The following is a 57,671-nucleotide window of genomic DNA, read 5'->3' as shown; positions in this document are numbered from 1 at the left end:
AGGTCCGCCGGCTCCAACGGTGGCAGGTCGACGCCGTTGCAGCGCAACGGTCCTCCGACGACGCCGGTGAACCGCTCATTGGTGAACGGCAGCCACGTCAACCCTGCGACCGGCTCTCCGTCGCGGACGAGGCCCAGCAGCATCGCCGCCAGCGGCAGACCGGCCGCGTAGTTGAACGTGCCGTCAATCGGATCGAGGACCCAGAACAATGGTGAGTCGAGGTCGGCTCCGCCGAATTCCTCGCCGTGCACCTCGATGCCGGTGGCCGACGTCAATGCGTCGACCACTTGGCGCTCGATGGCCAGGTCGATCTCGGTGGCGAAGTCGTTGCCTTTCTTGCGCACGGCCGGGTCGGCGGCGTGGCCCTCGACGAACCGCTCGGCCGCTTTGTCGAGGATCTTTGCGGCCTCGGCCACCAGTGCGTTGAGGTCGTTGGTGTCCATTGCGGCCTACTGCCCGACCGCTTCGAGCGCCTGCGGCAGCGTGAAACGTCCGGCGTAGAGCGCTTTTCCGACGATCGCGCCCTCGACGCCGAGGTCGGTCAGCGTCGCGATGGCGCGCAGGTCGTCGAGGCTCGACACACCGCCGGAGGCGATCACCGGAGCATCGGTGCGCTCGGCCACGCCGGCCAGCAGCTCGATGTTGGGTCCGGTCAGCGTGCCGTCTTTGGTCACGTCGGTGACCACAAACCGCGAACAGCCTTCGCGGTCAAGGCGTTCCAGCACTTCCCACAGATCGCCGCCGTCGGTTTCCCAGCCGCGTCCCCGCAGCCGGTGCTGGCCGTCGACGATCTGCACGTCGAGTCCGACGGCCACCTTGTCGCCGTACTCGGCGATCACCTTCGCGCACCACTGCGGATTCTCCAGCGCCGCTGTGCCGATATTCACACGCGCACAACCGGTTGCAAGTGCGGCCGACAGCGACGCGTCGTCGCGGATGCCGCCGGACAGTTCGACACTGACGTCGAGACGTCCGACCACTTCCGCGAGCAGTTCGCGGTTGGAGCCCCGGCCGAATGCTGCGTCCAAGTCGACCAGGTGAATCCACTCCGCACCGTCGCGCTGCCACGTCAGCGCCGCCTCCAGCGCTGAGCCGTACTCGGTTTCGCTGCCCGCCTTGCCCTGCACCAGGCGCACCGCGCGGCCGCCGACGACGTCGACTGCCGGCAGTAGGACGAGTTTCGTCATAGTGCCCGCACCCAGTTGCTCAGCAGCGCCGCGCCGGCGTCACCGCTTTTTTCGGGGTGAAACTGTGTCGCCGACAACGGCCCGTCTTCGACGGCCGCCAGGAATCGCACGTGGTGGGTGGCCCAGGTGAGCACGGCGTCGTCGTTTCCTTCCCACTGCTGCGCGGCGTACGAGTGCACGAAGTAGAACCGCGTGTCGCGGTCGAGACCGGCGAAAAGCCTGCTGCCTGGACCGGCCTCGACGGTGTTCCATCCCATGTGCGGGATCACCGGCGCGTCCAATCGCGTGACGGCGCCGGGCCACTGCCCGCAGCCACGGCTTTCCACGCCGAACTCGACGCCGCGGTCGAACAGGATCTGCATTCCCACGCACACGCCCAGTACCGGGGCTCCGGCCGAGAGCCGCTCGGCGATGATCTTGTCACCGCCGATCCCGCGCAGCCCGCTCATGCAGGCCTCGAACGCGCCGACGCCCGGCACCACGAGGCCGTCGGCGGCGGTAGCGGCGGCCGGGTCCGCGGTCACTTCGACCTCGGCGCCGACCCGTTGCAGCGCACGCTGAGCCGACCGCAGGTTGCCTGAGCCGTAGTCAAGCACCGCAACGGATTTGCTTGTCACAGTGCACCTTTCGTGGACGGCACCCCGGTGACTCGAGAGTCGCGTTCGACAGCCTGGCGCAGCGCCCGGGCCACCGCCTTGTATTGGGCTTCGGTGATGTGGTGCGGATCCCGGCCGTAGAGCGTGCGCACGTGAAGGGCGATGCGCGCGTTCATGGCCAGCGACTCGAACACGTGCCGGTTCACGACGGTGTGGTAAGGCACGGTGTTGCCGGCAATCGTGAAGTGGCGCAGATGATCCGGTTCGCCGGAGTGCACGCAGTACGGCCGCCCGGAGACGTCGACCGCGGCGTGCGCCAGAGTCTCGTCCATCGGGATGAATGCGTCTCCGAACCGGCGGATACCCTTCTTGTCGCCCAGCGCTTGACCCAGCGCCTGCCCGAGCACGATCGCGGTGTCCTCGATGGTGTGGTGGCCCTCGATGTGCACGTCACCTTTGGTGCGCACGGTCAGGTCGAAGCTCGCATGGGCGCCGAGCGCGTGCAGCATGTGGTCGTAGAACGGGACGCCCGTGTCGATGTCGACCTCCCCACTGCCGTCGAGGTCCAGTTCGACCACGATGTCGGACTCCTTGGTGGAGCGCTCCACGCGGGCGCGGCGGTTCTCGGTCATGATGCTCCTAACGGTGCGGCAAGTTCGGTGGCCACCAGACGCGCACTGGATGCGAGGAACGCGTCGTTCTCGTGCGCCAGGCCGATCGTGGTGCGCAGAAAGCCTGGAATGCCGACGTCGCGGATCAACACCCCGTCGTCGAGGTAGCGACGCCAGGTGGCGGGCGCATCGGCGAACTCGCCGAACAGCACGAAGTTGGCGTCGCTGGGAATCACCCGAAACCCCATGTCCGCCAATGCCTCCGATACCCGCTCACGTTCGGCGATCAACGCAGCGACGCTGCCCAGCGTCTCGTCCGCGTGGCGTAGCGCCGCGCGCGCCGCAGCCTGTGTGAGCACCGAGAGGTGGTACGGGAGCCGCACCAGCAGCATCGCGTCGATGACGGCGGGCGCGGCGATCAGATACCCAAGACGGCCGCCGGCGAACGCGAACGCCTTGCTCATCGTGCGCGACACGACAAGCTTCGCCGGGTACTCACCGATGAGGTTGATCGCACTCGGCACCGACGAGAATTCGCCATACGCCTCGTCGAGGATCAAGATGCCGGTATCCATGGCATCGAGCAGCGCGCGCAGCTCCGCCGGTGAAACACTCTGTCCCGACGGGTTGTTGGGGCTCGCAACGAACACCACGTCCGGGCGGTGCTCGGCGATTGCGGCGACGGCGGTATCGGTGTCGAGCCGGAAGTCGTCGGCGCGATACGCCTCCAGCCAACGGGTCTGGGTGCCGCCCGAGATGATCGGGTGCATCGAGTACGACGGCACGAAGCCCAGCGCGCTGCGACCGGGCCCGGCGAACGCCTGCAGCAACTGTTGCAGCACCTCGTTGGAACCATTTGCCGCCCAGAGGTTCTCGACGCCGACGGGCACGCCGGTTTGGCGTGCCAGGTAGGCCGCGAGGTCGGCACGCAGCGCAACCGCGTCGCGGTCGGGATAGCGGTGCAAGGTGACCGCCGCCTCGCGGACCGCCCGGGCGACGTCGTCGACGAGCGCAGGTGTGGGCGGGTGCGGGTTCTCGTTGGTGTTCAGCCGCACTGGCACTTCGAGTTGCGGTGCACCATAGGGCGTCTTGCCGCGCAGATCGTCGCGCAACGGCAGGTCGTCGAGGGTGACGTCTTGCCCCGGAACGCTCACCGCTCGAACCTCCGGCGCACCGCTTCGCCGTGAGCAGGCAAGTCCTCGGCCTTGGCCAGCGTGATCACATGGCCGGACACGTCTTTGAGCGCGGCTTCGTCGTACTCGACGACGTGAATGCCGCGCAGGAACGTCTGCACGGAAAGGCCACTGGAGTGGCGCGCGCACCCGGCGGTCGGCAGCACGTGGTTGCTGCCCGCGCAGTAGTCGCCGAGGCTCACCGGCGAGTAGGGGCCGACGAAAATCGCACCTGCCGAACGGATGCGGCTCGCGACCGTGGGCGCGTCGGCCGTCTGGATCTCCAAGTGTTCGGCGGCATAGGAATTGACCACCCGCACTCCGGCGTCGATGTCGTCGACGAGCACGATCGCCGATTGCCGGCCGGTCAGCGCAGCAGTGACCCGCTCGCGGTGCACCGTCGATTCCACTTGCGCGGCAAGCTCTTTGGAGGCTGCATCGGCCAGGTCGGCGCTGGGTGTCACCAGGACACTGGCCGCCATCTCGTCGTGCTCGGCCTGGCTGATCAGGTCGGCGGCGACGTGCGCGGGATCCGCGGTGTGGTCGGCGAGGATCGCGATCTCGGTGGGTCCGGCTTCGGCGTCGATGCCGACGTGGCTGCGGCAGATCCGCTTCGCGGCGGTGACATAGATGTTTCCCGGGCCGGTGATCATGTCGACCGGTTCCAGTTCCGCGCCGTCGGTGTCGGTGCCGCCGTAGGCCAGCAGCGCAACGCCCTGCGCACCGCCGATCGCCCACACCTCGTCGACGCCCAGCAGCCGCGCGGCGGCCAGGATCGTCGGATGCGGTAGACCGCCGAATCGGGCCTGCGGCGGGCTGGCGATCACCAGAGACTCGACACCCGCGGTTTGCGCGGGCACAACATTCATCACCACGCTCGACGGGTAGACCGCATTGCCGCCGGGCACGTACAGCCCGACCCGCGCGACCGGGACCCAGCGCTCGGTGACCGTCGCACCTGGTCCGAGCGTGGTCGTGGTGTCGGTGCGGCGCTGATCGGCGTGCACGGTCCTGGCCCGCTGGATGGCAACTTCGAGCGCCGCCCGCACATCGGGCGCCAACTCGGCGAGCGCATCGTCGAGCCGGCCGACGGGCACCCGCACGGTTGCCGGCCGGACACCGTCGAACGTCTCGCTGTAATCGAGCGCGGCCTCCACCCCGCGCTGTGCCACGTCGTCGACGACCGGGCGCACGACGGGCAGCACCGTGTCGACGTCCACGCCGCCGCGGGGCAGCGCAGCACGCAACTGCGCAGCGCTGAGCGTGCGGTTGCGCAGGTCGATCCGGGCCATCTCGAAGGTGGGCATTACGTCGATTGTCCCCGATCAACGCACCCGAAGAAAAATTGATTGAACCGGCTAGACGTCCAGGCCGATGTCGAGCACGCGCACGGAATGGGTGAGCGCGCCGACGGCCAGGTAGTCGACGCCCGTTGACGCGTAGGCGTGGGCGTTTTCGAGTGACAGGCCACCCGAGGCCTCCAGTTTCACGTCCGGAGCGCGCGCGTTACGCCGCTGCACCGCCATCTGCGCCTGCCACACCGGGAAGTTGTCCAGCAACACCAGCTCCACCGGCTCGGCCAGCACCTCGTCGAGCTGCTCGAGCGAATCGACCTCTACCTCGCACGGCAGCCCGGGTGCCGCAGCGCTGACCGCCCGCAACGCGGCAACCACCGAACCCGCAGCAGCGACGTGATTGTCCTTGATCAACGCGGCGTCGCCCAGGCCCATCCGGTGGTTTTGACCGCCGCCGACGCGCACCGCGTACTTCTGCAGCGCACGCAAACCGGGCAGTGTCTTGCGGGTGTCACGCACGACTGCGCGTGTGCCGGCGACCGCGTCCACCCACTGCCGCGTGGTCGTTGCGATCCCGGACAGGTGACACACCAGGTTCAACAGCGTGCGCTCGGCGGTCAGCAGCTTCCGTGTCGGTGCTTGCACCCGCAGCACCGCGGCGCCCGCGCCGACGTGTTCGCCGTCGGCGACGCGGTCGAGCACGCGGTAGCCGCCCATACCCAGCACCTCGTCAAGCACCAGCAGCGCGACGTCGCACCCGGCGATGACACCCGGTTCACGCGTGGCCAGGGCCGCGGTGGCGGTGGCGTCTGCGGGCACGGTGGCCTCCGTGGTGACGTCCGGCCCGTACCGCAAGTCTTCGTCGAGCGCTCGTCGGATCACCGCACGAGCGTCGGCGACCTCGTGTTCGCTCAGCCGCATCAGTGACAGGCACCCACGGGCTCAGGCGCGCGGACGACGACGCGCCCATCGCACGACAACCGCACTCGGATGCCATGTGCTTGCCCGCCGTCGGTGTCGGGATGGTCGGCGCGGTGGTGGCACCCGCGTGTCTCGGCTCGCGCCAGAGCGGCCGCGGCGACCGCGCGGGCCGTCGTCGTCAGTGCGGCGTCTTCGATGTCGGCCCGTGTCCGCATCACGCGACGCGGCGCGGCGTCCAGCTGCTGCTGCAGCAGATGCAGCCCGTCGGCGTCACGCACCACCGACGCGTGCCCGGACATCAGGGCTTGCAGCTCGCGGCGCGGCATCGCGGCGCGGGTGCCAAGGTCGGGTGGCTCGGCGACGACGGGCCCTCGGGCTACCGCGTGCTCGGCGGCCGCCCGGCCGGCGCGGCCGCCGACCACCAATCCCTCGAGCAGGCTGTTGGAGGCCAGTCGATTCGCCCCGTGCATGCCTGTGCGCGCGACCTCGCCGGCTGCGAACAGTCCCGGAAGCTCTGTGCGGCCGTGGACGTCGACGATCACACCGCCGCAGCTGTAATGCGCGCCCGGGGCAACGGGAATCAGGTCGCGTGCCGGGTCGACTCCCGCGGCGCGGCAGGCCGCGGTGACGGTTGGGAACCGGGCTGCGACATCGGCTACCGCCCGGGCGTCGAGGTAGACGCACGCATCGCCGGTCTCGCGCAGCCGCGCGTCGATGGCACCGGCCACCACGTCGCGTGGGGCGAGATCGCCCATCGGATGCACTCCTGCAGTCACGGAGTTTCCCTGTGCGTCAACGAGTTTCGCGCCTTCGCCGCGCAGCGCTTCGGTGATCAGCGGTCGGCGTCCCGCGACGCGCGCGTCGTAGAGCATGGTCGGGTGGAACTGGATGAACTCGATGTCGCTCACGGCCACACCGGCCGTCAGCGCCAGCGCGACTCCGTCGCCCGTGGAACCCTCTGGGTTCGTGGTGGTTCGGTAAAGGTGCCCGAGGCCGCCGGTGGCCAGAATCACCGCCGGCGTGTGCACGATCCCAGCGCCGTCTTCGTTGATGACCTCGACGCCGGTGATGCCGTCGCCGTCGTGAATCAGCTGGCGCGCAACGTGATTGTGGCGGATGTCGAGCAGCGTGGCGGCATGGTCCAAGGCGCGCTGCACCTCGGCACCGGTTGCGTCGCCGCCGGCGTGAATGATCCGGCGCCGAGAGTGGCCGCCTTCGCGGGTCAGATGCCAGCGGCCCGGTTCAGCCTCGTCGAACCGCGCACCGGCAGAGACCAATTCGGCTACTGCGCGATACCCGTCGGCGACGATCGAGCGCACCGCGTCGGGGTCGCACATCCCGGCGCCCGCGGCAAGCGTGTCGGCGACGTGCGCATCGACCGAGTCGTCGGTGCGCGGCAGCACCACCGCGATGCCGCCCTGCGCGTAAAACGTTGCGGTGTCGGAGGTTTTGCTCAGCACTATCACCCGGCTGCCGCGTCGGTGGGCGGCCAGCGCGGCGGCCAGACCCGCCACCCCGGTGCCGATCACCACCACGTCGGCACGGGCGTGCCAGCGGGTCATTCGCCGCCGCCCGGCTGGCCGATCTCGATCATCCGCTGCACGCTGCGCCGGGCCAGCCGTGCGGTCTCGGGATCGACGTCGACTTCGTCGGCGCCTTCGACCAGGCACCGCAGCAGCGCGGCCGGCGTGATCATCTTCATGTATTTGCACGACGCCCGGTCGTTGACCGCGCGGAAATCGACTTCTGGTGCGGCCCTGCGCAATTGGTGAAGCATGCCGATTTCGGTGGCGACCAGGACCTCGCGGGCCCGGCTGTTACGCGCGGCCTCGAGCATGCCGCCCGTCGACAAGATCTTGACCCGGTCGGCCGGGACGGCGCCCTCGCCGGCCAGGTACAGCGCCGACGTGGCGCAGCCGCACTCTGGATGCACGTACAGTTCGGCGTCCGGATGTGAGCGCGCCTGCGCTGCGAGTTCGTCGCCGTTGATGCCGGCGTGCACGTGGCACTCGCCGGCCCAGATGTGCAGGTTTTTACGCCCCGTCACCCGCCGGACATGCGCTCCGAGGAACTGGTCGGGGCAGAACAGCACCTCGCGGTCATCGGGGATGGACGCCACGACGTCCACGGCGTTGGCCGACGTGCAGCAGATGTCGGTGAGCGCTTTGACCGCTGCGGTGGTGTTGACGTACGAGACCACGACGGCGTCCGGGTGTTCGGCTTTCCAGGCCGCGAGCTCGTCGGCGGTGATCGAGTCGGCCAGCGAGCAGCCGGCCCGCTGGTCCGGAATCAACACGGTCTTGTCGGGGCTGAGGATCTTGGCGGTCTCAGCCATGAAGTGCACGCCGCAGAACACGATCGTCTGCTCGGGCGCCTCTGCCGCGATGCGCGACAGTGCCAGTGAGTCGCCGACATGGTCCGCAACGTCCTGGATCGCCGGGATCTGATAGTTGTGCGCCAGCAGCGTCGCGTTGCGCTGCTCGGCGAGTCGGCGGACCTCTGCGGCCCATGCGGCGTCAGGTTCGACGCCTGTGTAGACGCCGTCGTCGAGGACCGTCATCGCCGTCTCCTTCAGCTGCCCCGGTTTTCGACTTACAATCGAAAACATGGCTCATACTAGCACCGAGCACGAGGTGCTCGCCGTCGTGTTCCAGGTTCGCCAGTTGGGCACACCGAAACCGCAGCTCAGTGTCCTGCTGTGGGAGCGCGCAATGAATCCGCAGCGCGGCGCGTGGGCGCTGCCCGGCGGAAAGCTGCGCAACGACGAGGACATGACGAGTTCGATTCGTCGTCAACTGGCCGAGAAAGTCGACGTGCGTGAGATAGCTCACTTGGAGCAGCTGGCCGTGTTCTCCGATCCCGCCCGGGTGCCGGGCACCCGCACCATCGCCTCGACGTTTCTGGGCCTGGTGCCCTCCCCTGCGACGCCGGCGCTACCCCCGGACACCCGCTGGCATCCGGTCGACGGGCTGCCGCCGATGGCTTTCGACCACGGGCCGATGGTCACCCACGCGCACAGCCGGCTGGTGGCCAAGCTGTCTTACACGAACATCGGATTCGCGCTTGCGCCAACGGAATTCGCGCTCTCAACGCTGCGCGACATCTACAGTGCCGCGCTGGGGTATCAGGTGGACGCCACCAACCTGCAAAGGGTGCTCGCGCGGCGCAACGTCATCACCCGGACCGGCACGATTGCCCGCAGCGGCCGCAGCGGCGGGCGCCCCGCCGCGTTGTACCGGTTCACCGATGCCCAATATCGGGTCACCGACGAATTCGCCGCGCTGCGACCGCCCGGGTAACGGGGCGCTAACAGCACCGCACGCCGACTGGCTTCTTATCGCTCTCTTAAAGTAACCTGCCGGTTGGTTGATCACGAAGGAGTGTTCACATGGATCCTGCCGGCCTGGCCCACGCGGCCCGTGCTGAGTGGATCGGCGCGGTACCGCACGAAGAGCTGCGGCGGGGCCGGCCGGTATTGCCCGAGAACGACCCGTTCTACGAACCCCCGCCAGGCTTCGAGCACGCCGATCCCGGCACCGTGCTGCGCAGTCGTGACGTGGAGCTGGGCTTTTTAGGGGTCGTCCGGCAAAAGTTCCACGCGACCCAACTGTTGTACCGCAGCAGCGATCGCAACGGCCTGCCAGAAGCCGCAGTGACGACGGTGTTGGTGCCCACCGAGCGTGGGCCGGAGAGAGTCTGCCCGCTGGTGTCCTACCAGTGCGCGATCGACGCGGTCACGTCCCGATGCTTCCCGTCGTATGCGATGCGGCGTGGGGCGTTCGCGCCCGGCGCGCTGGCGCAGTTCGAATTCCTGCTGATCGCCGCCGCGCTCGCCGAAGGCTGGGCGGTGTCGGTGCCCGACCACGAGGGCACCCGCGGCATGTGGGGCGCGCCCTACGAGCCGGGATACCGGATCCTCGACGGGTTGCGCGCAGCAACAAGCTGTGAGCGTCTGGGCATCTCGGCCGACTCCCCTATCGGCCTGTGGGGCTATTCCGGTGGCGGACTCGCCACCGCGTGGGCCGTGGAGACCTGCGCGGACTACGCGCCCGAGCTCAACATCGTGGGCGCGGTGCTCGGCTCGCCCGTGGGTGATCTGGGGAACGCGTTCAAGCGGCTCAACGGCTCCATCTGGGCGGGACTGCCGACCATGGTGATCGCCGCGCTGTGGCACATCTATCCCGAACTGCAGCGGGTCATCGATCGGCATGCCACCGACGAGGGCCGCGCGCTGCTGAAGTCGGCGGAGAAGATGACGACGGCCATCGCGGTGCTTCGGCTGATGCGCAAGGACATCGACCACTATGTCGATCGTCCGCTCGAGGACATCTTGGCCGAGCCGGATCTTCAATACGTGTTCGACGACATCAAACTCGGCACGGCCGCACCCAGCCGGCCGGTGCTGATCGTTCAGGCCGTACACGACAAGATCGTGTCCGTCGACGACATCGACGAACTCACCGAGAGCTACCGCGCCGGCGGCGCCCCGGTGACCTACCACCGGGACATGTTCAGCGAGCACATGCTGCTGCATCCGATGTCGGCGCCGATGACGCTGCGCTGGCTGCGCGACCGATTCGCCGGCCGGCCACTCGCCGAGCACCTGGTGCGCACCACGTGGCCGACGATGTTCAACCCGTCCACCTACACGGGCATGCTGAAGCTTTTGACCATTGCCGGCCGGGTGATGACGGGCCGGAAACTGCGGCGCAAGCCGCTGTCGTACTCAGACGCCTGACACGGCGCGACCCGTCGCCGCCGGACGTCGAGTTGTGACACGGTTGTTCGTGGCGAACCGTGCATCAAGTCCACGCTGGCGGGACGAGGAGTGGCCATGAGAACAGCGATCTGCGACATGCTGGACATCGACATTCCGCTGCTTGCGTTCAGCCACTGCCGCGACGTGGTCGCTGCGGTGACCAACGCCGGCGGGTTCGGCGTGCTGGGTGCCGTGACGCTCACCCCCGAGCAGCTGGAGCAGGAGCTGCGCTGGATCGAAGCGGAAGTCAGGGGCAAGCCGTTCGGCGTCGACCTGATCGTCCCCGAGACGTCGGTGGGCAAGGGACAGCGGCTGACCGCTGAACAATTCGCGGAGATGATTCCCGCCGAGCACCGCGCGTACGTCGACGCGCTGTTGGCCGAGCACGGCCTTCCGCCGGTGACGACCACCAAGACACCGCGGGTGGCGACCACCGACGACGCGAGCGAAAGCTTGATGGAGGTCGCGTTCAAGCACCCGATCAAGCTGATCGCCAACGCGTTGGGCCGCCCGCCGCAGTCGATGCTCGACGCCGCCAAGGCCCACGGTGTGCCCGTCGCCGCGCTGGCGGGTGCCAAAGAGCACGCGGTCAAACACGTCAACGCCGGCGTCGACGTGATCGTCGCCGCGGGTACCGAAGCCGGCGGCCATTGCGGCGAGGTGACGACGATGGTGCTGGTGCCCGAAGTCATCGAGGCCATCGCACCGCTACGGCCGGTGCCTGTGCTCGCCGCGGGCGGCATCGTGACCGGCCGGCAGATGGCCGCCGCGGTGGCGATGGGCGCCGCCGGTGCGTGGACCGGATCGGTCTGGCTCACAACCGAAGAAGCCGAAACCGCGCCCTACACCAAACAGCGGATGCTGACCGCGACGTCGCGCGACACCGTCCGCTCGACATGCCGGACCGGCAAGCCGACGCGGCAACTGAAGTCGGACTGGACCGAGGCGTGGGAATCCGGGCGGGGCCCCAAGCCGCTGCCGATGCCGTTGCAGTCGATCATCAGCGAGCCGGTGCTTCGGCGCATTGACACGCTCGCAGCCAAGGGCGACGAAGGCGCCCGCGCGCTGGCCACCTACTGGGTGGGTCAGGGCGTCGGGCTGATGAATTCCGTCAAACCCGCGCGGCAGGTGGTCTACGAGTTCGCACAGGACTATCTCGCGGCCGCCGAGCGCCTACAGAACAGCCTCGGAGACTGAGGATGTCACGGCTTCCGGCGCCACGCCCAGATCGTCGTGGGCCGATGCGGCTGCCATGACGGCGTAGGTCAACGCCCCCGACGCCGCGGGCAACAGCAGGCTCGTCAGGATCTGCAGCGGGCTGTGCCCGAAGAACACCGCCGGCGCCTCGGTGACGTAGTGGATCTTGTGGTCCCGTGGGGTGGCGTCGATGTCGACGTGCCCGTAGCGAATCCGAGCCAGCCAGGCACCGACTCCGGCCGCTGCGGCTGCCGCGGCGACTCCGCCCGCCGTGACGCCGATGACCATCTCCGGTCCGCGGGTTCGTCGCCACTGCCAGGCCAGCACCGCGCTGATCACCGCGAGCCCCACCAACAGCCCGGCCATCATCACCGCGGCGTCGAAGTAGTGGTCGGCCTCGTGACCGAGGTACTGCTGAACCGGGTCGCCGGACTTGGTCACCGCGACCGCGCTGCGGATCGACGGCGCGAGCCACGCCCACAGCGCGCCCGCCCCCGCGCCCGCGACGGCCATGCCTGCGGCGAAGGCCAGGGCCGGTCTCACCGGGCGGTCTCCACGTCCTTGGAATCCGTGACCCCGTGCCGTGAGCAGCGGGCCGACCAGCCGTCAGGACGCACCTGCACGGTCATCCGCCGGCCGCACTCGCCGCAGTAACGCGGCGGCTCCAGCCCCAGCTGCGCAGCCGTGGGCACCGCCGTGCCGGCCGGTTCGCCGGTGTAGACGTTGAACTTGCCCTGCATGACGTCACAGCGTCGCGTTCAAGGCCTTGATCGGCATTTGCAGATCCGTGAGCAGATCCAAGTCGGCCTCCGCCGGACGGCCCAGCGTGGTGAGGTAGTTGCCGACGATCACCGCGTTGATGCCGCCCAGGATCCCCTGCTTGGCGCCGAGGTCGCCGAGCGTGATCTCGCGGCCGCCGGCGAAGCGAAGCATGGTCCGCGGTAGCGCGAGACGGAACGCGGCGACAGCCTTGAGCGCCTCTGTGGCGGGCAGCACCTCGAGGTCGCCGAACGGCGTGCCGGGCCGCGGGTTGAGGAAGTTCAGCGGAACCTCGTCGGGCTCCAATTCCGCTAGCTGGCAAGCGAATTCGGCCCGCTGCTCGAGCGTCTCGCCCATCCCGAGAATTCCGCCGCAGCACACCTCCATGCCGGCGTCGCGCACCATCTGCAGCGTCTGCCAGCGTTCTTCCCAGGTGTGGGTGGTGACAACGTTGGTGAAGTAGGACCGTGCGGTCTCCAGATTGTGGTTGTAGCGGTGCACGCCCATCGCGGAGAGCTGGTCGACCTGCTCTTGGGTCAGCATGCCCAGGGAGCAGGCGATCTGGATGTCGACCTCGTTGCGGATCGCCTCGATGCCGGCGGCCACTTGTGCCAGCAGCCGCTCGTCGGGTCCGCGCACGGCCGCGACGATGCAGAACTCGGTGGCGCCTGTTTTCGCCGTCTGCTTGGCAGCCTCGACCAGGCTCGGGATGTCCAGCCATGCGCTGCGGACCGGCGAGCTGAACAACCCGGACTGCGAACAGAAGTGGCAGTCTTCGGGACAGCCGCCGGTCTTGAGGCTGATGATGCCCTCGACCTCCACCTCGGGACCGCACCAACGCATCCGCACCTCGTGCGCCAGCGCCAGCAGTTCGTCGAGCCGGTCGTCGTCGAGTCGCAGCACTGCAAGCACCTGATCCTGTGTCAGGCCCTCACCACGCTCGAGCACCTGCTCGCGGGCCTCGGCCAGGATGTCGATCATGTAGGCCTCCTCGTGCCTCTGCTCGTCACGCCGCCAGTTGAACACGTCGGCGGGCCGACAATTGAACGGTGTTCAGGTTAGGGTACGTGGGTGCAGCTGCGCAAAAGCGACGTGGTCGACGCCGCGACCGCTCTCCTCGATAGCTACGGCATCGCCGACCTGACCATGCGCCGGCTGGCCCGCGAACTCGACGTCACGCCTGGAGCTCTGTACTGGCACTTTCCTAGCAAGCAGGCGCTTCTGGGTGCGGTCGCCGACCGGATCTTGCTGCCTGTCGGCGACGTTGCCGGCAGCTGGCGCGAGCGCGTGGCCGGGGTCTGTGGACAGTTGCGTGAGGCGCTGCTTTCCCACACCGATGGGGCGGAGCTCGTGTCGGCCAGCTTCGCCGCCGGTCAATCTGCGGCGATGACCTCTGTCGTGATGCGCCTGACGTGCGCTGCTGCCGAGGCCGGGGTCCCACCGGGCCAAGCCGAGCTGGCGGCCCGCACCGCCGTGTACTACGTGTTGGGCTTCACCGCCGACGAGCAGTCCCGGCTGCAGTGGGACGCCGCCGGTGCGTTGCCCGAGACACAATCGGTGTTGACGACGGATCCGAGCGCCCGGTTCGCGTTCGGGTTGCGGCTGCTGGTCGACGGAATGGCGGCTTGCGCCGAGGCGGTAACTGCCGCGGAGAATGTGGAGTAAGAGCCACGCGGAATACCGTTTCGGCGTCAAGTGATGAGGTGCTCGACGCGCTTGTTGCCGTCCCAGTGCCGAAGCCCGACGAACTGCCCGCTGATGTCCCGAGTCATCGTGCGCATGGCCAGCGCCTCGGCCAGCTGCGACGCCTCCACGCGCCGCGCCAGTGTGGTGTGCGGACTCCATTGGCCTACAACGGTATTCGGTGCGGGACCGGGCTCCAGGTACGGCGAGCAGATCTGCACCACGTCGGCATGGGCCGCCAGCAGCTGCACCGAGGGCACCACCTGACGCACCAGGACGAACGGCGAGCGCCCGAACACCATCGGCGCACCGATCAGGCAGTCCAGCGGCAGCCGTTGCAGCACCTGCCGGAGCGGTTCGTCGGCCCCAGCCGAAATACCGTCCGCCACAAGCAATGTCACATGTGGCCTGCTGGTCGAGGCCGGGGTCCGCAAGCCGACGTCGGCCAGCGCCGCCCACACCCGCCGGATCGCCGCCTCGGTGTCCTGGTCGAACAGCAGCTCGAGCGAGTGCACCATGTCAGCCGGCCAGCTCCGCCAACCAGTCGCTGTCGAGCGCCGACGCGCTCATCTGCTCGAACTCCTGCGGGGACAGCCGAGCGGCGCCCGCCGGCAGCACCGCACGCAGCGGCGCCATCTTCGCCAATGCCTCGCGGTTGCCGAGTTCGACGGGTCCCGGCTCGGCGGGCCACGCGCCGATGATCAACCCGGCGCACGAAACCCCTTGTGACTCAAGGGCTTCCAGAGTCAGTGCGGTGTGGTTCAGCGTACCCAATGCGGCCCTGACGACGACGAGCACGGAACCGTGCGAATCCCGGGCCAGATCCCGCAGCGTGGCGCCGTCCTCCCCCAACTGGACCAACAGCCCGCCGGCGCCCTCGACCAGCGTGAGCTGGTGGCTGTGGTCGACGACGCGCAGGAACACGTCCAACTCGACGCGGTTGGGCAGCGCAAGACCCGCCCGTTGCGCTGCGGCAGCCGGCGCCAGCGCCTCGGGGTAGCGCCACGACCCGAACGTCTTCTCGACGCCCGACAGCCGGGCGACCTCCGCGAGGTCGTCGTCGCCGTCGATGGTGCCGGTCTGCACCGGCTTGCACACCGCCACGTCGATGCCCGCCAGCCGGGCACGGCATGCCAGCGCGGCGGTCGCGACAGTCTTGCCGACGCCCGTGTCGGTGCCTGTGACGAAGAGGTGGCTCACGCGCGTGTCGAGCGGCTGCGAGCCGCACCGAGCACTTCTGCCAGCACACGGCGCGCGGTGTCGAGTTCGTCACCGGAGAGCGACGCCCTGGCTGTCAGCCGCAGCCGCGACGTGCCCGCCGGCACCGACGGCGGCCGGAAGCAGCCGACCCGCACGCCGCGTTCGAGGCACGCTGCGGCCGCGGCCACGGCCACCTCCGGCGCGCCGAGTATCACCGACACCACGGCGGATTCCGGCCGCTCCGCCACCCCGCAGGTCTCAGCTAGCAGCGCCGCGGTGTGCAGCACCTCCCGCGGCCGCTGCGGCTCGGCGATCAGCACGCGAAGCGCCGCCAGCGCCGCACCGAGGGCGGCGGGCGCCAGTCCGGTGTCGAAGATCATCGGCCGGGCCGCGTCGATCAAATGGTTGCGGACCGCGACGGGGCCGAGCACGACGCCGCCCTGGCTGCCCAGCGCCTTCGACATCGTCGTCGTCATCACCACGTCAGGGGCGCCGGCCAGGCCGACCTCGTGCAGCAGGCCACGGCCGCCGTCGCCGCGTACGCCAAGCCCGTGCGCCTCGTCGACGATCAGCAACGCGCCGTGGCGTCGGCACACCTCGTGCAACGACAACAGCGGCGCCAGCGCGCCGTCGGCGGAGAACACCGAGTCGGTGATCACTACCGCGCGTTCTTCGGTTCGTGAGGCCAGTGCGGCGTCGACTGCGTCGACGTCGCGGTGCGCGCTCACCACCACGCGCGCCCGCGACAGCCGGCACGCGTCCACCAGAGAGGCGTGGCTGTGCGCATCCGACACCACCAGCGAGCCGGGGCCGGACAGCGCGACCACCGCCGCGAGGTTCGCCGTGTATCCCGACGAGAACACCAAAGCCGAAGCGGCGCCCACGAATTCGGCGATCGCGGCCTCGAACTCCTCGTGCAGCTCGGTGTTGCCGGTGACCAGCCGCGAGCCGGTAGACCCCGCGCCCCAGGTGCGCAGCGCCTGCACACCCGCGTCGATCACCGCGGGGTGTTGCGACAGACCCAGATAGTCGTTGGAGGCCAGGTCCACCTCGGCGCCCACCGGTGAGCGGCGGCGAAGCGACCGTCGCAGCCCCGCGCTGCGGCGTTGCGCTTCGACCTCGTCGAGCCACGCCAGCGGCGATATTTCGGTGCGGTTCAGCGGCGTCATCCCGACTTACCCTAAGCCAGCCCCGCGCACCCCAGCGTCCTGCTCCCCGTCAGCAAACATTGCGGGTTCGAAAATTGGCACCTCGCGCAGACCCGAACACGGCTAGTCTCACAGCAAGTGCACAGATCCAGGCTCGAAGCCGGGCGGGAGTTCGCCGCGTTGAAGGTCTTCATCAGCTACTCGAGTCTCGACCAGGCTGCGGTCGAGACATCCTTGGTCACCGACCTGAGCCGCGCGAGGCAAGACTTCTGGTTCGACGCGCAACGCGTGGGCGGCGACGCCTGGTGGGCGAAGGTTCTCAGTGAAATCCGCAACTGCAGCGTGTTCCTGTTCGCATTGTCGGACAATTCACTCTCGTCCAAGCTCTGCCGGACCGAACTGGCCTACGCCAAATCGCTTGGTGTTCCGGTCCTTCCAGTGCAAATCGGGCGCCTGAGTAGCGCGAGGACCGAGCCGATCTCGTCGGTGCCACAGGTCGATTACCGAGAATCGACGAAGGACAGCGGCATCGCTCTGATATCGGCCCTGCACGAATGCTCCAGCCAGCGAAGGGCCCTGCCTGATCCGCTGCCTGAGCCGCCGCCAACGCCCTACGAATATCTGCTCCGATCCGGCACCGTCCTCCGCGGCCAACAGGAGATCGCTGCGTCAGAACAGGCATCCCTACTACACGAGCTCCGCACGGCTTTCGACTCCGAGAGGGAGGACTCGGTCCGCAACGACATCCGGCAGTTGCTGCGCGAGTTGCGCGCCCGCGCCGACGTGACGTTCGCGGTTGCCAGAGAGATCGACGAAATTCTCTCGCCGGTCGCGGTGCCGGCGGAGGTGGCCGTCGCCGGCGTGGCCCACACTGTCCCCAGGCAGCACGAGACGCTGGCCACCGGCGGCTCCGAGGCCGACGCCGAGGACGTGTTCTCGACGCCGGCAGTCGCCGGCGAGATCCGGCGGCTGACGATCATGTTCGCTGACCTTGTCGACTCGACCGTGCTGTCGACGACAGTCGAACCCGAGGTCTACCGACTGCTTGTGGGCCGCTATCGCGACGAAGTGCTGCGGGTGGTCAACCGCTATGAAGGCCACGTCGGTTCGACGAAGGGCGACGGTCTGCTGGTGGTGTTCGGACATCCGCATCCCCACGAAAACGACGTGCGCCGGGCAGTGCAGGCCGGCCTGGACATCACACGTGAGGTGGCGCGGCTGAGCGCTCACGCCCAGCGCCGCTTCGGCGCCCAGCTGAACGTGCGGGTCGGAATCCACCGCGGCCCGGTGTACCTCGACACCGCACAGGACGATGTCTACGGCTTGGCCGCCAACCTGGCGGCACGCGTATCAGGTCTGGCACCCCCCGGATCCCTCGTTGTCTCCGACACCGTCGAGCCGTTGATCCGGCAGACGTTCGAACTGGAGGCCCTGACTCCAGCGCCCGTGAAAGGTGTCGACGGGCTGATCACTCACTTCCGCGTCGTGTGCGAGCGGACGGACGGAGCGCAAATCACTCTGGCCCCGCTGGTGGGTCGCGAGCGAGAGATGGCGCGGCTGCACAAGACCTGGACCCGCGCCCAGACAGGCACAATGACAACGCCGGGGGTGGTCTTTCGCGGTGAGGCCGGCATCGGCAAGAGCCGGTTGGCCGCGGCGGCGGCCGAGTTGGTCCGAGCCGACGGCGGGATCGTGCTCGAGTTGGTCGGGTCCCCGTTCCACCCGGAGGTCGGGCTGCACCCGGTCCGCTCGCTGTTGGAGCGGCGATGCGGCATCAATCGGCACAGCACCCCGCAACAGCGACTTGCACTGCTGCGCGCCGAGATCAACGCGGTGGGACTCGATTCGTCGACCGTGCTGCCGTTGTTGGCGCCGGTACTCGCCATCGGCCCCGAACACGGCTACCAGCCGGTGCCCGTCGAAGGCCGAAAGCTGCAAGAGCTGATCGCCGATGTGGTGCAGCGTTATCTGGACGCGTGCCTTGACGGCTCCCCTGGCCTTCTGATCGGCGAAGACGTGCACTGGTTCGACCCGTCGACGCTAGAGATCCTCGGTGGGCTGCTGCGGCGCTCCGGCACCCGGATGATGGTGGTGCTCACCGGCCGGGACGGGAATTGGTTGTCCCCCGACTGGCAGGTGAAGACCTTCGACCTGGCTGCATTGACTCCCGAGGAGTCGGAGGAGTTGATCGTCTTACTCAATCCGGCCGTATCGGAAGACGAGCGCGTATCGGTGCGTGAACGCTGTGACGGCGTGCCGTTCTACATCGAGCAGGTGACTGCCGGGTTGGGCATGACCGGCGACGGACAGGGACCGACGGTGCCCGACCCGCTGTACGAGCCGCTGTTCTCCCGGCTGTTGGCGAGCCGCAACGTCGTACCGGTCGTCGAGGGGGCCGCGGCGATCGGACGGCACGTCGAGCGGTCGTTGTTGATCGCCGTGTCGGGGTTGTCCTCCGAAGAGGTCGACGACGTGCTCGACGAACTGGAAGAAGCCGCGGTGCTCGAGCCGTGGGGCGCCGACGCCTGGCGGTTCCGCCACGAGTTGCTCCGCGAAGTCGCCGCTGAACTCGCTCCTCCGAGCGTGCGCCGCAACTTGCACGCACGGGTGGCCGACACACTGGTCGCCGGGAGCGGCGATCCTGATTGGCGACTTGTCGCCGGCCACTATGAACGGGCCGAGCGTTACGACGACGCCGCGTCGGCTTACCAGCGAGCCTCCGCCGACGCGCGGCGCCGGGGAGCGCTGACGGAGGCTCGCACCTACCTCACGCATGGCCTGACGCAGCTCGAGAAGTGCTCGCCGAGCCCCGAACGAGACCGACGGCAAATCGGGCTGCGGCTCGATCGCGGATTCCTGACGTCAGCCGCCGAGGGCTACATGAGTCCAGCGGTCGTCGCCGACTTCGAGCGTTGCCGGGAACTGGTCGGGGAGGAAATGAGCGACGACCAAGGGCTTGCCACGCTGTTGGCCGTCGCGTCGTTCCATTGTTCGCGCGCCGAATTGCGGAAAACCGAGGAACTCATCGAGCTCGTCCAAACCGGCCAGGCCGCCGACCGGCCGTGGTTCCGGCCAGTGATCGACGGGTTCTTCGGCATGGTGGCGTTTCAGCGCGGTGATTTCCCCACGGCCCGGTCCTGGTTCACGACCGCGGCCACAGGTGTCGCCGAAGCAGAGGCGCCCCACCTCGAGGCGCTGTGGTTCATCCCGCACGACTCTGTGGCAATAAGCCACGAGCATTTGGCCATCGACCGGGTCCTGCACGGCGACATCGCCGCAGCAGAGGCCGAGATGGAGAAAGCCAAGCGCCGATCGGAGCGGCTGGCGTTCCCGACGGGTCCGTACAACTACGTCTACGCCGTCGACATGGAGATCTGGATGCGGGCGGAGGCCGGCCAAGTCGACCGCGCCGAGAAGCTCGTCGACGAGATGCTCGAAAGGTCGGAGCGGCACGGCTTCGACTTCTGGCAGATGTTCGGCATGACGGAGCAATCTCTGGTGCACGCCTACCGGTTGCTGTCCTCAGACGAGCCGGATTCGGCTGCCCTTTCCGCTGCGATCGAGGCGATGACGCAATGGGTGGAGCTCTGGCGCGCGCTCGGTCTGGTCGCTTATCAGACCCACTACGACTGCCTACTCGCCGAGCTGTTGATCGCGGCGGGCCGCACCGATGAGGCGCGAGACCGGATCAGCACCGGGCTTCAGATCGCCGAGGACACCGGGATGCATTTCTATGACGCTGAGCTTCTTCGGGTACGCGCCCGCACGCAGCCCGACGACGATAAGCGGGCTGCCGATCTGGCCACGGCAATTCAACTCGCCCACCACCAGGACGCACCGCTGTTCGAATTACGCGCTGCGACAGACGATTTCGAGTTGCGCGGTGCGCCTGCCCGGGAGGCCCTCACGACTGCCGTCGGCCGCTTCCCGGTGGACTGCGAGCTTCCCGACGTGTCGCGAGCGCGGGCGCTGATCAGCTGACCGAAGCGGCGACGGCGACCATCGCGGCGGTGATGCGCTCGGTCTCCTCGGGTGAGCAGATGTAGGGCGGCATGGCGTAGATCAGGTTGCGGAACGGCCGCAGCCACACGCCGTGGTCCAGTGCGACAGGCGTGGCGACCGCGAGGTCCACCGGCTCACGCGTCTCGATCACCCCGATCGCGCCGAGCACCCGCACGTCCGCGACGCCGTCGAGCCGTCGCGCCGGTTCCAGACCCGACCGCAAACCCGTTTCGATCTCCCCCACCAGCGACCGCCAGTCTTGGCCGAGCAGCAGCTCCACCGACGCCACCGAGACCGCACACGCCAGCGCGTTGGCCATGAACGTCGGGCCGTGCATCAGCGCGCCCGGCTCGTGGCTGCTGATGGTCTGCGCCACCTCGCCCGTGCACAGCGTCGCGGCCAGCGTGATGTAACCGCCGGTCAGCGCCTTGCCCACGCACATGATGTCCGGCGCGACCCCGGCGTGGTCGGCGGCAAATAGCTCTCCGGTGCGCCCGAACCCCGTCGCGATCTCGTCGAAGATCAGCAGGACACCGTAACGCCGGCACATGTCGCGCAGGTCGGCCAGATAGCGGGCGTCGTGGAACCTCATCCCGCCGGCGCCTTGGACCACCGGCTCGACGATCACCGCGGCCAGCTCGTCGGCGTGACCGGCCAGCTGCTCCTCGAACGCGGCGCTGTAGGAGGCGTCGTAGTCGGTGGGCACCTGCGGCGCGAACACCTGCCTGGCCAGCACGTCCGTCCACAACGCGTGCATGCCGCCGTCCGGGTCGCAGACGCTCATCGGGGTGAAGGTGTCGCCGTGGTAGCCACCGCGCCACGTCATCAACCGGTGCTTGGCCGGCCGCCCGAGGCTGCGCCAATACTGCAGCGCCATCTTGACCGCCACCTCCACCGACACCGAGCCCGAGTCGCTGAAGAACACGGTCTCCAATCCGGGCGGGGTGATGTCGACCAGAAGCTGCGCCAGGCGCGCCGCCGGCTCGTGGGTGAGCCCGCCGAACATCACGTGGTTCATCGTGGCCAGCTGGTCGATGATCGCCTTGTCCAGCACCGGGTGGCCGTGACCGTGAATCGCCGTCCACCACGAGCTCATCGCGTCCAGCACCTCGACCCGGCGACCGTCGCGCACCACGGTCAGCGACGCGCCGCGGGCGCCCACCGCGACCGTCGGCGCGAGCGCCTGCGCGCCGATGGGGCTGTACGGATGCCAGATGTGCGCTGCGTCGATCGCGCCGATCTCGTCGGGAGTCAACGGCACGAAGACTGAGAGTACGGACGCGGGTCGATAGGGTCGAATCGTGGCCGCGAGTGACTCGAATCCGAACACCGGGCCGATCCTGGCGACAGTGTGGCCCGGCACTCCGTATCCGCTCGGCGCAACCTACGACGGCGCTGGCACCAACTTCTCGCTGTTCTCCGAAGTCGCCGAGAAAGTCGAGCTCTGCTTGATCGAACGGAACGGGACCGAAGACCGCATCCGGCTCGACGAGGTCGACGGTTTCGTCTGGCACGCCTACCTGCCGGGCATCACGCCGGGCCAGCGCTACGGATTCCGGGTGTACGGGCCGTGGGAGCCGGCCGCCGGGCACCGCTGCGATTCGAGCAAGCTTCTGCTCGACCCCTACGGCAAGGCCTTCGACGGCGAGTTCACAAAGGGCCCGGCGCTGTTCTCCTACGATCTTGCCGCCGCCGAACACGACGACTCTGCGTCGGTCAAGGGCCCGATGCTCGACTCACTGGGCTCCACCATGACAAGCGTCGTGGTCAACCCCTTCTTCGACTGGGGCTCCGACCGCGCGCCGCGGCGGCCGTACAACGAGACGATCATCTACGAGGCGCACGTCAAGGGCATGACGCAGACCCATCCCGGCCTGCCGGAGGAGCTGCGCGGCACCTACGCGGGCCTGTGCCATCCCGCGGTGATCGAGCATCTGCTGTCGTTGAACGTCACCGCGATCGAGCTGATGCCGGTGCACCAGTTCATGCACGACTTCCGGCTGCTCGACCTCGGTCTGCGGAACTACTGGGGCTACAACACTTTCGGCTTCTTCGCGCCGCACAACGCCTACGCGTCGATCCGCCAGCCCGGTGCCGCCGTCGCGGAGTTCAAGACCATGGTGCGCACGTTTCACGAGGCGGGTGTCGAGGTGATTCTCGACGTGGTTTACAACCACACCGCCGAGGGCAATCAGCTGGGGCCCACCATCAACTTCCGCGGCATCGACAACGCCGCCTACTACCGGCTCGTCGACGAGGATTTGCGCTATTACAGGGACTACACCGGCACAGGCAACAGCCTCAACGCGCGTCACCCCCACACTCTTCAGCTCATCATGGATTCGTTGCGCTACTGGGTGCTGGAGATGCACGTCGACGGCTTCCGGTTCGATCTGGCGGCGACGCTGGCGCGGGAATTACACGACGTGGACCGGCTTTCGGCGTTCTTCGACCTGGTGCAGCAGGACCCCGTGGTGAGCCAGGTGAAGCTGATCGCCGAACCGTGGGACGTCGGCGAGGGCGGCTACCAGGTCGGCAACTTCCCGGGTCTGTGGACGGAGTGGAACGGCAAGTACCGCGACACGGTGCGTGACTACTGGCGCGGCGAGCCGGCCACTCTCGGCGAGTTCGCATCGCGGTTGACCGGATCGTCGGACCTGTACGAAGCGACCGGGCGCCGGCCCAGCGCCAGCATCAACTTCGTGACCGCGCACGACGGTTTCACACTGCACGATCTGGTGTCCTACAACGACAAGCACAACGAGGCCAACGGCGAGGACAACCGCGACGGCGAAAGCTACAACCGGTCGTGGAATTGCGGCGTGGAAGGCCCCACCGACGACCCGGCGATCATCAAGCTGCGCTGCCGGCAGATGCGCAATTTCCTTGTCACACTGATGGTTTCCCAAGGCACGCCGATGATCGCGCACGGCGACGAGATCGGCCGCACCCAGCGCGGCAACAACAACGTCTACTGCCAGGATTCCGAGCTGTCCTGGATCGACTGGTCGCTCACGGAGAAGAACGCCGACCTGCTGGCGTTCGCGCGCAAGGTGACCAAGCTTCGCAAGGACCACCCGGTGTTCCGCCGGCGCCGCTTCTTCGCGGGCACGCCGATCCGCACCGGCGCGCAGATCCGCGACATCGCGTGGCTCACCCCGGCCGGCCAGGAGATGACACTCGAGGACTGGGACAGTGGATTCGGCAAAGCCGTCACTGTGTTCCTCAATGGTGCGGCCATTCCCGAGCCCGACGCGCGGGGATATCCCGTCGTCGACGACTCGTTTCTGCTGTGCTTCAACGCACACGACCACGACTTGGATGTCGTTGTGCCGCAAGGAAATTACGGCAGCCTATGGCAGGGATGCCTGGACACCGCGGACCCGGTGGGAAACACCGATCTGACAGTGCGGGCCGGCGAGAAAATCACGATGGAGGCGCGTTCGGTGATCGTGTTGAGAAGAGCAGCGTGAGTCCCCACCCGGTGGTGTCCACCTACCGGCTGCAGATGCGCGGGCCGGCCAGCGGCGAGGCGTTCACCTTCGCCGATGCCGAAGCCCTGCTCGACTACCTCGACGACCTCGGCGTCACCCACGTCTACCTGTCGCCGATCCTCACCGCGGTCGAAGGCTCCACGCACGGTTACGACGTGACCGATCCGACGTCGGTTTTCGACGAGTTGGGCGGCGCCGACGGATTCGCGCAGCTGTCCGCCGCCGCCCGCAAGCGCGGACTGGGGTTGGTGGTCGACATCGTGCCCAACCACCTCGGTGTCGATGCGCCGCAACAGAATCCGTGGTGGTGGGATGTGCTGCGCCACGGCCGGGAATCGCAGTACGCCACGTACTTCGACATCGACTGGGCACCGGACAACGGTGTCGACGGCAAGCTGGCGCTGCCGGTGCTCGGCTCCGACGAAGACGTCGACCAGCTGACCGTCGACGGCGACCTGCTGCGCCTCGGCGACCTCGCGTTCCCGATCGCACCGGGCACCGGTGACGGCACCGGACCACAAGTGCACGACCGCCAGCACTACCGGCTGATCGGATGGCGGCGCGAATTGTGCGGGTATCGGCGGTTTTTCGCGATCACCTCACTGGCCGGGCTGCGACAGGAAGACCGTGAAGTGTTCGACGCCAGCCATGTCGAGGTCCGGCGGTGGTGCGCCGACGGCCTGGTCGACGGCCTGCGCGTGGACCATCCCGACGGGCTGTCTGATCCGGCGGGATATCTCGCGTGGCTCCGCGAAATCGCCGGCCCGGGCGCGTGGATCGTCATCGAGAAGATCCTCGCCGTGGACGAGGCGCTGGATCCGACCTTGCCGATCGCCGGCACCACCGGCTATGACGCGTTGCGCGAAATCGGCGGCCTGTTCGTCGACCCCACCGGCGAGCCCGCGCTCACCACACTGTTCGAGACCGCAGGCACCGACTACGCGACCATGCCGCAGCTGGCCCGCACACTGAAAGCCACCACTGTGACCCGCACACTGGCCAGCGAGTTGCGCCGGCTGTGCCGCGCGATAGTCCGGGTCACCGGCACCGGTCATCCGCAGTTGGCCGATGCGGTGGCCGCGCTGGTCAGCCGAATTCCGTTGTACCGCAGCGATTACCTGTGCCTGGCGGCGGTGCTGCCCGCCGCCCTGGCCGAAACCGTCGAGGCGGAACCGCAACTGGCCGAGGCGCTGGCGATCGTGACGGCTGCTCTCACGCACGACGAGCCCGCGGTGCGCCTGCAGCAGCTGTGCGGTGCCGCGACGGCCAAGTCGGTGGAGGACTGCCTGTTCTACCGCGACGCCCGGCTGGTGTCGCTCAACGAAGTCGGCGGCGAACCGGACCGCTTCGGCGTCAGCGCAGCCGAATTCCACCAGCGAGCCGCCGACCGGGCGCGGCTGTGGCCATCGGCCATGACGACGCTGTCGACCCACGACACCAAACGTGGCGAGGACGTGCGCGCCCGGATCGGCGTGCTGTCGCAAGTCCCGTCGCTGTGGGCGGAGTTCGTCGGCGGCTGGGAGCAGCGATCGCCGGCACCGGACCGGACGACCGGAATGTTTCTGTGGCAGAACATCTTCGGCGTGTGGCCGGCAGATGGTGTGGTCACGCAGGAGCTGCGCGATCGGCTGCACGGATACGCCGAGAAGGCGATGCGCGAGGCAGCCACCCGCACGTCGTGGAACGACCCGGACGACGACTTCGAATCCGCTGTGCACCGATGGCTCGATACGGTGATCTCCGGGGATATCGCCGCGGAGCTCACCGGCTTGGTGGCCCGCCTCGACCCGCATGCCCGCAACGACGCGCTGGGCCAGAAACTCGTGCAGCTCACCGCGCCCGGTGTGCCGGACGTCTACCAGGGCACCGAGCTGTGGGAGGACAGCCTGGTCGACCCGGACAACCGCCGGCCTGTCGACTATGCGCTGCGGCGGTCCGCCCTTGCGGCGCTCGAACATCCGAAGGTGCGCGTGACCGCCTCCGCGTTGCGACTGAGGCGCCGGCGTCCCGACACCTTCCTGGCCGGCGGCTATCTGCCGATGCTTGCGACGGGGCGGTCTCGCGCGCATCTGGTCGCGTTCGGCCGGGGCGACGACGTCGTGGTGGCGGTCAGCCGCTGGACGTTACGGTTAGCCGAAACCGGTTGGGATGACACCAGTCTCGCGCTGCCGGCCGGTCGGTGGACCGACGTCTTGACGGGCAAGCTGTTCGAGGGTGACGTGTCGGCCGTCGAGTTGTTCGGCGAGTTGCCAGTGGCGTTATTGGAGCGCGCCGATGACTGAATTTGCGGTATGGGCGCCGATTCCCGAGCGGGTGCAGCTCGACGTCGAAGGCACGCTGTATCCGATGCACCGCGCAGACGACGGCTGGTGGCGCGCGACCGTGGACACCGCACCCGATGCGCGGTACGGGTTCGTCCTCGACGACGACCCGAAGGTGTTGCCGGATCCCCGCTCACCGCGGCAGCCCGACGGCGTACACGAACGCTCACAGCTGTGGAAGCCGGCGGCTGACGCATGGTCGGACCAGAACTGGTCTGGCCGCTCCATCGAAGGTGCGGTGATCTACGAGCTGCACGTCGGCACGTTCACCCCCGAGGGCACGCTGGACTCGGCGATCGACAAGCTCGACTACTTGGTGCGCCTGGGCGTGGATTTCGTCGAGCTGATGCCTGTCAACGCGTTCGCCGGCACTCACGGGTGGGGTTACGACGGGGTGCTCTGGTATGCGGTGCACGAACCGTACGGCGGACCCGACGCGCTGGTGCGGTTCGTCGACGCCTGCCACCGGCACGGCTTGGGTCTGCTGATCGACGCGGTGTTCAATCACCTTGGGCCGTCGGGAAATTACCTGCCCCGGTTCGGTCCGTACCTGTCCTCGGGCAGCAACCCGTGGGGCGAAGGTCCCAACCTGTCCGACGCGGGCGCCGACGAAGTGCGCCGCTACATCATCGACTGCGCGCTGCGCTGGATGCGCGACTTCCACGCCGACGGCCTGCGTCTGGACGCGGTGCACGCCTTGGTGGATACGACGGCCATCCACATCCTCGAGGAGTTGTCCGCCGAAACCGACGCCCTCTCAGCCGAACTCGGCCGCCCGCTGTCGTTGATCGCCGAAAGCGACCTCAACGACCCGCGGCTGATCACCCCGCGCGAGGCGGGCGGCTACGGCATGACCGCGCAATGGGACGACGACATCCACCACGCCATCCATGCCGCGGTGTCCGGTGAACGGCAGGGTTACTACGGCGATTTCGGCACGCTGGAAGTGCTGGCCACCACGCTGCGAAACGGCTACTTTCACGCCGCCACCTATTCGTCGTTCCGCGGTCGCCGGCACGGCAGACCCCTGGACAAGAAGACCATCCCCGCGACCCGGCTTCTGGCCTACACCTGCACCCACGATCAGGTCGGCAATCGCGCCGTCGGTGACCGGCCGTCGCAGAACCTCGACTTCGGGCAGCTGGCGGTCAAGGCCGCGCTGGCGCTCGGATCCCCCTACACGGCAATGCTTTTCATGGGCGAGGAGTGGGGCTCGTCGCATCCGTTCCAGTTCTTCACTTCGCATCCGGAGCCGGAGCTGGCCCGGGCCACCGCTGAGGGGCGCAAGGCGGAGTTCGCTCATCACGGCTGGGATGCCGACGAGATCCCCGATCCACAGGACCCGCAGACGTTTCTGCGGTCCAAGCTGGACTGGGACGAGGTGACCGTCGGTGAGCACGCCCAGCTGTGGCACGTCTACCGGCAGCTGATTGCATTGCGGCACAACGAGCCTGACCTTCGCGACCCGTGGCTCGAGCACCTCGGCGTCGACTACGACGAGGAGCAGGGCTGGCTGGTGATGCGGCGCGGGGCGCTGTCGATCGCCTGCAACATCGGCGCCGAGCCGGCGCCGGTGCCGGTCAGCGGCGAGGTGGTGCTGGCCTGGGGAGAACCGGTGGTCGACGGCTCGCGGATACGTCTCGCGGGGCACTCGTTTGCGATCGTGCGCGCGGCGTAGGCGGCTACGGCTTGGTCAACACGGGGCAGCGGCATTGTGCTACGGTGTGCTACATGGACAGGATCGGTCTTCGCGAACTCCGCCAGAACGCGAGCCGCTACATCGCCCGTGTCGCGCAGGGAGAAACTGTCGAAGTGACTCAGCGAGGTCGTTTGGTGGCCAGAATTGTCCCGGCCGTGGAAGACCCATGGCGCGACCTCATCCTTCGCGGCGAAATCACTCCGCCGGAGTCGTCGGACCAACTGCTCGACGTGCAGCCTTTGGACTGTGGAATTGATCTCTCGGGGGCGCTGGCGGAATTGCGGGCTGACGAACGGTGATGCAGCTGTACCTCGATAGTTCTGCGCTGGTAAAGCTCGCCGTCGTCGAAGCCGAGACGTCCGCGCTCAGAGCGTATCTCCGTCAATACCGCTCCGATGTCCAGATGAGCGCCGCCTTGGCTCGGACGGAATTGCTCAGAGCCGCTGCGCTGCGTGGGTCCAGCGAAGCTGCTCACAACGCGCGCAACGTTATCGCTACGCTTCACCTCGTACCGCTGAGCAACAGGCTCCTCGAAAACGCGGCAACTCTACCGCCTCTAAGACTGCGGACGCTCGATGCTATCCACCTCGCCGCCGCGCTCACTGCGCCTGATCTTCGGGCTGTCGTCACCTACGACAGTCGTCTAGCGGATGCTGTTGATGCTCATGGGATTTCGGTGGCACAGCCGGCGTGAGCGCTACGGGTTGATCAGGTAGCGATACGCCGGCGATTCGGGCGCCAGCACTTCGACGTCCATGTCGGACGCGGCCATCCGGGTGAGCAGTCCGTCGTAGTCCTCCGCCGATCCGAGCTGGATGCCGACCAGGGCCGCCCCGGTCTCGCGATTGTTGCGCTTGACGTATTCGAACAACGTGATGTCGTCGTTGGGCCCGAGGACCTGATCGAGGAAGCGCCGCAGCGCACCCGGCTCCTGCGGGAAGTCCACCAGGAAGTAGTGCTTGAGGCCAAGGTGCACCAAAGACCGTTCCAGGATCTCGCCGTAGCGTGATACGTCGTTATTGCCGCCGGAGATCAAGCACACCACCGTCGAATCCGGTTCCACCACATCAGTTTCCAGCAGCGCCGTCACCGACAGCGCACCCGCCGGCTCGGCGATGATGCCCTCGTTCTGATACAGGTCCAGCATCGCGGTGGACACTGCGCCCTCGTCGACCGGCGTCACCGACACCATGTCGCCGGCAGCGGCCAGTGCGGCGTAGGTCAGCGTGCCGGCCCGGTTGACTGCGGCGCCGTCGACGAACTGGTCGACGTGCTCCAGCGTCACCGGCCCACCGGCAGCCAGCGCGGCGATCATCGCCGCGGCCCGCGCCGGCTCCACGCCCAGCACCGCGGTGTTCGACGTGCGCTCGGCCAGATAGGTAGTGATGCCCGCGATCAGCCCCCCGCCGCCGACCGGCACGATCACCAGATCGGGCTCTTCGTCGAGCTGTTCGAGGATTTCGGCGGCGATCGTGCCCTGCCCGGCGATGGTGCGCACGTCGTCGAACGGCGGCACCAGCGTGGCCCCGGTCCGGGCGACGTCCTCGAGTGCGGCTTCGGCAGCCAGATCGTAGGTGGACCCGACGGCGATCAGTTCGATGAACTCGCCGCCGTGGTAGCGGATGCGGTCACGCTTCTGCTTGGGCGTCTTGCGCGGAACGTAGACGCGGCCCTTGATGCCCATCGAGCGGCAGGCGTGAGCGAATCCCTGCGCATGGTTGCCGGCCGACGAGCACACCACACCCGCCTTACGCTCCTCGTCGGTCAACTGCATCAGCAGGTTGTACGCGCCGCGCAGCTTGAACGACCGGACCGACTGCAGATCTTCGCGCTTGAAGTACACCGTGGCGCCGGTCGCCGCGGACAGGCGTTCGCTGAGCTGAAGCGGACTCGGCGCCACCACGCCGGAAATTCGCTTCACCGCCGCGTCGACGTCGGCCGCGGACAGCGGCCCATCGGTGCGGGTCAGGCTCGGTTCGGCGGACACCGGTCAATGGTGCCAGCAACCATGCAGGTCAATCCACTCGGGTGAGCACGAACACCGGGATCTGGCGGTCGGTCTTCTCCTGATATTTCGCGTAGTCCGGCCAGGCTTGCACGGCACGCTCCCACCAGACGGCTTTCTCGTCCCCGAAGACTTCCCGGGCCTCGTAGTCGTGGGTCTCGGTGCCGTCCTGCAACTCCACTCGGGGATTGGCCTTGACGTTGTAGTACCAGACCGGGTTCTTCGGTGCGCCGCCCAGCGAGGCGACGATCGCGTATTGGCCGTCGTGCTCGACGCGCATCAGCGGGATCTTGCGCAGCTTGCCGGTCTTGGCGCCGACCGTGGTCAGCAGGACCACCGGCTTGCCTTGCATGTCGGTGCCCTCGGTGCCGCCGGATTCCATGTACTTCTCGGCTTGCTCTCGAGACCAGTCCCACGGGCTCGGGGCATATTCACCAGACAGAGGCATCCGCCCACCATATGCGCAGGCGTCGACACACGGCGTTTCGGTTGCCCGAAATCTTCCTCTGGGCGTAACCTGAACCTATGACGACGGCCGAGCGCATCCCTGCGATCGCCTCTCCGAAGAGCACGGAGGTGACGATCGCCGGCGTGCCGTGGCCGCTCTACAAGGTCGTGGGCCTGCTCGTCGGCTTCCTGGTCGCGGTGGTGGCCGGGCTGGTGACGACGGACGTGGCGGTAGCCGTGTTGGCCGGTGCGGCCGCCGGCACCGCCGCCTGGCTGGTGGTCGGCGCCGTTACGCACGCACACCGCTGACAGCCGGCTCGTAGACCAGCTCCCCCGGTCGCGGGGCGTACAACTCCTCGATCTCCGCGGCGTATTTCTCGTTGATCTGACGCCGGCGCAGCTTGAGGGTGAGCGTGACTTCATCGCCGCCCGGCTCCCAGAACGTCGGCAGCACGCGGAACCGTTTGATCTGTTCCACCCGGGACAGCTTCCTGTTACCTTCGGCCACCCCCGCCGCGATCTCAGCGATCACGTCCGGATGGCTGGCCAGCGTCTGCGGCGACGCGTCCGCCAGCCCATGCTGCGCGGCGTACGGCACCGCCGACTCGGCGTCGAGCACGATCAGCGCGGTGTTGTACGGCCGCGCGTCGCCGATGGCGACCATCGCACCGATCAGCGGGCAGGCGGCCTTGATCGTGTTCTCGATATTGGCCGGTGACATGTTCTTGCCGCCGGCGTTGATGATCAATTCCTTCTTGCGGTCGATCACGCGCAGGAAACCGTCGTCGTCGACTTCCAGGATGTCTCCGGTGTGCAGCCAGCCGTCGGCGTCGATGGCCTCCGCCGTCTTCTGCGGCTCCTTGCGGTAGCCCTTCATCACCAGCGGACCGCGCACCAGGAACTCGCCGTCGTCGGCGATCTTGTACTCCAAACCCGGCAGCAGCTTGCCGACGGTGCCGAGCTTCGCCTCCCGCGGATGGCTCACGCTGGCGACGCAACTGAGCTCCGACATGCCCCACACCTCCGCGATCGGCACGCCGAGCCCGGCGAAGAAAGCCAGCGTCTCCTTGGGGATGGGCGCCGCACCCGACACCGTCCACCGCACCTGGTCCAAACCCAGCTTGGCCCGCAGCTTCGACAACACCAGTTCGTCGGCCTGCGCCCACTCGGCGGCCAGGTCGTCGGGCACTTCCGTACCGGCGAGCAGCGCTGCGGCTTTCTTCGCGCCGACGGCCATCGCCCACTGCAAGGCCTGACGCCGGGTCTCGTCGGACTCGTTAGCTACGGCGAATTCGATTGCGGCCTTCAGCTTTTCCCATACCCGCGGCACCGCGCCCCAGATCGTGGGACGCGCGTCAGGCAGCGCCGCGGCGATCGCCTTCGTGTCGGAGACGACGGTGACCTGCGTGCCGAACACTTCTTGGCTGTAAAGGCAGCTCCACCGGTCGGCGATGTGCGCCGACGGCAGAAACGACGTGATCCGGTCGCCGAAACGGACGTCGAGCACGCTCGCGACTGCGAACGACTCGAACAGTAGGTTCGCGTGGGTCATCTCCACGCCTTTCGGGCTTCCCGTGGTGCCCGAGGTGTAGATCAATGTCGCGATGTCGTCGGATTCGACTGCCCGCCAAGCTGATTCGAAATCGAAGTCGGCAGGCGCGGCGGCCAGCACGTCCTCGAGCGGCACGGACCCCGGCGGCGAGCCGTCGATGCAGACAATATGGTCCAGGGCCACGCCGCTGGCTTTGATGCGGTCGACGTACTGCTGTTCGCAGATCACCACGTTGGTTTCCGCGTTGCCGAACAGGTACGCCAACTGCTCGGCCGCCAAGGTGTTGTACACCGAAAACGAGGTCGCGCCCAGGTGTTGCGCGCCGACATCGAGTGGATAGAACTCGATCCGGTTGGCCATCATCAGCGACACCGTGTCCCCGCGTTTGACACCCAGCCCCGCCAGTCCTGCGGTCACCCGCCGGACCTGGTCGGCGTACTGGCGCCAGGTGAGGGTCTGGGTGTCGCCCGGGGTGCGCAGCGCGACGGCGTCCGGATCGATGCTTGCGGTTTGCTGAAAGGCCTCGCAAAGAGTGGCCGGTCGCTCGGTCATGACGGGTAGCGTACGGCGGGGATGAGCGACGACAGCGGAAAACCGCAACGCCCAAGGGAAGACGTGGTGCGCAGGGCCGAACAGCTGGCCCGCGAGGCCGAACAGCGGCTGCCGGCGTGGCTTCGTCCCGGCAATCCGGAGAGCCGGTGGCCGGTGCTGGTGGCGCTGATCGCCGCGATCGCGATGCAGCGCGCGATCCCCGAGCGCTACACCGTGGTGCCGCGCTGGCCGCTGATCGCGATGGAGCTGCTGCTGGTCGTGGTGTTGCTGGTGATCAACCCCCGCCACCTCACCCGCTCGACCACGCTCGGCAGGACGGCAAGCGTGCTGCTGCTGGCGGCGATCACCATCGACAACACCGCCTCAGCGGTGGTACTGGACTACCACATTCTGTCGGGTGAGGTGAGCAACGATCCCGCCGTGCTGTTGGGCAGCGGCGCAGCGGTGTTCGTCACCAACATCATCGTGTTCGGTATCTGGTACTGGGAGATCGATCTCGGCGGCCCGTTCGCCCGGGCCGGAGTCACTGAGCGCAGTCCGAAGCGGTGCTATCCGGATTTCATGTTCCCGCAGACGGGAACGCGCGAGCTCGCATCGGCGGAATGGGAGCCGCGGTTCCTGGATTACCTCTACGTCAGCGTCACCAATGTGATGGCGTTCTCCCCCACGGACACAATGCCTTTGACGCATCGAGCGAAGGCGATGATGACGCTGCAGGCGCTTGTCGCGGTGTCGACGATCGCGCTGGTGTTCGCCCGCGCGGTGAACGTGCTGCGCTGAGTTCTGCGCTACAGAGGAGGCCCGCGGTGGTGGAAGTGGCGGTTGCCGCCGGCTGATTTGGCGGCATACATGGCGGCGTCGGCGTGTGCGATGAGTCGATCCAGCAGGGCGAGGCGGTTCTGGTGGTCCAGCGCTGCGAGCGGCACACTGGTGGTTCCCACGCTGGCTGTCACGTCGTGCGGTGTTTCTGCGACGGCCCGGCACAGCTTCGCTGCGGGCATCGCATCGTCGGACACCTCGGCGACCAAGAACTCCTCGCCGCCCGCCCGCGCGACGACGGCGGTCTTGCTGGTGTGCTGGGTGAGCGCATGACCGACGTCGATGAGCGCCTGATCCCCTGCGGAATGACCGTGGTGGTCGTTGAGCCGTTTGAAGTCGTCGAGGTCGATCATCGCGACGGTCAGGTAACTGCTTTGCGAGTCGGCCGACGCTTCGAGGAGCCGTCTGGCCTGGCGGTAGAAGCCGCGTCGATTCAGCAGCCCGGTCAGTGGGTCGCGGTCGGAGCCCAGGATGTCGGTGGCCATGACGTGTAGCAGTGTGTTCAGCGCTACGGGCGCCCCGATGCCGGCCAGCCCCAGCACCGCCGCCTCGCACAGCGCAAACACGACGTCGCCCCCGCCCTCGTACACCCGCCAGACCAGCACCCCCGCGACCGCGACGCTGACGGCGAAGTTGAAGCTCGTCGCCTTCGCGCAGTGCATCAGCGCGGCGTAGACACCCAACACGACGAAGGTGAAGCAGCCCGTCAGACCCGCCAGCGGGTCGGCTTGACTAAGGCACGCCGCCGCGATGCACACGATGCAGGCAGCGACGAAGATCCGCGATTGTGTGAGCGTCGGCCATCGCCACACCCACAACCCGGCGAGGCACACGCCGACGAGAGCGGCGGCGGCGGATGTGCCGCGTTGCCAGCCGGTCTGCGGCCCCAATTCGCTGGCGAGCATCGCCGCAGCGACCGCCGCGAACGTCAACGTGACCATGACGACGGCGCAGCGGGCCGCATCCTGCAGGTGCCGTTCGGCGAGGTAGCTGGTGAACCAGTCGAACCGGTCCTTTTGTCGCCACCACCAGCGCACCCACCGCATGAAAAACCGCCTCCGCAATCAGGACCACGCCTGACACGATGGTGGCCTGACGGGCGCAACTCCCATCGGTAGTTTGCCAGAGGGAGAGCGTTGTGCTTCCAGAGTTCAGAAACTGGTCACATCATCGGCGAGCCCGCTGGCCGTTCGACGGCCTCAGCTCAAGCACCCCGGTCCCAGCAGCGCCTTGAGATCGCCCATCAACGCAGAGGACGGGGTGACCCGCAATGACTGGTCGAGCTCGAGTGTGGTGATGCGGTCGCCGCTGACCAGCCTCAGATGCACCTGCGCGGTGCCCGGATGGCGGGCGAGCACCTGCTTGAGGGCAGTGACCTTGTCCAGTGTGCACTGTCGGGTGGGCAGGCTCACCGCCACCGGCCGGTTGGCCGCGGCGTTCGAGAAGTCCGGCACCACAAGGTCGTTGGCGATCAGGCAGATGCGGTCGTCCTGGATTTTCACCCGCGCGCTGACCAGCACCACCGCGTCGTCGACCACTTCTGCGCCGACGGTAGAGTACATGTGCGGGAAGAACATCACCTCGATGCCGCCCGTCAGATCCTCCAATTGTGCTGATGCCCAAGGCAATCCGTTCTTGTTGACCCGGCGGTTCACCGAGGCCAGGATTCCGCCGACGCGCACCTGCGTGTCGTTGGCGACATCGCCGTCGAGGATCGCGGGAATCTGCGTGTCCACCTGGGTGGCAAGGAGGTGGGCGACCCCATTGAGCGGATGCCCCGACACGTACAGACCCAGCATCTCGCGCTCGAGGGCAAGCTTGTGCTTGTCGTCCCATTCGTCGTCGGGAATCTTGATCGAGAACACCGCGTCGGAGCTCGAGTCGCCGCCGCCGAACAGGTCGAACTGACCCATCGCCTCGGCCTTCTTGGTGCCCAGCACCGAATCGACGGCATCGGTGTGAACCAGGAACAGGCCCTTGCGCGGATGACCGAGCGAATCGAACGCCCCTGCCTTGATCAGCGACTCGGTGACTTTCTTGTTGCAGGCCGCGATGTCGATCTTGTTGAGGTAGTCCGAGAAATCGGTGAACTTGCCCTTGTCGTTGCGGGCTCGGATGATCGAACTGACCACGTTGGCGCCGACGTTGCGCACCGCGCCCAGGCCGTAGCGGATGTCGTTGCCCACCGACGCGAAGTTCAGGCCCGACTCGTTGACGTCGGGTGGCAGCACCGTGATGCCCAGGCGGCGGCAGTCGGCCAGATACACCGCGGCCTTGTCTTTGTCGTCGCCGACGGACGTCAGCAGCCCCGCCATGTATTCGGCCGGATAGTTGGCCTTGAGGTATGCGGTCCAGTACGACACCATCGCGTAGCCGGCGGCGTGGCTCTTGTTGAACGCGTAGTCGGCGAACGGCAGCACCGTGTCCCACAGCGCCTTGATGGCTGCCGCGGAAAAGCCGTTGGCGCGCATGCCTTCTGCGAAGCCCTCGTACTCTTTGTCGAGTACCTCGCGCTTCTTCTTGCCCATGGCTTTGCGCAGAATGTCGGCTCGGGCCAGCGAGTACCCGGCGACCTTCTGCGCGATGCGCATGATCTGCTCCTGGTAGACGATCAAGCCGTACGTCTCGGCGAGAATGTCCTCCAGCGGCTCGGCCAGTTCCGGATGGATGGGTTTGACGGCCTGGCGGCCGTTCTTGCGGTCGGCGTAGTCGTTGTGGGCGTTCTGCCCCATCGGGCCCGGCCGATACAGCGCAATCACCGCGATGATGTCGTCGAACTTCGTCGGCTGCATGCGCCTCAGCAGGTCACGCATCGGGCCGCCGTCGAGCTGGAACACCCCCAGCGTGTCGCCGCGGCCCAGCAGTTCGTAGGTGGCCGGATCGTCGAGCGGTAACGACTGCAGATCGACGTCCACGCCGCGGTTGGCCCGGATGTTGTCGATCGCGTCGCCGATGATCGTCAGGTTGCGCAGCCCGAGGAAGTCCATCTTCAACAAGCCGATGTCTTCGCAGGACGGGTAGTCCCAGCCGGTGATCACGGCGCCGTCCTGTGGACGCTTCCACAGCGGGATCACGTCGAGCAGCGGCTCGGAACTCATGATCACCGCGCAGGCGTGCACGCCGGCGTTGCGGATCAGCCCCTCCAGACCCAGCGCGGTGTCGTAGATGGTCCGCACCTCGGGGTCGGTGTCGATCAGCCCGCGTACTTCGGCGGCTTCCTTGTACCGCTCATGGCTGGGGTCGGTGATGCCCGACAGCGGGATGTCTTTGGCCATGATCGGCGGCGGCAGCGCCTTGGTGATCCGGTCGGCGATCGAAAAGCCCGGTTGGCCGAAATGAATGCGGGCCGAATCTTTCAGGGCCGCTTTGGTTTTGATGGTGCCAAAGGTGATCACTTGGGCGACGCGGTCATGGCCGTACTTCTCGGTGGCGTACCGCAGCATCTCCGGGCGCCGGCGATCGTCGAAGTCGATGTCGATGTCGGGCATCGACGCGCGCTCCGGGTTGAGGAACCGCTCGAACAGCAGCCCGTGTTCGATCGGGTCGATGTCGGTGATGCCCAGCGCGTAGGCCACCAGCGACCCCGCGGCCGACCCACGGCCGGGCCCTACCCGGATCGCCACCGACTTGGCGTAGCTGACCAGGTCTGCGACGATCAGGAAGTACGACGGGAAGCCCTTGTCGCAGATGACCTTGATCTCGTAGGCGGCACGCTGTTCATAACCGTCGGGCGGCCCGTCGGGGAAGCGCCGTCGCAAGCCGGCGTTGACCTCGTGGCGCAGCCAGGACGCCTCGTCGTGGCCGTCGGGAACCTGGAACACCGGCATCCGGTTGCGCGGCTGCCACACCTGCTCGTAGGACTGCACCCGCTCGGCGATCAACAGGGTGGAGTCACAGGCGCCGGGCACCTCGGCGTCCCACAGCGCCCGCATCTCCGCTGCCGACTTGAGGTAGTAGCCGTCGCCGTCGAACTTGAAGCGCGTGGGGTCAGACAGCGTCTTGCCGGTTTGCACGCACAGCAGCGCCTCGTGGTTGTGGGCGGCGTCGCGGGTGACGTAGTGACAGTCGTTGGTGGCCAGCGGCGCGATCCCGAGCGTGCGGCCCAACTCGAGCAGCCCGTCGCGGACCCGACGCTCGATGGTCAGCCCGTGGTCCATGAGCTCGAGGAAGTAGTTGTCAGGGCCGAAGATCTCGCGCCACCGCGCCGCGGACTCCAGCGCCTCGCGGTGCTGGCCGAGCCGCAGCCGGGTCTGCACCTCGCCGGATGGGCAGCCGGTGGTGGCGATGATCCCGTCGGCGTGCTCGGCGATCAGCTCGGCGTCCATGCGGGCCCACTTGCCCAACTGGCCCTCGAACGACGCCAGCGACGACAGCTTGAACAGGTTGCGCAGACCGGTCGCGTTCTCGGCCACCATCGTGAGGTGGGTGTAGGACCCGCTGCCGGAGACGTCGTCGTCCTTCTGGCTGGGATCGCCCCAGGTGACGCGGCGGGTGTCGAACCGCGAGCCGGGCGCGACGTAGGCCTCGATGCCGATGATCGGCTTGATGCCCGCGGCGGTGGCCTTGGTGTAGAACTCGCTGGCGCCGAACATGTTTCCGTGGTCGGTCATGCCGATGGCGGGCATCTCCAGGCGCTGCGCTTCGGCCAGCATCGGCGCGATCTTCGCGGCACCGTCCAGCATCGAGTATTCGGTGTGGTTGTGCAGGTGCACGAACGAGCGGTCCATAGGCAGGCCAGTCTATGGCGGCCCACCGACGAGTTTCGGCGTGTCGTGCTCGTGTGTCTTGCGGCGTCCGCGGCGCAGGCCGTCGAGCGTGAGCACCGCGAGAGCCACCCAGATGAGGCCGAACCCGATCCAGCGGGCAGTCGGCATGGGCTCGTGGTTGATCAGCACCCCCCACGCCATCTGCAGGCCGGGGTTGAGGTACTGCAGCAGACCCAGCGTGATCAACGAGAGCCGCTGAGCGGCCGCGGCGAACATCAGCAGTGGGATCGCGGTCACCGGCCCGGACAGCATCATCAGCGCGGTGTGTCCGGTGCCGAATCCTGCGAAGTGGGCATGCCCGGCGGCCTGCAATGCGATCAGGTAGCCGCCGGCCAGCGGCAGCGCCAACAACGACTCGACGGCCACGCTCACGCGGGGGTCGACCGTCACGATTTTCTTCACCAGCCCGTACGAGCCAAACGACGTCGCCAGCGCCAGCGCGATCACCGGCACTCCGCCGACCTGTGCAGTCAGCACGCCAACCGCGGCGACCGCGATGACGAGCGCTGTGAGCTGCAGCGCGTGGATGCGTTCCCGCAAAACCAGCACCCCCAGCGCCACCGAGACCAGCGGATTGATGAAGTAGCCGAGCGCCGCGTCGACGACGTGGCCGTTGGTGACCGCGAAGATGTAGGTGCCCCAATTGATGCCGATCAATGCTGACGCTGCCGCGAGCAACAGCCAGGTTCGCCCGCTGAGTCTGCGCAACTCGCCGACCCTGCGCGCGCCGACCAGCACGACTAGCAAAAAGACCGCGGTCCACAGGTAGCGATGCGCCAAGATTTCCAGCGCCCCGGCGGGCAGCAACAGCGGGAAAAACCCCGGGAACAGGCCCCACCAGACGTAGGCGCCGACGCCCGAAACCAGCCCGGACCGATGCCTGTCGGTCACTGGCCGCGTAACAGGTCTAGGGTGTGCTGTAGGTCGTGTGGGTACGGGCTGGTGATCTCCATCCGGCGCCCGTCAGCGGGGTGGGTGAATGCCAGCGACCGCGCGTGCAGCCATTGTCGTTGCAGCCCAAGCTTTTTCGCCAATGTCGGGTCTGCGCCGTAGGTCAGGTCCCCGACGCAGGGATGGTGCAGTGCGGCGAAATGCACCCGGATCTGGTGTGTGCGTCCGGTTTCCAGGTGGATGTCGAGAAGGCTTGCCGCTCGGAACATCTCGAGCGTGTCGTAATGGGTGATGCTGTGCCGGCCTTGCTCGGTGACCGCGAACTTCCAGTCGTGACCGCGATGCCGGCCGATCGGCGCGTCGATGGTGCCGCTTGACGGATCCGGATGTCCTTGCACCAGAGCGTGATAGCGCTTGTCGACGGTGCGCTGCTTGAACGCGCGCTTGAGCACTGTGTACGCCCGCTCAGAGCGGGCCACCACCATGACGCCCGAGGTGCCGACGTCGAGACGGTGAACGATCCCCTGACGTTCATGAATGCCCGACGTGCTGATCCGGATACCGGCGGCGGCCAGTCCGCCGAGCACGGTCGGGCCGTGCCAGCCGACCGTCGCATGCGCAGCCACACCGGGCGGCTTGTCCACTGCGACGATGTCGTCGTCGGCGTAGAGCACGCTCATGCCGACCACTTCTTCGACCCGGTTCTCGGGCGCCGCGGGCTGCTCCGGTAACCGCACCTCCAACCATGCCCCGGCGGTCAGCCGGTCGGATTTGCCTGCGCGGGTGCCGTCGATGTCGACGGCGCCGTCCTCGGCCAGCGCGGCCGCGGCGGTGCGCGACAGTCCCAAAAGCCGTGCCAGCCCGGCGTCCACCCGCATTCCGGCCAGCCCCTCGGGTACTGGCATCGACCGCTCCGGCATCAGCGCGCTTCGTTTCCCGGCTCGCCCGACTCGTTCGGCTTGCGCCTCCCGACTTCACCCAATGCGTCGTTCGGCTTGCGCCTCCCGACCTCACCCGATGCGTCGTTCGCCTTGCGCCTCCCGACTTCACCCGATGCGTCGTTCGGCTTGCGCCTCCCGACGGTGTCGAAGTCATAGCCGAGCACCGACAGCGCCACCAACAGCACCGCCCCGCCGACCACCGACGCGTCGGCAACGTTGAACACCGGCCACCAGCCGATCGACAGGAAATCGACGACGTGCCCGCGCAGCGGCCCGGGCCACCGGAAGAACCGGTCGACCAAATTGCCAAGTGCGCCACCGAGAATCATGCCCAGCCCGAGCGCCCACCACGGCGACACCAACCGGCGCCCCATCCAGACGATGCCGATCACCACCACGGTCGCGATCAACGTCAGAATCCACGTGTACCCGGTCGCCATCGAGAACGCCGCGCCCGAATTCCGCACCAGCGTCCACGTCACCGTGTCGCCGATGATCGACACCGGCTGACCCGGGTTCAGCCAGTGCACGGCGAGCACCTTGGTGACAACGTCGACGGCGAGGATCACCGCGGCGACCGACACCAGCAACCGGACCTGTCGGCGCGGCCGCGGCGCGGCACCCTCGGTTGCCGTCGCCGGTTCGCCCGCGGACTCGTCACTCACGTCTCTCATCATCCCAAAGCCCGACTGGGGCATGATTCGGCCATGAGCCGCGTCGCCCTCGTCACCACCGGCGGCACCATCGCATCGGTCGCCGACGCCCGCGGGATCCTGCAGCCGGTGCGCAGCGGAGCGGAACTGCTGTGCGGGGCCGGCGGCCAGCACGTGGACGTCGTCGACGTGATGGCAAAAGACAGTTCGCAGTTGACCGTTGCGGATTGGGACCGGATCGGCGCCGCCATCCGCCGCGCCGTCGACGACGGTGCTGACGGCGTCGTCGTCACCCACGGCACCGACACGATGGAAGAGACCGCGCTGTGGTTGGAGCTGACGTACGACGGCGCGGCCCCGGTGGTGCTCACCGGGGCCGCCAAAAGCGCCGACCACCCGCAGGCGGACGGCCCGGGCAATTTGCGTGACGCGATCGCGCTGGCCACCAGCCCTGATGCGCGCGGTCTCGGCGTGCTGGTGTGCCTGAGCGGCGCCGTCCTGGCCCCGCTCGGAACGCGGAAAGTGGGCAGCGGGCCGTGGGCGGGTTTCGACGGTCCGGCCGTCGGCGCGATCGCCGACGGCCGGCTGCAGCTGCACGCAATCAAGGAGCGGCCGTTTGTGGGCGCCGTCGCCGCCGAGTCTGCGCCGCGTGTTGACGTGGTGGCCTGCTACCTGGGCGCCGACGCAGTCGCGCTCGACGCCTGCGTGGCCGCCGGCGCGCGCGGCGTGGTGCTCGAGGCACTCGGCGCCGGCAATGTCGGCGACGCCGTCGTCGACGCCGTCGCCCGCCACTGCGCAGCAGGCGTCACGGTCGCGGTGTCGACCCGGGTACCGTTCGGCGGCGTCAGCGCCCGGTACGGGCCCGGACTGAAGCTGGTGGAAGCGGGCGCATTCGAGATGCCGCGGCTGCGGCCTCCTCAGGCGCGGGTGCTGCTGATGGCCGCGCTGGCCGCCGGGTCACCCGTCGGTGAAGTCGTCGCCCGCTGGGGCTGACTCGTCGGCAAGGGCGTTGACGAATTCCGGCCAGTCCAGACTGTCGACGGGATTCGCGCGCCTCAGCTCGGGATCGTGGGCGGGCAATGTGCGGGCGGCGCCTGGACCGCTGGCGCGGGTTTCGAACCGAACCGTCACCACGCCGTGTCCGGATCCCTGCACCCAGCCGTGCCCCCACCGTGTGTGGTGGACGTCGTCGCCGACGCGCCACCCGCCGGCCGTGGTGGCCGGTGTGCCGGCCGAGCGGGTGTCCGTCGGCGCGTCCCACGCATCGAGGTCCGGGAACAACGGCTCCTGCTGCACCTCCGACAACCCCGAAAAGCCAACGCCCACAAGGCGGATGGGGCCGACGTCGACTGGATCGAGAAGGAGCCGACGCGCTGCGGCGATCAACGTGGTGGCGTCTGTTGTGGCGTACGGCAGAGTCAGCGACCGAGTCAGCGTGCTCATGTCGGAACGCTTCAGCTTGACCGTCACGGTGCGGGCACCTCGGCCGTCTTTGAGCAGCCGCCGATGCGCATGCTCGCCGATCGGGCCCGCCGCCTGCTGCAACTGCTCCAGGGTCGTCAGGTCGGCCGGGAACGTCGACTCGGCGCTGATCTGCTTGGCCTCCGCGCGTTCGGCGACGGGACGCTCGTCGATGCCGCGGGCCAGCTTGTGCAGCGCGGGGCCCACCGTCGCACCCAGGACGTCGGCAACTTCTGTCTCAGTGAGATCGGCGAACTGGCCGATGGTCTGGATGCCGAGCCGGTGCAGCTTCTCCTCCGCGACGGGGCCGATCCCCCACAGCTTGCGCACCGGAAGCCCACCGAGCAGCGCACGTTCCTGGTCGCGCGGGATCGCCCGCACACCGTCGGGCTTGGCCAGCCCCGAGGCGATCTTCGCGACCTGCTTCCCGGAACCTGCGCCCACCGACGCGACAAGCCCGGTCGCCTCCCGCACGCGGCCGCGAAGTTCCTCGCAGAAGCGCTCCACGTCGGCGGCGGACGCGCCGGCGAGTTCGGCCGGTTCACCGAACGCTTCGTCGTGCGAAAGCTGTTCCAGCACAGGCATGATCGCGCGTACCGTGTCGAACACGCGACGACTCGCCACCCCATAGACCACACCGCGCGGCGGCAGCACCACCGCATGGATGCCGACCAGACGCCTAGCTTGGTGCATCGGCATCGCGGAGCGCGCGCCGAACACGCGGGCCTCGTAACTGGCGCCGGCGACGACGCCCCGTCCGCCGAGCCCCCCGACCAGCACGGGCCGTCCCCGCAGCGTGGGCCGGGTGAGCTGCTCGACCGAGGCGAAGAACGCGTCCATGTCGATGTGGAGCACCCACCGGCTCATGCGAGTCATGCTATGGAGACATCTCTGCCGCCGAGTGTTGGGTTGATCCACGCCGAACGTCGAAAAGCGTGATCGAGTCCACACTCGGCGAGCGGATGTCAGGCCTTCGCGATGGCCACCCGCACTCCGTCGCCGATTTCGACGCCGTCGCTGAGCTCGCCGAAATCGAAACGGGTAGCGAGGATTTCGCGCGCGATCAGCTCGCGGTGGGTGCTGGCCCAGTCGGCGCGTTCCTTTGGAACCGCCATGACAACGGTGATGCGGTCGGACACCTCCAGGCCGGTCGATTTGCGCAATTCCTGCAGCTCACGGATGCGGTCCTTGGCCCAGCCCTCTGCCTCGAGTTCCGGGGTGACGGTGCCGTCGAGCACCACCAGGCCAACTCCGTCGGGCAGCGCCGCCGTCGAGGTTGGGTCCGCCGCCACCAGCCGCGACGAGAACTCCTCGGGCCTCAGCACCGCGGGCCCCGCCGTCAGCGTGCCGTCCGAGTTGACGACGGCCTCGCCAGCCTTGACGGCCTTGATCGCCGCCTGCACGTCCTTACCGAGCCGCGGGCCGGCCACGCGGGCGTTCACGGTCAGCTCGAAACGCCCATGTGTCGCGATGTCGTCGGTGAGTTCGACGCTCTTGACGTTGAGCTCGTCGGCTATCAGGCCGACGAACGGCTGTAACCGCTGTGGATCATCAACGGCCACAGTCAGTTTGGGCAGCGGCAGGCGAACGCGAAGCTTCTTGGCCTTGCGCAGCGACGACCCTGCCGAGCACACGTCACGCACCAAATCCATGTCGGCGACCAGATCAGGGTCGGCGGGCAGCTCCCCTTCGGCGGGCCAGTCGGTCAAATGCACGGACCGCTCCCCCGTGACGCCGCGCCAGATCACCTCGGTGGTCAGCGGCAGCAGCGGAGCGGCCAGCCGCGCGGTCACCTCCAGCACGGTGTGCAACGTGTCGATCGCGTCGGGTTCCTCGTCCCAGAACCGTTGCCGCGACCGCCGCACGTACCAGTTCGTCAGCGCCTCGGTGAACAACCGCAACTGTTCGCATGCGCCGGAGATGTCGCAGATGTCGAGCGCGGCCGTCAGGTCCTCGCGCAACTGGGCGAGCTTCGCCAAGATGTACCGGTCCAGCACATGTGTCGAATTCGTCCGCCATTCAGCCACTTTCGGCGCATACAACGCCAGGAAGCTGTACGCGTTCCACAGCGGCAGCAGCACTTGCCGAGCGCCGTCGCGGATCCCCTGCTCGGTGACAATCAGGTTGCCGCCCCGCAGAATCGGCGACGCCATCAGGAACCACCGCATCGCGTCGGAGCCGTCGCGGTCGAACACCTCGTTGACGTCGGGATAATTGCGCAGCGACTTGCTCATCTTCTGCCCGTCGTTGCCCAGCACAATCCCGTGCGCCACGCAGGTGGTGAACGCGGGCCGGTCGAACAGCGCAGTGGCCAGCACGTGCAACGTATAGAACCAGCCGCGGGTCTGGCCGATGTACTCGACGATGAAGTCGGCCGGGAAGTGGCTTTCGAACCACTCGGCATTCTCGAACGGGTAGTGCACCTGCCCGTATGACATCGAGCCGGAATCGAACCAGACGTCGAAGACGTCCGGAATGCGGCGCATGGTGGACTGGCCGGTCGGGTCGTCCGGGTTCGGCCGCGTCAGCTCGTCGATGTAGGGCCGGTGCAGGTTGTCCGGACGCACACCGAAGTCACGCTCGAGTTCGTCGAGGCTGCCGTAGACGTCGATACGCGGGTAGGCGGGGTCGTCGGATCTCCACACCGGAATCGGCGTGCCCCAGTAGCGGTTTCGGGAAATGGACCAGTCGCGGGCACCTTCGAGCCACTTGCCGAACTGCCCGTCCTTGACGTGCTCGGGATGCCAGGTGATCTGCTGGTTGAGCTCCACCATGCGGTCGCGGAACGCGCTGACCCTGATGAACCACGACGACACCGCCCGGTAGATCAGCGGGTTGCGGCATCGCCAGCAGTGCGGATAGGAGTGCTCGTAGGTTTCGTGGCGCAGCAGCACCGCACCGTTGACGGCCGCGGCGCCGGTGCCGTTCTTCAGGTCGCGGATGATTCTCGGATTCGCTTCGAACACATGAAGATTCGCGTAGTCGGGCACGGTGTCGTCGAAGCGGCCCTTGGAGTCGACGGGAGTGACGGGCACGATGCCGGCTGCATCGGCGGTGACCATGTCGTCTTCGCCGTACGCCGGTGACATGTGCACGATCCCGGTGCCGTCTTCAGTGGACACGAACTGGCCGCCCAACACTTGAAAGCTGTTGGGCGCGTCCAGGAAGTACGGAAACGGCGGCAGATAGCGCACGCCGAGCAGGTCGGCGCCGCGGTAGGTGCCGACGATCTCCGGCTCCGCCCCGAGTTCCCGCGCGTAGGCGGCCAGGCGCGCCTTGGCCAGCAGATAGCGCCGCTCGCCGACGTCGACGAGCACATACTCGATGTCGGGGTGCACCGCGACAGCCTGGTTCGACGGCAGCGTCCACGGCGTGGTCGTCCAGATCAACAGGTAGGCGCCGTCGAGCTCGCCACCGTCGACGATCTTGAACCCGACGGTCAGCGCCGGGTCCTGCCGGCTCTGGTACACGTCGTCGTCCATGCGCAGCTCGTGGTTGGACAGCGGAGTCTCGTCGCGCCAGCAATACGGCAGCACCCGATAGCCTTCGTACGCCAGGCCCTTGTCCCAGAGCTGCTTGAACGCCCAGATCACCGACTCCATGAAGGTCAGATCCAGCGTCTTGTAGTCGTTGTCGAAGTCCACCCAGCGCGCCTGCCGGGTGACGTACTCGCGCCATTCGTCGGTGTAGCGCAGCACCGACTCACGGCAGGCGTCGTTGAACTCGGCGATGCCCATCGCGTCGATCTGCGACTTGTCGGTGATGCCGAGCTGTCGCTCGACCTCGAGTTCAGCCGGTAACCCGTGGGTGTCCCAGCCGAATCGGCGGTCGACTTTGTAGCCGCGCATCGTGCGGTAGCGCGGCACGATGTCTTTGACATAACCGGTGAGCAGGTGGCCGTAGTGCGGCAGGCCGTTGGCGAAAGGGGGCCCGTCGTAGAAGACGTACTCGGGTGCGCCGTCGCGGCGCGCGATGCTGGCGCGGAATGTGTCGTCGGCCGCCCAGTAGTCGAGGACCTGCTTTTCGAGCGCCGGGAAATCGGGCGACCCGCCGCGTTGGTCAGCGCCGAGTTCGGTACGCGGATAAGCGGATTGGCTCACGGGTGCGTGTTCTCCTGTGCCCGATGGTCGATCGTTAGGCACGGGGACGACGACGCGCCGGTGCGCGAGCGCCGCGGTACCACCCCGCTTGCCACGTTGAGGTGTGGCCGCTTCGTTGTGGGCTGTGACGGGCCTACCCGTTCGGTTCTACTGGGCCGGTTGGGCTGTTCTTCCGAAGGCTCCCCGGTGATGGCCGGTTCGACGCCGTTGGACCGATTCTACCGAGCCGGCTGATCCGCGCAGTTCAGGCCATGGCCAGCTGGCTGTCCTGGTGAAGTGGCGGCGTCGCTTCCGATGTCAACTCGATCAGTGCCAGCGGGAACTGCTCGGCGAGCTCTTCGACTGTTGCTGCGTCCAGCCGGCGACTGTCGTACCACCAATCCATCTGCAGCACATCGCTGCTGCGGTACACCCGAAGCGCCAGCGTGTGACCGGTGTCGGAAAGGGTCTCGGCGGGCGGCAGCTCGGCGAACGACGATTCGGCCGCGGCACCGACGTTCGCAAAGCCCACGTTGGAGAAGAAGACCGCGGCCCGCGGCGCGATCCGGCGCGACGCTCCCGCGAGCGAGCGCTGAACACTTTGCAGCAGCTTGGTGGCGTCCAGCTCCCGGTCGGCCGGGCAGGCCAGGGCGATCGAGGAACCGTGGCCGAAGACGTCGACGCCCACCTCGCCGTCTCCGAACGTTCTGGCGATGGCGCGGCCCAACGCCGCGATCAGTAGCTCGTCGGTTCTCAGGCCGAGATAGCTCTGGGCCTCGTCGAGCTCTGCCGTCACCATGCTGGTCAACGGAGCGGAAAGTTTTGCCAGGTTCTCGGGGCGGGCCGCGCCAGCAACGTCGTGATCGACGATCTGCAAAGAGCTGTCGACGGAGATCTCAGACATGGGGCTTACCGTACGCCACTGTCCCAATTTTGGGAGTCCTGTGCCAGAAGTCCAACGGCAACGTCAATAACGAGAACACCGTCCGAAGTTTGCTGGGGGCTGCCCAAACGGGGCCCAAGCGTCTATCGTGAGGGAGTGCCACGGACAGACGAGAACGGCAGGCAATTGAAGGCCCTGCTCAGCTACCTGCTCGACGGGGATGTCGATGCCAAGGAGATCTACGACGCGCTCGGCATCTCCAGCAGCACCTACTACCGGCGGATCAAGGAGGACGACTATCCCGACGCCGAGGAGCTGCGCCGCGTGGCCGACAGGTTCCACCTCAGCTACCCAGATCTGCAGATCAGGTTCGGGTTGATGAGCCATGACGAGGTAGCCAGCTACCTCCAATCCACTCCTTTCCACGTTGCCACCGTGCGACAGGCGCCCCCCACTCAGCGCCGCCCGAAGCTGTCTGAATTGAAACCGCGCGCCGATGCACCCCCGCTGTAGCGCCGGTTAGCTGTAGCATTTGCTGACACTGGCCCGGCACAAAGGCAAGAGCCCATGGCATTAGCAACGCTCATCACGATCACGCTGGCGTGCATTTCGTGGAGCCTGTGGATTCGTCGCCTCACCTGGTCATGCCGCTGGGAGGTCGCGGCAACCCTCAACATCGCGTTGCAGGGCCTCGCCGTGCTACTGATGTCTCCGCTGGCCTCGGCCACCCTCGGCCATGCGCTCCACGCGCTGACCGGCAAGTGGAACCTCGAGGACTACATCGGCCACGACTGCTACATCGTCGCGGCATCGGCCATCGTCTACAACGCCCTGGGGCGGCTCCAAGACGACGACGCCATGCAGGCCTCGTTCAAGCAGTACGTCGAGCGCCCGGCCACGCTGTGCATCCCGCTGCTGCTGGCCACGTTCTCCATAGGCAACGGTGCCGCGATCTACCGGGCCGACTTCTTCGAGGTGCCCACCGATTTCTGGCTCGACACCTATTGGCTGCTGCTGTGCGGCACGCTGATCTATCTGCTCGCATACGGCTCGCGGGCGCTCTTGGTGCTGCGTAAGGATCCGCGCTCCCGGCGCATCGCCAACGTGTACCTCGCCGCGTCGGCCAGCGGCATCCTGGCCTGCCTCGTGCGCATCATCACCGCGTACGTGACGCCGCTTCAATCCATCGAAGGCGGCACGCTGGTGTGGTTCTTCGCGTGCATCTGCGGCGCCGGCTTCGCGTTGGCGTCGGCGCACTCGTGGCGCATCAAGACGAAGTGGTTCACCAGCGCGTCGCGCTGAGGGCAAACAGGCTATGCGTCCAGGCGCTCGAACTGACCGTGCCGGTAATGCTCGACGCAGGTGGCCCGCCGCACCTTGCCGCTGGTGGTGATCGGAATCGAGCCCGGCGCCACGAGGACCAGATCCGCGACGGCAAGGCCGTGGGAGTTCGAGATCGCCGACGTGACTTCCCGCTTGATCGAGTCGAGCTGCTCGGCGACCTGATCGGGTGTCTCCCCTCGCTTCTTGGCCTCGATGATCACGACGAGCTTTTCGGTGTGACTGTCGGGGACCGCGATCGCCGCGCAGCGGCCGCGGGTGATCTCCTGGATGGTCGCCTCGATGTCGTCCGGAGAGTGGTTGCGGCCGTAGACAATTAACAGGTCTTTGATCCGGCCGATGACGAACAACTCGTCTTCGAAGATGAAACCCGAGTCGCCGGTGCGCAGCCACGGACCCTCCGGGGTGCCGGCCGACGGAGCGACGATGTTCCCGCGGAAGGTGTTCTCGGTCTCCTGCGGCTTGCCCCAGTAGCCCAAGGCGACGTTGTCGCCGTACACCCAGATTTCGCCGACGGTTCCGGCCGCACACTCGGTGTGCTTGTCCGGATCGACGATGCGGACCATCGGCGAGCGCGGCACCCCGTAGCTGACAAGCGGTGTGCCACCGCTGTTTTCGCTGCGCTGGGCGTTGCCGGCGGTCAGCTTCTCGGTGTCGAACCGCACGATGGCCGGTGGCTGGGTGGCGTCGCGCGTGGCGACATACACCGTCGCCTCAGCCAGACCGTACGACGGCCGGATCGCGGCCTCGGGCAGGTTGAAGCGGGAGAACCGCTGAGTGAAACGCCGAAGCGTGGCCGGGTGTACCCGCTCACTGCCGGTGGCGATGACGAGCACGTCGCTCAGGTCGAGGCCGGCCATGTCGTCGTCGGAGGTCTTCTTGGCCGCGAGCTCGAACGCGAAGTTCGGTGCGGCCGTGTAGGCCTTGCTGTTGCGGGCGAGCAGTTGAATCCATCGCGCCGGCCTCTGCAAGAAGGCCACCGGGCTGGTGAGCACCGCGTGAATTCCGGAGAGCACTGGCCCGCAGACTCCCAAATACAAACCCATGTCGTGGTAGAACGGCAGCCACGACACAATGGTGGTATCCGGCGGCGCAATTTTTCCGTAATGGCCGAAGTAGTCGGACATCACTTGCTCGAAATTCGCCAGCACATTTCTGTGCGACATCATGACGCCGGCGGGCGAACGGGTGGACCCGGAGGTGTACTGCAAATAGGCGGTCTCCGGGTAGTCAGCTCTGCGGGAACTCGACCCTGGCGGCCCGTCGAGATCTAGCAAATCCACCTCGATGACCGCCGGAACGGATTGACCGCCTTGCGCCTTGAGGTGTTCGGTGACGATTCCCGCGACTGACGACGTGGTGAGCACCACCGATGGCGACGCGTCCTGCATCACGGAGTCGACACGGTCGTCAGCGGCGCCGCCCAGCGGAACGGCGAGCGGAACCGCGATCTGGCCGGCCTGCAGCGCACCGAAGAACGAAACGATGTACTCCAAGCCCTGAGGTGCCAGGATCAGCACCCTGTCACCAGGCGATCCGTGCTCGTCGAGCGCCCGCGCCACGTTCAGCACACGCCGATACAGCTGCGACCAGGTCAGGGTTTGGGCAACGCCTTCCCAGTCCTGGTCGTAGTCGATGTACGTGAACGCCTTCTCGTTGGGCTGCAGACTGGCGCGCTCGCGCAGCACGTCAGTAAGGGAAGTCTGTGTCACGCGTATCAGGTTACAGTGGGCGTTGCCGGCGCACTCGGGAACCGGCAGCAAAGTCGAGTTGGCTACCTTGTTGCGGTCACCCCAGCGCCCAGGACGTCCTGGGTGCGTACGCGGCGGCATGGGAGCAGCCGCGGTTCGGGCGGCGTCCCGCCGATCGATGACGCTCGGTATTATTCGTTGCGGTACCGACACTTCTGTTGGGGGAATCGCATGCCTGCACACGCCGAGCAATTGGAGTTTCAGGCCGAGGCACGCCAACTGCTGGATTTATTGGTGCACTCGGTCTACTCCGACAAGGATTCTTTTCTTCGCGAGTTGATCTCCAACGCCTCCGACGCGCTGGACAAACTTCGTCTTGAAGCGCTGCGGAACAAAGACCTCGACGTCGACACCTCCGACCTCCACATCGAGATCGAGGTAGGCAAGGATCCGCGCACGCTCACCGTTCGCGACAACGGCATCGGTATGACGCGCGCGGAGGTGGTGGACCTGATCGGCACCCTGGCCAAGTCGGGCACCGCCGAAGTGCGCCAGCGGCTGCGCGAGGCCCAAAATGCCAGCGCCTCAGCGGAATTGATCGGTCAGTTCGGCATCGGCTTCTACTCGACGTTCATGGTGGCCGACAAAGTGGAGCTGCTCACCCGCAAGGCCGGGGAAAGCGAAGCCACCCGGTGGGTGTCCAGCGGGGACGGCACCTACACCATCCAATCGGTCGAGGACGCGCCGCAGGGCACGTCGGTCACGCTGTACCTCAAGCCCGAAGACAAAGAAGACCAGCTGCACGACTACACCGCGGAGTGGAAGATCCGGGAGCTGGTGAAGAAGTACTCGGACTTCATCTCCTGGCCGATCCGTATGCAGGTCGAGCGGCGCAGCCCGGCCACCGAGGAGGGCGGCGAAGAGACCGTCACCGTCGAAACGCAGACGCTGAACTCGATGAAGGCGTTGTGGGCCAAGTCCAAAGACGAGGTCTCCGACGAGGAGTACAAGGAGTTCTACAAGCACATCGCGCACGCGTGGGACGAACCGCTCGAGATCATCGCGATGAAGGGCGAGGGCACCTTCGAGTACCAGGCACTCCTCTTCATTCCGTCGCACGCCCCGTTCGACCTGTTCACCCGAGACGCCAAGATCGGGGTGCAGCTCTACGTCAAGCGCGTGTTCGTCATAGCTGACTGTGACCAGCTCATGCCGAGATACCTGCGCTTCGTCAAGGGCGTGGTCGACGCAGAAGACATGTCGCTCAACGTTTCTCGGGAGATCCTGCAGCAGGACCGGCAGGTGACGGCTATCCGTCGGCGACTGACCAAGAAGGTGTTGTCGACCATTCAGCACATGCAGGCGGAGCGGCCGGATGACTACCGCACGTTCTGGACGCAGTTCGGCGCAGTCGTCAAAGAAGGCCTGATGTCCGACGTCGACAACCGCGACACGCTGCTGCGCATCTCGTCGTTCGCCTCGACGCACAGCGACGAGGAATTGACCACGCTGGCCGAATACGTAGAGCGGATGAAGGACGGCCAGACGCAGATCTTCTACGCCACCGGGCTGTCGCGCGAGCAGCTGCTGAAATCGCCGCACCTCGAAGCGTTCAAGGCCAAGGGCTATGAGGTGTTGCTGCTGACCGACCCGGTCGACGAACTGTGGGTGGGGTCGGTGCCCGAGTTCGACGGCAAGCCGCTGCAGTCGGTGGCCAAGGGCGAGGTGGACCTCGACTCCGAGGAGGAGAAGGCGGCTTACGAGGCCGAGCGCCAAGAGCAGCAGCGCGAGTTCGCCGACCTGCTGACGTGGCTGAAAGAGACCCTGAGCGAACACGTGTCCGAAGTGCGGTTGTCGTCCCGGCTGACGGAGTCACCGGCATGTCTGATCACTCCGACCTTCGGCATCACCCCGGCGCTGGCACGCATGTACCGCGCATCCGGCCAGTCGGTGCCCGTCGGCAAGCGAATCCTGGAACTCAACCCGAACCATCCGCTGGTGACCGGTTTGCACGAGGCGCACAAGTCGGGCGGTGACCAGTCGGAGCTGGCCGAGACGGCGGAGTTGCTCTACGGCACAGCGCTTCTCGCCGAAGGCGATATCCCCGAAGACCCGGCGAAGTTCGCCAGCCTGCTCGCGCAGCGCCTAGCCCGCACCGTGTAGCCGCGACAAACCGCCGTCCAGCAAACACCGCGACGGGATTTTGCTAGTGTCACTTCCGGGACGGATTCGGTGGATTTCGGGACAACTCGGCATGCGCGAAATTAACGTGGGCGGTTGTGACTGCCTGCTGAGGCGCGCCCGAAGCCGCTGAGGTGAGCAAGGGACCATCGCGACGCGGGTATCTTGGCCATCTTGCGCGGGCGGGGATATCGAGCCTGGCGGGGGCAAGGGCAACGCAATGTTTGCTATGAGGAGGGCACATGGCTTCGGTCGGGACCGGGCATGATTCGTCGGGCTCGGAGTCAGCCGTAACGTCGACGACGGTGGGCACCACACCGGTCACTCCGATCGCCGTGATCGGCATGGCCTGCCGGCTGCCCGGCGGTATCGACTCCCCTGACAAGCTGTGGGACGCGTTGCTGCGCGGCGAGGATCTGGTCACCGAGATCCCGGCCGACCGGTGGGACGCCGACGACTTCTACGACCCCGAACCGGGGGTGCCCGGTCGGTCCGTCTCCAAGTGGGGCGCCTTCCTCGACGACGTCGCCGGTTTCGACGCCGACTTCTTCGGCATCAACGAGCGCGAAGCCACCGCCGCCGATCCGCAGCACCGGATCTTATTGGAAACCTCATGGGAGGCCATGGAACACGCGGGACTCACCCGCGAGCGGATGGCCGACTCGCTCACCGGCGTGTTCGTGGGGCTCACTCACGGCGACTACCAGCTGCTGGCCGCCGACGCCAACGCCGTCGAGCAGCCCTACGGCTTCACCGGCAACAGCTTCAGCTTGGCGTCCGGGCGGATCGCCTATGTCCTCGGGCTGCACGGCCCCGCGCTCACGGTCGACACCGCCTGCTCGTCGGGCCTGACCGCGGTGCACCTGGCCTGCCGCAGCCTGCACGAAGGCGAGAGCAACCTCGCGCTCGCCGGTGGTGTGACGCTGGCGCTGGACCCACGGAAGTGGTCGGCCGGCTCGGCCGAGGGCATGTTGTCGCCCACCGGCCGTTGCCACGCGTTCGACGTCGACGCCGACGGGTTCGTGGGCGGCGAGGGCTGCGTCGTCATGCTGCTCAAGCGCTTGGCGGATGCGCAGCGCGACGGCGACCGGATCCTGGCCGTGATCCGCGGCACTGCGGCCAACCAGGACGGGCGCACGGTGAACATCGCAACCCCGTCGCGGGCCGCCCAGGTCGCGGCCTACCGGGAGGCGTTGGCTGCGGCGGACGTGGACCCGGCCAGTGTCGGCATGGTGGAGGCGCACGGCACCGGAACACCCACCGGCGACCCCGTCGAATACGCCAGCCTCGCCGAGGTATACGGGGTCGACGGGCCCTGCGCCCTGGCCTCTTCCAAGACGAATTTCGGGCATACCCAGTCAGCCTCCGGCGCCCTAGGACTGATGAAGGCCGTGCTCGCCCTGCAGCACGGAGTGGTCCCGCAGAACCTCCACTTCAATCGCCTGCCTGACAAGATGGCGAAGATTGAAACGAATCTTTTTGTGCCGCAGGAGAATACGCCGTGGCCGACGAACGGCCAGGGGCCGCGGCGCGCGGCCGTGTCGGCGTACGGCATCTCGGGCACCAATGTGCACGCGATCGTGGAGCAGGCCCCGGAGACGGCCGACACCGCTGCGCAGGCACCGCAGACCCAGCCGTCCGCCCATTCTTTGCTGTTCCCGTTGTCGTCCACCTCGGCCGGCGAGCTGCGCCGCACCGCCGGCCGGCTCGCCAATTGGGTTCAGACGCACGATGTTTCGTTGCCGGATCTCGGCTACACGCTGTCGCGCCGCCGCGTACACCGCCCGGTGCGCACCGGCGTGATAGCGAGCAGTCAAGCCGAGCTCGTCGAGGTCCTGCGGGAGGTCGCCGAGGGAGACGCGCCGTATGAGCCCGCGGTCGGGCACGACGATCGCGGCCCGGTGTGGGTGTTCTCCGGCCAAGGCTCGCAATGGAAGTCGATGGGGGCACAGCTGCTTGCGACGGAGCCGGTGTTCGCCGCGACCGTCGCCAAGGCCGAGCCGGTGATCGCCAGCGAGTCCGGGTTCTCGGTGACCGAGGCGATGACGTCACCAGAGGTGGTGACCGGCCAAGAGCGCATTCAGCCGACCCTGTTCACCATGCAGATCGCCATGGCCGAGACCTTGAAGTCATACGGGGTGCGGCCGGGTGCGGTGATCGGGCATTCCCTCGGTGAGGCCGCGGCGGCCGTCGCGGCGGGCGCGCTGTCGCTGGAAGACGGGTTGCGGGTCATCTGCCGCCGGTCCCGGATGATGAACCGCATCGCCGGCAACGGTGCGACGGCGTCGGTGGAATTGCCTGCACAACAGGTCCTTTCAGAGCTGATGGCCCGCGGCATCAACGACGTGGTGGTGGCGGTGGTGGCCTCGCCGCAGTCCACAGTGATCGCAGGTGACGCGCAGAAGGTCCGCGAGATGATCGCGGTGTGGGAGCAGCGCGACGTGATGGCCCGCGAGGTTCCGACCGACGTCGCGTTCCACTCGCCACAGGTTGACCCGATCCTCGGCGACCTGACCGACGCCCTGAAGGATCTGCAGCCGCGCAAGCCTGAGGTCCCGTTCTACTCGGCGACGCTGTTCGACCCCCGCGAAGAGCCGGTGTTCGATGCCGGCTACTGGGCCGACAATGTGCGCCGCATGGTGCGGTTCGCCACGGCAGTGCAGGCCGCGCTCGAGGACGGCTATCGCGTGTTCGCGGAAGTGTCTCCGCACCCGCTGCTCACCCGCGCGCTTGACCAGATCGCTCGCAGCGTCGACGTGCCGTTGGCTGCGGTGGCGAGTATGCGCCGCGAACAAAACATGCCGCACGGGCTGCGTGGCGTCGTCGCCGACCTGCACAGCGCAGGCGCTCAGGTCGACTTCTCCGTGCTGTATCCGACGGGTCGCCTGGTGGACGCGCCGCTGCCCAGCTGGACGCATCGCCACCTGTGGTTGACCGGTGGCGGGCAGGACGCCCCGATGCACGGCGCTTACACGTTGACGGTCCACCCGCTGCTCGGTGCGCATGTGCGCTTGCAGGAGGAACCGGAACGGCACGTCTGGCAAGGCGAAGTCGGTACCGCTGCCCATCCGTGGCTGGGCGATCACCAGATTCGCAACGTGGCCGTGCTGCCGGGCGCCGCCTACTGCGAGATGGCGCTGGAGGCCGCACGAGCGGTGCTGGGCGAGTCGTCCGAGGTTCGCGACATCCGTTTCGAGCAGGCGCTGCTGCTCGACGAGCAGACCACCGTCGGCGCGTCGGCGTCATCGTCGGCACCCGGTGTCGTCGAGTTCACGGTGGAGACAAGCCAGGGTGGGGAGACTGCGCGGCAGGCCAGCGCGACCCTGACGGTCGCCGAAGACCAGCAGCCTCCTGCGCACGACATCGCTGCTCTGCTCGCGAAGAACCCCGAACGCGAAGACGGCGACGAGGTCCGCCGGCGCATGGACGAGCGGGGTATGCAATACGGCCAGGCGTTCAGCGGTCTGGGTGCGGTCCACACCGGCGACGACCAGACCGACGTGGTGCTCGCCGAGGTCGCTCTGCCGCGCCAGATCCGCTCGCAGCAAGACGCCTACACCGTGCACCCCGCGCTCCTGGATGCCTGCTTCCAGTCGGTCGAGGCGCATCCGGCGGTTCGCGCGTTGGGTGAAGGGGTGCTGGGCTTGCCGTTGGGAATTCGCCGGCTGCGGTCCTACACCGCTGCCCGCAACGCGCACTACTGCTGCACGCGGGTGACGAAGGCGGACGCTTCCGGTATCGAGGCCGACATCGACGTGCTCGACGAACACGGCGCCGTGCTGCTGTCGGTGCAGGGGCTGCGCTTGGGTACCTCGGTGTCCGAGGAGGGCCGCCGTGACCGGGTGCTCGCCGAGCGGTTGCTGACCACCGAATGGCAGCACCGTCAGCTGCCGGAGATCGAGCACGCCGAGGCCGGATCGTGGTTGCTGATCAGCACCGTCAACACCGACCAGGTGGCCACCGCCTTGACCGATGCGCTGAAAAACCTTGGGGCGCAATGCACGTCGATGTGCTGGCCGTTGCATGCCGACCACGGCGCCAACACCGAGCAACTCGCGGCGCATCTGCGTGGCGGCGGCTTCACCGGGGTGGTGGTGCTCACCGGACCGAAGAACGGCGACGCAGACGGTGAATCGCCTTCACTCGGGCGTGAATATGTGCAGCATCTGGTGCGCATCATGCGTGAACTGCCGGAGATTGCAGGTGAGCCGCCCCGCTTGTTCGTCGTTACCCGAAATGCCCAAGCTGTGCTGCCCGGCGAGCAGCCCAACCTCGAGCAGGCGGGACTGCGCGGGTTGATCCGGGTGATGGGCACCGAGCAGGCGCACTTGCGTCCCACTCAGATCGACCTGGACGACGAGAGCGACGCCGAGCAACTGGCGCACCAGCTGATCAGCGAGTCTGAAGAAGACGAGACCGCCTGGCGTGGCGGTGAGTGGTTCACCGCGCGGCTGTACCCCACTCCTCTGTCCCCGGAGGAGCGTAAGACGGCGGTCGCCGACAACGAACGCGACGGGATGCGGCTGCAGATCCGCACGCCGGGTGACTTGGAATCGCTGGAACTCGTGGCCTGCGACCGCGTTCCGCCCGGGTCGGGTGAGATCGAAGTTGCGGTCACCGCGTCGAGCATCAACTTCGCCGACGTGCTGGTGGCGTTCGGCCGTTACCCCGCTTTCGACGGTCGTCTGCCACAGCTTGGCATCGACTTCGCCGGAGTCGTGACGGCGGTCGGGCCCGACGTGACCGACCACAAGGTCGGTGACCGCGTCGGCGGTCTGTCCGCCAACGGCTGCTGGGGCACGTTCATCACGTGCGACGCGAACCTCGCCGTCACTCTGCCGGACGGTCTGGGCGACGCTGAGGCGGCTGCGCTGACGATCGCGACCGCCACGGCCTGGTACGGGCTGAACGATATGGCCCGCATCAGGGCCGGCGACAAGGTGCTGATCCATTCCGCCACCGGCGGTGTGGGCAAGGCGGCGATTGCGATTGCACGCGCCGCCGGTGCAGAGATCTTCGCCACCGCCGGCAGCGAACAGCGTCGACAGTTGCTGCGGGACATGGGAATCGAGCATGTCTACGATTCGCGAAGCCTCGAGTTCGCCGACGGGATCCGCCGCGACACCGACGGGTACGGCGTGGACATCGTGCTGAACTCGGTGACCGGTGCCGCCCAGCGCGCGGGCCTGGAGCTGCTGGCATTCGGTGGGCGATTCATCGAGATCGGTAAGCGCGACATCTACGGCGACAGCCGGTTGGGCTTGTTCCCGTTCCGGCGCAATCTGTCGTTCTATGCCGTCGACCTGGCGTTGATGTCGGTGAGCCATCCCGATCGGGTGCGGGAGCTGCTCAAGACGGTGTATGA

The 57,671-nt window shown here is 67.4% G+C and carries 45 protein-coding genes (2 of these 45 running past the window's edge); 17 read left to right on the top strand and 28 right to left on the bottom strand.

Annotation, left to right across the window (positions count from 1 at the left end; all coding sequences use genetic code 11):
* The 9 genes from AC5Y4N_RS16815 to nadA form a co-directional block, all read right to left on the bottom strand.
* On the bottom strand, positions 1-443 hold the 5' portion of the coding sequence (locus AC5Y4N_RS16815) for an inositol monophosphatase family protein (protein ID WP_499909967.1). It extends 367 nt beyond the left edge of the window; only the first 443 of its 810 coding nucleotides appear in the window; its start codon is at positions 441-443; its stop codon lies off the left edge, out of view.
* Positions 444-449: 6 nt separating this feature from the next.
* Positions 450-1,187 carry a bifunctional 1-(5-phosphoribosyl)-5-((5-phosphoribosylamino)methylideneamino)imidazole-4-carboxamide isomerase/phosphoribosylanthranilate isomerase PriA gene (priA, locus tag AC5Y4N_RS16810; RefSeq protein ID WP_499909965.1) on the bottom strand — a complete coding sequence of 246 codons (738 nt, stop codon included), beginning with the start codon at positions 1,185-1,187 and terminating at the stop codon, positions 450-452.
* Positions 1,184-1,804, bottom strand: a complete 621-nt coding sequence (hisH, locus tag AC5Y4N_RS16805) for an imidazole glycerol phosphate synthase subunit HisH (RefSeq protein ID WP_499909963.1) — start codon at positions 1,802-1,804, stop codon at positions 1,184-1,186. The genes priA and hisH overlap by 4 nt, the downstream gene beginning before the upstream one ends.
* Positions 1,801-2,415, bottom strand: coding sequence for an imidazoleglycerol-phosphate dehydratase HisB (gene hisB, locus AC5Y4N_RS16800; protein ID WP_499909961.1), 615 nt, complete (start codon positions 2,413-2,415; stop codon positions 1,801-1,803). Before hisB ends, hisH begins: the two co-directional genes overlap by 4 nt.
* On the bottom strand, positions 2,412-3,548 hold the full coding sequence (locus AC5Y4N_RS16795) for a histidinol-phosphate transaminase (RefSeq protein ID WP_499909959.1): 1,137 nt from the start codon (positions 3,546-3,548) through the stop codon (positions 2,412-2,414). Before AC5Y4N_RS16795 ends, hisB begins: the two co-directional genes overlap by 4 nt.
* Positions 3,545-4,858 (bottom strand): histidinol dehydrogenase, encoded by a 1,314-nt coding sequence (gene hisD / locus AC5Y4N_RS16790; RefSeq protein WP_499910108.1) that lies wholly within the window; start codon positions 4,856-4,858, stop codon positions 3,545-3,547. Before hisD ends, AC5Y4N_RS16795 begins: the two co-directional genes overlap by 4 nt.
* Before the next feature lie 66 nt (positions 4,859-4,924).
* The gene (gene nadC / locus AC5Y4N_RS16785; protein ID WP_499909957.1) at positions 4,925-5,782 is read right to left on the bottom strand and encodes a carboxylating nicotinate-nucleotide diphosphorylase; all 858 of its coding nucleotides are present in this window, start codon (positions 5,780-5,782) and stop codon (positions 4,925-4,927) included.
* Positions 5,782-7,344 (bottom strand): L-aspartate oxidase, encoded by a 1,563-nt coding sequence (locus AC5Y4N_RS16780; protein ID WP_499909955.1) that lies wholly within the window; start codon positions 7,342-7,344, stop codon positions 5,782-5,784. The genes nadC and AC5Y4N_RS16780 overlap by 1 nt, the downstream gene beginning before the upstream one ends.
* Positions 7,341-8,342 carry a quinolinate synthase NadA gene (nadA, locus tag AC5Y4N_RS16775; RefSeq protein WP_499909953.1) on the bottom strand — a complete coding sequence of 334 codons (1,002 nt, stop codon included), beginning with the start codon at positions 8,340-8,342 and terminating at the stop codon, positions 7,341-7,343. Before nadA ends, AC5Y4N_RS16780 begins: the two co-directional genes overlap by 4 nt.
* A 46-nt stretch (positions 8,343-8,388) precedes the next feature.
* On the opposite strand from nadA, the gene AC5Y4N_RS16770 reads away from it, so the two are divergent.
* The 3 genes from AC5Y4N_RS16770 (at position 8,389) to AC5Y4N_RS16760 (ending at position 11,738) form a co-directional block, all read left to right on the top strand.
* The gene (locus tag AC5Y4N_RS16770) at positions 8,389-9,081 is read left to right on the top strand and encodes an NUDIX hydrolase (RefSeq protein WP_499909951.1); all 693 of its coding nucleotides are present in this window, start codon (positions 8,389-8,391) and stop codon (positions 9,079-9,081) included.
* A gap of 89 nt (positions 9,082-9,170) precedes the next feature.
* On the top strand, positions 9,171-10,520 hold the full coding sequence (locus AC5Y4N_RS16765) for a lipase family protein (protein WP_499909949.1): 1,350 nt from the start codon (positions 9,171-9,173) through the stop codon (positions 10,518-10,520).
* A 96-nt stretch (positions 10,521-10,616) separates the two neighbouring features.
* Positions 10,617-11,738: an NAD(P)H-dependent flavin oxidoreductase gene (locus AC5Y4N_RS16760; protein WP_499909947.1), complete on the top strand. Its 1,122-nt coding sequence runs from the start codon at positions 10,617-10,619 to the stop codon at positions 11,736-11,738.
* Here the strand turns inward: AC5Y4N_RS16760 and AC5Y4N_RS16755 are convergent.
* The 3 genes from AC5Y4N_RS16755 to bioB are packed head-to-tail and all read right to left on the bottom strand — an operon-like array spanning position 11,715 to position 13,478.
* Positions 11,715-12,281 (bottom strand): DUF2567 domain-containing protein, encoded by a 567-nt coding sequence (locus AC5Y4N_RS16755; RefSeq protein ID WP_499909945.1) that lies wholly within the window; start codon positions 12,279-12,281, stop codon positions 11,715-11,717. The genes AC5Y4N_RS16760 and AC5Y4N_RS16755 overlap by 24 nt on opposite strands.
* Positions 12,278-12,478 carry a biotin synthase auxiliary protein BsaP gene (gene bsaP, locus AC5Y4N_RS16750; RefSeq protein WP_499909944.1) on the bottom strand — a complete coding sequence of 67 codons (201 nt, stop codon included), beginning with the start codon at positions 12,476-12,478 and terminating at the stop codon, positions 12,278-12,280. The genes AC5Y4N_RS16755 and bsaP overlap by 4 nt, the downstream gene beginning before the upstream one ends.
* A 4-nt stretch (positions 12,479-12,482) precedes the next feature.
* Positions 12,483-13,478, bottom strand: coding sequence for a biotin synthase BioB (gene bioB, locus AC5Y4N_RS16745; RefSeq protein ID WP_499909943.1), 996 nt, complete (start codon positions 13,476-13,478; stop codon positions 12,483-12,485).
* A gap of 90 nt (positions 13,479-13,568) precedes the next feature.
* On the opposite strand from bioB, the gene AC5Y4N_RS16740 reads away from it, so the two are divergent.
* The gene (locus AC5Y4N_RS16740; RefSeq protein WP_499909941.1) at positions 13,569-14,162 is read left to right on the top strand and encodes a TetR family transcriptional regulator; all 594 of its coding nucleotides are present in this window, start codon (positions 13,569-13,571) and stop codon (positions 14,160-14,162) included.
* Between the two features lie 26 nt (positions 14,163-14,188).
* On the opposite strand, the gene AC5Y4N_RS16735 is transcribed toward AC5Y4N_RS16740, so the two are convergent.
* The 3 genes from AC5Y4N_RS16735 to AC5Y4N_RS16725 are packed head-to-tail and all read right to left on the bottom strand — an operon-like array spanning position 14,189 to position 16,549.
* Complete coding sequence (locus tag AC5Y4N_RS16735) at positions 14,189-14,698, bottom strand: 2'-5' RNA ligase family protein (RefSeq protein ID WP_499909939.1); 510 nt, start codon at positions 14,696-14,698, stop codon at positions 14,189-14,191.
* A 1-nt stretch (position 14,699) separates the two neighbouring features.
* The gene (gene bioD / locus AC5Y4N_RS16730) at positions 14,700-15,380 is read right to left on the bottom strand and encodes a dethiobiotin synthase (protein ID WP_499909937.1); all 681 of its coding nucleotides are present in this window, start codon (positions 15,378-15,380) and stop codon (positions 14,700-14,702) included.
* The gene (locus AC5Y4N_RS16725; protein ID WP_499909935.1) at positions 15,377-16,549 is read right to left on the bottom strand and encodes an 8-amino-7-oxononanoate synthase; all 1,173 of its coding nucleotides are present in this window, start codon (positions 16,547-16,549) and stop codon (positions 15,377-15,379) included. The genes bioD and AC5Y4N_RS16725 overlap by 4 nt, the downstream gene beginning before the upstream one ends.
* Positions 16,550-16,666: 117 nt before the next feature.
* Here AC5Y4N_RS16725 and AC5Y4N_RS16720 point away from each other — a divergent pair, with 117 nt between their 5' ends.
* On the top strand, positions 16,667-20,509 hold the full coding sequence (locus tag AC5Y4N_RS16720) for an adenylate/guanylate cyclase domain-containing protein (protein ID WP_499909933.1): 3,843 nt from the start codon (positions 16,667-16,669) through the stop codon (positions 20,507-20,509).
* Here the strand turns inward: AC5Y4N_RS16720 and AC5Y4N_RS16715 are convergent.
* A complete protein-coding gene (locus AC5Y4N_RS16715; RefSeq protein ID WP_499909931.1) occupies positions 20,502-21,791 on the bottom strand; it encodes an adenosylmethionine--8-amino-7-oxononanoate transaminase in 1,290 nt (429 codons plus the stop codon). The two genes, AC5Y4N_RS16720 and AC5Y4N_RS16715, sit on opposite strands and share 8 nt — an antisense overlap.
* Positions 21,792-21,831: 40 nt before the next feature.
* Here AC5Y4N_RS16715 and glgX point away from each other — a divergent pair, with 40 nt between their 5' ends.
* The 5 genes from glgX to AC5Y4N_RS16690 are packed head-to-tail and all read left to right on the top strand — an operon-like array spanning position 21,832 to position 28,738.
* Positions 21,832-24,003 carry a glycogen debranching protein GlgX gene (gene glgX, locus AC5Y4N_RS16710; protein ID WP_499909930.1) on the top strand — a complete coding sequence of 724 codons (2,172 nt, stop codon included), beginning with the start codon at positions 21,832-21,834 and terminating at the stop codon, positions 24,001-24,003.
* Complete coding sequence (treY, locus tag AC5Y4N_RS16705; protein ID WP_499909928.1) at positions 24,000-26,306, top strand: malto-oligosyltrehalose synthase; 2,307 nt, start codon at positions 24,000-24,002, stop codon at positions 26,304-26,306. The genes glgX and treY overlap by 4 nt, the downstream gene beginning before the upstream one ends.
* Positions 26,299-28,023 carry a malto-oligosyltrehalose trehalohydrolase gene (treZ, locus tag AC5Y4N_RS16700; protein WP_499909926.1) on the top strand — a complete coding sequence of 575 codons (1,725 nt, stop codon included), beginning with the start codon at positions 26,299-26,301 and terminating at the stop codon, positions 28,021-28,023. The genes treY and treZ overlap by 8 nt, the downstream gene beginning before the upstream one ends.
* 53 nt (positions 28,024-28,076) lie before the next feature.
* The gene (locus AC5Y4N_RS16695; protein ID WP_499909925.1) at positions 28,077-28,343 is read left to right on the top strand and encodes a type II toxin-antitoxin system Phd/YefM family antitoxin; all 267 of its coding nucleotides are present in this window, start codon (positions 28,077-28,079) and stop codon (positions 28,341-28,343) included.
* Positions 28,343-28,738 (top strand): type II toxin-antitoxin system VapC family toxin, encoded by a 396-nt coding sequence (locus AC5Y4N_RS16690; RefSeq protein ID WP_499909923.1) that lies wholly within the window; start codon positions 28,343-28,345, stop codon positions 28,736-28,738. The genes AC5Y4N_RS16695 and AC5Y4N_RS16690 overlap by 1 nt, the downstream gene beginning before the upstream one ends.
* A 3-nt stretch (positions 28,739-28,741) precedes the next feature.
* Here AC5Y4N_RS16690 and ilvA read toward each other — a convergent pair whose 3' ends face one another.
* Together ilvA and AC5Y4N_RS16680 are read right to left on the bottom strand one after the other, a co-directional pair.
* Complete coding sequence (gene ilvA, locus AC5Y4N_RS16685; RefSeq protein WP_499909921.1) at positions 28,742-30,031, bottom strand: threonine ammonia-lyase IlvA; 1,290 nt, start codon at positions 30,029-30,031, stop codon at positions 28,742-28,744.
* Positions 30,032-30,059: 28 nt separating this feature from the next.
* Positions 30,060-30,497 carry a nitroreductase family deazaflavin-dependent oxidoreductase gene (locus AC5Y4N_RS16680; protein ID WP_499909919.1) on the bottom strand — a complete coding sequence of 146 codons (438 nt, stop codon included), beginning with the start codon at positions 30,495-30,497 and terminating at the stop codon, positions 30,060-30,062.
* Between the two features lie 77 nt (positions 30,498-30,574).
* Here AC5Y4N_RS16680 and AC5Y4N_RS16675 point away from each other — a divergent pair, with 77 nt between their 5' ends.
* Positions 30,575-30,805 (top strand): hypothetical protein, encoded by a 231-nt coding sequence (locus AC5Y4N_RS16675; protein WP_499909917.1) that lies wholly within the window; start codon positions 30,575-30,577, stop codon positions 30,803-30,805.
* Here the strand turns inward: AC5Y4N_RS16675 and fadD11 are convergent.
* Positions 30,786-32,600, bottom strand: coding sequence for a fatty acid--CoA ligase FadD11 (gene fadD11 / locus AC5Y4N_RS16670; protein ID WP_499909916.1), 1,815 nt, complete (start codon positions 32,598-32,600; stop codon positions 30,786-30,788). The genes AC5Y4N_RS16675 and fadD11 overlap by 20 nt on opposite strands.
* A gap of 21 nt (positions 32,601-32,621) precedes the next feature.
* Here fadD11 and AC5Y4N_RS16665 point away from each other — a divergent pair, with 21 nt between their 5' ends.
* Entirely contained in the window at positions 32,622-33,380 is a 759-nt protein-coding gene (locus AC5Y4N_RS16665) for a hypothetical protein (protein ID WP_499909914.1), read from the top strand.
* A gap of 8 nt (positions 33,381-33,388) precedes the next feature.
* Here AC5Y4N_RS16665 and AC5Y4N_RS16660 read toward each other — a convergent pair whose 3' ends face one another.
* From AC5Y4N_RS16660 to lspA, 5 genes are all read right to left on the bottom strand, one after another.
* Positions 33,389-34,465 carry a GGDEF domain-containing protein gene (locus AC5Y4N_RS16660; RefSeq protein ID WP_499909912.1) on the bottom strand — a complete coding sequence of 359 codons (1,077 nt, stop codon included), beginning with the start codon at positions 34,463-34,465 and terminating at the stop codon, positions 33,389-33,391.
* Positions 34,466-34,618: 153 nt separating this feature from the next.
* A complete protein-coding gene (gene dnaE / locus AC5Y4N_RS16655) occupies positions 34,619-38,146 on the bottom strand; it encodes a DNA polymerase III subunit alpha (RefSeq protein WP_499909910.1) in 3,528 nt (1,175 codons plus the stop codon).
* Between the two features lie 12 nt (positions 38,147-38,158).
* A complete protein-coding gene (rarD, locus tag AC5Y4N_RS16650) occupies positions 38,159-39,076 on the bottom strand; it encodes an EamA family transporter RarD (RefSeq protein WP_499909908.1) in 918 nt (305 codons plus the stop codon).
* The gene (locus AC5Y4N_RS16645) at positions 39,073-39,996 is read right to left on the bottom strand and encodes an RluA family pseudouridine synthase (protein WP_499909906.1); all 924 of its coding nucleotides are present in this window, start codon (positions 39,994-39,996) and stop codon (positions 39,073-39,075) included. Before AC5Y4N_RS16645 ends, rarD begins: the two co-directional genes overlap by 4 nt.
* Positions 39,996-40,682 carry a signal peptidase II gene (gene lspA / locus AC5Y4N_RS16640; RefSeq protein WP_499909904.1) on the bottom strand — a complete coding sequence of 229 codons (687 nt, stop codon included), beginning with the start codon at positions 40,680-40,682 and terminating at the stop codon, positions 39,996-39,998. The genes AC5Y4N_RS16645 and lspA overlap by 1 nt, the downstream gene beginning before the upstream one ends.
* A gap of 42 nt (positions 40,683-40,724) precedes the next feature.
* Between lspA and AC5Y4N_RS16635 the strand changes: the two genes are divergently transcribed.
* Complete coding sequence (locus tag AC5Y4N_RS16635; protein ID WP_499909902.1) at positions 40,725-41,663, top strand: asparaginase; 939 nt, start codon at positions 40,725-40,727, stop codon at positions 41,661-41,663.
* On the opposite strand, the gene AC5Y4N_RS16630 is transcribed toward AC5Y4N_RS16635, so the two are convergent.
* The 3 genes from AC5Y4N_RS16630 to AC5Y4N_RS16620 all read right to left on the bottom strand — a co-directional run bounded on the left by AC5Y4N_RS16630 (position 41,628) and on the right by AC5Y4N_RS16620 (position 47,114).
* Positions 41,628-42,998, bottom strand: a complete 1,371-nt coding sequence (locus tag AC5Y4N_RS16630) for a DNA polymerase IV (protein ID WP_499909900.1) — start codon at positions 42,996-42,998, stop codon at positions 41,628-41,630. The two genes, AC5Y4N_RS16635 and AC5Y4N_RS16630, sit on opposite strands and share 36 nt — an antisense overlap.
* 98 nt (positions 42,999-43,096) lie before the next feature.
* Positions 43,097-46,231 (bottom strand): isoleucine--tRNA ligase, encoded by a 3,135-nt coding sequence (ileS, locus tag AC5Y4N_RS16625; RefSeq protein WP_499909899.1) that lies wholly within the window; start codon positions 46,229-46,231, stop codon positions 43,097-43,099.
* 244 nt (positions 46,232-46,475) lie between these two features.
* Positions 46,476-47,114, bottom strand: a complete 639-nt coding sequence (locus tag AC5Y4N_RS16620; protein WP_499909897.1) for a hypothetical protein — start codon at positions 47,112-47,114, stop codon at positions 46,476-46,478.
* A 135-nt stretch (positions 47,115-47,249) separates the two neighbouring features.
* On the opposite strand from AC5Y4N_RS16620, the gene AC5Y4N_RS16615 reads away from it, so the two are divergent.
* Both AC5Y4N_RS16615 and AC5Y4N_RS16610 read left to right on the top strand, forming a co-directional pair.
* Positions 47,250-47,606 (top strand): helix-turn-helix domain-containing protein, encoded by a 357-nt coding sequence (locus AC5Y4N_RS16615; protein ID WP_499909895.1) that lies wholly within the window; start codon positions 47,250-47,252, stop codon positions 47,604-47,606.
* Between the two features lie 54 nt (positions 47,607-47,660).
* A complete protein-coding gene (locus tag AC5Y4N_RS16610) occupies positions 47,661-48,395 on the top strand; it encodes a hypothetical protein (protein WP_499909894.1) in 735 nt (244 codons plus the stop codon).
* An 11-nt stretch (positions 48,396-48,406) separates the two neighbouring features.
* Here AC5Y4N_RS16610 and AC5Y4N_RS16605 read toward each other — a convergent pair whose 3' ends face one another.
* On the bottom strand, positions 48,407-50,146 hold the full coding sequence (locus tag AC5Y4N_RS16605) for an AMP-binding protein (RefSeq protein ID WP_499909892.1): 1,740 nt from the start codon (positions 50,144-50,146) through the stop codon (positions 48,407-48,409).
* Positions 50,147-50,356: 210 nt separating this feature from the next.
* Between AC5Y4N_RS16605 and htpG the strand changes: the two genes are divergently transcribed.
* A complete protein-coding gene (htpG, locus tag AC5Y4N_RS16600) occupies positions 50,357-52,288 on the top strand; it encodes a molecular chaperone HtpG (protein ID WP_499909890.1) in 1,932 nt (643 codons plus the stop codon).
* A 260-nt stretch (positions 52,289-52,548) separates the two neighbouring features.
* Positions 52,549-57,671: the 5' portion of a sulfolipid-1 biosynthesis phthioceranic/hydroxyphthioceranic acid synthase gene (gene pks2, locus AC5Y4N_RS16595; RefSeq protein WP_499909889.1), read on the top strand. 1,207 nt of this gene lie beyond the right edge of the window; the window shows 5,123 of its 6,330 coding nt (coding positions 1-5,123); its start codon is at positions 52,549-52,551; the stop codon falls past the right edge of the window.

This window comes from Mycobacterium sp. NGS19, from assembly GCF_059813155.1.
This window is presented reverse-complemented; position numbering and strand designations above follow the sequence as displayed.

Coding starts and splice junctions, on each gene's coding strand:
- priA (WP_499909965.1), bottom strand. CDS start 1,187: ATGACGAAACTCGTCCTACTGCCGGCAGTCGACGTCGTCGGCGGCCGC.
- hisB (WP_499909961.1), bottom strand. CDS start 2,415: ATGACCGAGAACCGCCGCGCCCGCGTGGAGCGCTCCACCAAGGAGTCC.
- hisD (WP_499910108.1), bottom strand. CDS start 4,858: ATGGCCCGGATCGACCTGCGCAACCGCACGCTCAGCGCTGCGCAGTTG.
- nadC (WP_499909957.1), bottom strand. CDS start 5,782: ATGCGGCTGAGCGAACACGAGGTCGCCGACGCTCGTGCGGTGATCCGA.
- AC5Y4N_RS16780 (WP_499909955.1), bottom strand. CDS start 7,344: ATGACCCGCTGGCACGCCCGTGCCGACGTGGTGGTGATCGGCACCGGG.
- nadA (WP_499909953.1), bottom strand. CDS start 8,342: ATGACGGTCCTCGACGACGGCGTCTACACAGGCGTCGAACCTGACGCC.
- AC5Y4N_RS16770 (WP_499909951.1), top strand. CDS start 8,389: ATGGCTCATACTAGCACCGAGCACGAGGTGCTCGCCGTCGTGTTCCAG.
- AC5Y4N_RS16765 (WP_499909949.1), top strand. CDS start 9,171: ATGGATCCTGCCGGCCTGGCCCACGCGGCCCGTGCTGAGTGGATCGGC.
- AC5Y4N_RS16760 (WP_499909947.1), top strand. CDS start 10,617: ATGAGAACAGCGATCTGCGACATGCTGGACATCGACATTCCGCTGCTT.
- bsaP (WP_499909944.1), bottom strand. CDS start 12,478: ATGCAGGGCAAGTTCAACGTCTACACCGGCGAACCGGCCGGCACGGCG.
- bioB (WP_499909943.1), bottom strand. CDS start 13,478: ATGATCGACATCCTGGCCGAGGCCCGCGAGCAGGTGCTCGAGCGTGGT.
- AC5Y4N_RS16735 (WP_499909939.1), bottom strand. CDS start 14,698: ATGGTGCACTCGCTCGAGCTGCTGTTCGACCAGGACACCGAGGCGGCG.
- AC5Y4N_RS16725 (WP_499909935.1), bottom strand. CDS start 16,549: ATGACGCCGCTGAACCGCACCGAAATATCGCCGCTGGCGTGGCTCGAC.
- treZ (WP_499909926.1), top strand. CDS start 26,299: ATGACTGAATTTGCGGTATGGGCGCCGATTCCCGAGCGGGTGCAGCTC.
- AC5Y4N_RS16695 (WP_499909925.1), top strand. CDS start 28,077: ATGGACAGGATCGGTCTTCGCGAACTCCGCCAGAACGCGAGCCGCTAC.
- AC5Y4N_RS16690 (WP_499909923.1), top strand. CDS start 28,343: ATGCAGCTGTACCTCGATAGTTCTGCGCTGGTAAAGCTCGCCGTCGTC.
- AC5Y4N_RS16680 (WP_499909919.1), bottom strand. CDS start 30,497: ATGCCTCTGTCTGGTGAATATGCCCCGAGCCCGTGGGACTGGTCTCGA.
- AC5Y4N_RS16675 (WP_499909917.1), top strand. CDS start 30,575: ATGACGACGGCCGAGCGCATCCCTGCGATCGCCTCTCCGAAGAGCACG.
- fadD11 (WP_499909916.1), bottom strand. CDS start 32,600: ATGACCGAGCGACCGGCCACTCTTTGCGAGGCCTTTCAGCAAACCGCA.
- AC5Y4N_RS16665 (WP_499909914.1), top strand. CDS start 32,622: ATGAGCGACGACAGCGGAAAACCGCAACGCCCAAGGGAAGACGTGGTG.
- AC5Y4N_RS16660 (WP_499909912.1), bottom strand. CDS start 34,465: ATGCGGTGGGTGCGCTGGTGGTGGCGACAAAAGGACCGGTTCGACTGG.
- dnaE (WP_499909910.1), bottom strand. CDS start 38,146: ATGGACCGCTCGTTCGTGCACCTGCACAACCACACCGAATACTCGATG.
- AC5Y4N_RS16645 (WP_499909906.1), bottom strand. CDS start 39,996: ATGCCGGAGCGGTCGATGCCAGTACCCGAGGGGCTGGCCGGAATGCGG.
- AC5Y4N_RS16635 (WP_499909902.1), top strand. CDS start 40,725: ATGAGCCGCGTCGCCCTCGTCACCACCGGCGGCACCATCGCATCGGTC.
- AC5Y4N_RS16630 (WP_499909900.1), bottom strand. CDS start 42,998: ATGAGCCGGTGGGTGCTCCACATCGACATGGACGCGTTCTTCGCCTCG.
- AC5Y4N_RS16620 (WP_499909897.1), bottom strand. CDS start 47,114: ATGTCTGAGATCTCCGTCGACAGCTCTTTGCAGATCGTCGATCACGAC.
- AC5Y4N_RS16610 (WP_499909894.1), top strand. CDS start 47,661: ATGGCATTAGCAACGCTCATCACGATCACGCTGGCGTGCATTTCGTGG.
- htpG (WP_499909890.1), top strand. CDS start 50,357: ATGCCTGCACACGCCGAGCAATTGGAGTTTCAGGCCGAGGCACGCCAA.